Below are 57,671 nucleotides of genomic sequence, written 5' to 3' on the forward strand. Positions count from 1 at the left end.
TTGCATAAGTTATTCACATTAAGGTTTCACACTTTATGAACAATGTGAAAATCTATGACAGCAGGCAGGCAGTAAAAGATGAACATCGGACAGAAAGTACTCTTTGAACTCAAAAAAGAGATCTCTGAAACAGAGTATGAACGTTATATCAAAAAACTGGTATATGATACCAAGCGTTCACGCAGCAACATCGCCTACTTCAATGCTCCGAATATGCTCGTTGCAAAATGGGTTAAAACAAAATATGCTGATAAACTTGCCCATCTTTTTGAACTTCAAAATGAGCTTAAGCCTGAGATCGAGATCACAGTTGGCAAACAGAAAAGTAAACAGAGCAGCAGTGTCATACCCAAACAGAGCAGTGAAAAAAGCCATTCAAAAAGTACTTATCTCAATCCTTCACTCACATTTGAGAGCTTCATCGTGGGAGAGTCCAACCAATTCGCCTATACTACAGCCAAAGCCGTTGCAGAAAAGCCCGGAAGGCTTTATAATCCGCTCTTTATCTATGGAGGTGTAGGATTGGGGAAAACCCACCTGCTCCAGGCAATCGGGAACTACCATGTAGCTCTTGGAAATACCGTCATATATACCACACTCGAGCAGTTTATGAACTCCTTTACTTCCCATCTTCGTTCACAGACAATGGACCGTTTCAGAGACAAATTCAGAGATTGTGATCTCCTTTTGATCGATGATATACAGTTCCTTTCCAGAAAAGAGCAGACGCAGGAGGAGTTCTTTCATACCTTCAACGAACTTCACAATGCCAACAAACAGATCGTCATGACAGCAGACAGACCTCCAAACAAAATTGCAGGACTGGTTGACAGACTGCGTACCCGTTTTGAATGGGGAATGATGGCGGACATTCAACCACCGGGACTTGAAACCAAAATAGCCATTATCCAGAAAAAGTGTGAACTCGACGGTATCAGACTCTCCAATGAAGTTGTCAATTTCATTGCCACCAATATGGGTGACAATATCCGTGAAATCGAAGGTACCATCATACGTATCAATGCCCTTGCTTCTATGCTGAACCAGGAGATCAATCTTGATTTTGCACAAAATGCCATCAAAGACCAGCTTAAAGAGAAAAAAGAGAGTGTGACCATAGATGATATTGTCAAGATCGTCTCACGTGAACTCAATATCAAGCCCTCTGATATCAAATCGAAAAAACGCACCAGCAGTGTTGTCAATGCCAGACGTACGGCCATCTATCTTGCACGTAACCTTACACCCAATTCTATGCCGCAGATCGCTCTCTATTTCGGTATGAAAGACCACAGTGCGATTTCACATGCAATGAAAAAAATCGATGAAATCATCGAAAACGACGAGAACTTCAAAGTACTTTTGGAAGAACTCTCCAATAAAATCCATACCGATACCCAGCAAAGTGAATAAAAGTTAAAAAACTGTACTAAAAACTTGAATAAAAAAAAGATATAATTATACACAGTGAACAGATGTGAAGATCCCAAGTTTCAAAAAAGAGGCAAAAACATCGGTAATTCGGTCATTTGCAGCGTTTTTCACAATTTCATGTTGAACTACTGCTATATACTAAATTATTAAAAAATAAGGAGAGTCAATGAAGATTAAAGCACAAAAGCAGATTATTGAATCTATTCTCATTAATCTACAGCCTTTTTTAGAAAAGAAAGATGCCAGTCAGATCACCTCACATATTCTTTTTCAGTCACAGGGAGAAAAGTGCATTGTTAAAGCAACAGACAGTGAGATTGGTCTGAGTATCACAACAGATCAGATTTTTATTGAATCAGAGGGTACTTTTACAGCCAACGGTAAAAAACTGCTGGATATCATTCGTATTCTCAAAGATGATGAAATTGTACTTGAACTTCTTGATGATACTTTAGTAATCAAACAAAAGCACTCTAAATTCAAATTACCGACGTTTGATCCCAACAGCTATCCTTCATTTCCAACTGTTGATGAAAAACCCCGTATCACACTTGACTCTCTCAGTCTAATCCAAAATCTAAAAAAGATCTCTCCGGCTATTGATACCAACAATCCCAAATTTGAACTTAACGGTGCTTTGATCAATATTAAAAATGATTCAACAGATCTTGTAGGTACAGATACAAGAAGATTGGCTATCGCCACTATTGAAAGTTCAAACAGTGAAACCCTCTCTTTAATTGTTCCTAAAAAAGCGATTCTTGAGATACAAAAGCTTTTCCTTGACCAAATTGATATCTTTTTTGACGAAACCAATTTGATCATTGCCAATGACAACAATTTTTTCTATACCCGTTTAATTAACGGAAAATTCCCTGACTACCAGAGAATTGTTCCTTCCAGTATCAAACACAGTGTCAAACTTCCTAAAAAAGAGATGATTGATGCCATTAAAATGATCACTACTATTTCCCAGGAAATAAAAATGACCCTGCTTTCAGATGTAATTATTTTCAATTCACTGAGTGCAGATAATGTTGAAGCAAAAACAGAAATAGAACTCTCTACGGGACTCAATGAAAAATTTGAGATCTCTTTCAACAGCAGATATATTCTTGATTTTCTCTCTCAGGTTGACAAGAACGAATTTTTGATGGAGTTTAATGAACCAAGTCTTCCGTTCATTGTCAAAGATGAGAATTTCATTACAATTATTATGCCGATCGTTGCATAAATTAGGGGATAAAGTTAAATGAGTGAAATAATGACAAAATATATTTTTGTTACCGGAGGTGTACTCAGCTCTCTTGGAAAAGGGATTACAGCTGCAAGTATCGGAACTTTGTTAAAACATACAGGACTTAGAATAGGTGTACTAAAACTCGATCCGTATATCAACGTTGATCCCGGAACAATGTCACCGCTTGAACATGGAGAAGTATTCGTTACCAAAGATGGTGCAGAAACGGATCTTGACCTGGGACACTATGAGCGCTTTTTGGATACTTCTTTGACACATAACAACAACTTTACTACAGGACAGGTTTACAAAACTGTTATTGAAAATGAACGTAAAGGACAGTATCTGGGGAAAACGATTCAAGTGGTCCCGCATATTGTAAATGAGATCAAAGAACGTATTATCCGTGCAGGTATAGGAAAAGATATTCTTATTGTGGAACTTGGTGGGACTACAGGAGATATTGAAGGACTTCCGTTTCTTGAAACAATCCGCCAGATGAAGCATGAACTGGGTAAGACCAATGTTATGAATATCCATGTAACACTGCTTCCGTACATTAAAGCTGCCGGAGAGCTCAAAACCAAACCGACGCAACACTCCGTACAGGAGCTTAGACGTATCGGTATCGCACCGCATATGCTGGTTCTTCGTGCAGAAGTACCTGTCGATTCTGAAGTTAAAAGAAAGATCGCCTACAGTTGTGATGTGGATGAAGATTCTGTTATCGTAGCAGAAGATGCAAAAACAATTTATGAAGTGCCGTTAAATTTTCTGAAGCAGGATATTCTTACACCGATATGCAAACAGTTGGAACTTGAAAACTGTAAACCGCAAATGGATGAATGGACCTCCTTGGTACACAAGATCATTATGCCTGAGAATGAAATGAAGATAGCATTTGTCGGTAAATATCTTGACCTTAAAGAATCATACAAATCTCTAACCGAAGCGTTGATACATGCCGGGGCAAATTTGGACACCAAAGTAAACATTAAATGGGTTGACAGTGAAAAAATCGAAGAAGAAAGTGTAGATAAGTTTTTACAGAATGTAGACGGTATCCTTGTAGCCGGAGGATTTGGTGAACGCGGAGTTGAGGGTAAGATCGAAGCGATCCGATATGCCAGAGAGAACAAAGTACCTTTCCTTGGTATCTGCCTAGGGATGCAGCTGAGCATGATAGAATTTGCCAGAAATGTTCTGGGACTCGAAGATGCAAACTCTGTTGAATTCGATAAAAAAACTACTAATCCGATCATTTATCTGATCGATGAATTTATTGATGCAAGCGGTTCAAAACAGGTACGTACCACAACGTCACCAATGGGTGGTACCCTCAGACTCGGTGAATATGAATGCGAGACCAAAGAGAACAGCAGACTCAGAGAAGCCTATGACAGTTCTGTGATCTATGAAAGACACAGGCACCGTTATGAGGCAAACCCTAAATACCGTGAAGCATTGGAAGCAAACGGTATGGAGATCACAGGTGAGTCACACGGACTGATCGAAGCAGTTGAGGTAAAAAACCATCCATGGTTCCTTGGTGTACAGTTCCATCCGGAATTTACTTCACGCCTGCAAAATCCAAATCCTGCTATTTTGGCATTTGTCAAAGCAGCAATGAATTCTGAAGTAGATGCCTGAAACATTAACGCCGGATGCGTTAGAAAGACTTCTAAGATCACGCTTTAAAGAGGGGTTCCTCTCTTTAAAAGATCTTCCCCATCCCCATACTTTCAAAGATATGCAAAAAGCGACGGATCGCATTACAGATGCGATCGGGAAAAAAGAGAAGATTGTGATCATCGGGGATTACGATGTTGATGGGGTTACTTCGACTACCTTGATGAAGCTCTTCTTTGAGGAGGTTGATTATTCTGTAGAATGGATCATTCCCAATCGCTTCAGGGATGGATACGGACTCTCACCAACAATGATTCCCCGTATTGAAGGATTTGATCTTGTCATTACAGTAGATAATGGTATCTCTGCAGTTGAAGCAGGAAAGATGTGCAAAGAAAAGGGAATCGATCTGATCATTACCGATCACCATCTGCTTCCCCCTGAAATTCCTGAAGCTTATGCTATTATCAATCAGAAACAGCCAGACTGTGCTTTTCCCTATGAAGAGATATGCGGAGCACAGATCACATGGTATCTTATTGCTTCATTGAAGAATGCTCTGGATGTGAAGATCAATATGATGGTCTATATGGAACTGGTCGCTATTGCGATCATTGCAGATATGATGCCTTTGAAACACATCAACCGTGCAATGGTCATTTCAGGGCTTAAAGCACTTTCCAAAAGTCAAAGGCCATCTATCAGAGCTTATAGAGAATATGTACAAAAAGAGTGGTTAAGTGCCGAAGATATCGGTTTTTTTCTCGCACCACTGCTGAATAGTGCAGGAAGAATGGAGGATGCCTCTTTTGCCGTAGAGTTTCTTCTATCGAGCAATATTTATGATGCGAGAGTACGTCTGCAGCGGCTGATCGATCTCAATGACTCCAGAAAAGAGACTGAAGAGACCATTACCAAAGAGGCACTATGCAGTGTGAATGAAAGTGAATCAGTAGTGGTAGTATCGGGAGAGAAATGGCATGAAGGCGTCGTGGGTATCGTAGCGGCACGTATAGCACGTGAATGTAAAAAACCCTGCATTGTACTGAGTGACAACGGTGAAGGTATGCTCAAAGGAAGTGGACGAAGTTTTGGAAATTGTGACCTTTTTGCAGTGGTAAGCAGGACACGACCTCTGCTTGAAAAGTTCGGCGGCCACTTTGCTGCTGTCGGACTAAGTCTTTCGCAAACGCAGTTTACACTATTCAGGGAGCAGTTGCAACACCATTTTAAAGAGGGTGATTTCACGACTGATATGATTGATCCTGAGATTGTCGGAGAACTTCTCTTTCGTGATATTTCATTTACTTTGACCCGGCTCATAAAGCAGTTCGAACCTTACGGTCAGGGAAACCCTGTACCTAAATTCATAAGTAAAAACGTACGTATACGACAGGCTTCTCCTATGGGAAAAAAGGGAAACCATCTTCGTTTTTTACTTGAGCAGGATGGTATTATGCATCATGCAGTACAGTTTAAAACAGAAGAGAGGTATGAAGTGGATACAATGGTAGATGTTGTATATACAGTCAATGAAAACCATTTCAGAGGCAATACAACACTGCAGCTGTTGGTAGATGAGATCAATATTTTTGAACAATAAATAATATTTTGATTAGTTATAATTAAATATATTTTAATGATAATAAAATCAATTTTTTTTATAAGAAAATTTATTTTTTATCTTATTTATTGTATTATCGTGTGTTAACCATATAAAAAAGGAGCTATTTTGGATAATAAAATATTAAAAGAGGGTATGGAGATTATTGATGCCCATATGAAGAGTGAGGGTATTTCACGAAGGGATGCTATCAAGCTATTTGGAACAGGTGGTGCAGCGATGCTTCTCGCAAGCGGTGCAACAACACAGGCAAGTGCCAGCAGCAGTGCGGCTAAAGCAAAAATAGTCATTATTGGCGGTGGATTGGCAGGTATGTCAACAGCAGCAAGATTGACAAATTCTTTGGATAATCCGGATATTACGGTAATCGAACCGGGAGATATTGCAACATCCTATCAGCCGGGACAGACACTGGTAGGTGCCGGTATCTGGGATGTATCGGAAGTGGTATATAAAACAGATGATTTTGTTCCTGACGGTGTGACGATTATCAAGGAAAAAGCAGTTGAGTTCGATCCGAAAAATAATATGGTAAAGACAAGCGGCGGGAAAACAGTAAAATATGATTATATGGTTATTGCTGCCGGTCTCAAACTTGATTATGCACGTATCGAAGGCCTTGGTATTGAGGGTACGATCACTTCGACCGGTGACCATTCACCTGTAAGCAAAGTTATCGGAAAGAACGGAATTGCTTCTATCTATTTCCAGAAAGGTTCGGCAGATACCTGGACTCAGATGCAGAAATTTATTGCAGAAGCAAAAAGCGGTAAAAAAGTAAAAGGTATCTTCACTCATCCCAATACACCGATAAAATGTGGCGGTGCTCCTAAAAAGATTATGTACTTGACAGATGCAAGACTGAGAGAAGCAGGTGCAAGAGAGAATGCTGAACTGACTTTCTATCCTAACGGCAGTAAAATGTTCGGTGTAAAAGAGTACCATGATGCGATTGTCAATCAGTTTGAAGCAAGAGATATGAAATGGAACTACAGACACAATCTTGTTGCTGTAGATCCGGTGAAGAAGATTGCTACATTTAACAGACACTGGAAAGAGAAAGGTGAATGGGATCCGGATCTTGAAGAGTATTCGATCGTTCCAAGAAGTGAAAAAGTAGAAAAAGAGTTTGATTTTATTCATATCACACCACCGATGATAGCACCTGAAGAGATCGCTGATTCACCTGTAGGTTCAGGTAAAGGCTGGGTTCCTGTACATAAAGAGACACTTCAGCATGTAAAATATCCTAATGTATTTGCACTGGGTGATATTGCAGCAGTTCCAATGGGTAAAACAGGAGGATCAGCAAGAAAACAGTATAAAGTAGTTGTTGACAATATTATCTCTATGATGGAAGGGAAAGAACCAACAGCCAAGTATGGAGGATATACGGTTTGTCCGTTGATCACAAGTATCGGTACAGTTATGCTTGCAGAGTTTGACTGGTCTAAAAAACCGACACCTTCATTCCCTCTTGATCCAACACAGGAAAGATATATCTGGTGGCTGCTTAAAGTCTATGCACTCAAGCCTATGACACAGTACGGTATGCTTTCAGGTAGAGCTTAAAGAAGAGAAGGAGAATGATATGAAAAAAACAACAATAGCACTTTTATCAGCAGCAGTAATTTTCGGATTGAACGGATGTGGTAACGATACACCGAGTTCATCAGCACCTAAAACATACAGTAAAACACCGGCAGAGGTTTATGCACAGTCTTGTAAAAAATGCCATGGTGAGCATGCAGAAGGGAATCCTAAGAAAAAAGGACCGGCATTGAATGACAGACAGGCAGGAGAACTTGAACTTGATCTGTATGATGTGAAAAACGGTGGTACAAACCAGTCCTCCGGAACGGAGCATGATATTATGGAGCACAATATGCAAAAGCTCATGGAAAAAGGGTATGACTATGACCCTAAAGCTATGGCAGAGTATATTGAGAAGAGTTTCTATAAGAGAGAAGTTTCAGAAGCACATTAAACCAATCTCCCAGAGAAGAAATCTCTCTTCTCTGGTCACCCCCCCTCTAAAAAATCTATCAAATTTTTCAAATACAACTGGCTTTATATAAAGTTATGATATTTTTATAAAAATTATAACAATAGTTTATGGGATGGTGTAATGAATAAAAAGCCGGGGTATGTATTTGTTTGGCCTATCGGTACCAGAATCATCCATTGGATGATGGCTCTCTCTTTTACGGCAGCATTTATTACCTCTTTTCATAAAAATCAGTTACATAGTCATGTGGCATTTGGTTTTATTTTCCTTATTATCCTTGTTTACAGGATCATTTGGGGTATTGTCGGTCCCCGATACGCAACTTTCAAGACCTTTAAACTGAGACTGTCAGAGTTAAAAGGTTATTTTGTAGAAAAAGTACGGAACAGATGGAGAAAGATACCTGCTGGACATAATCCTGCATCAAGCTGGTTTACAGTGTGGGCACTAATAGTAGGAACAGTTATTGTAATCTCCGGTCTGCTGCTCTATGGTGTAGAGGAAGCAAAAGGGTGTTTTCGGTTTTTAAATGAAGATTATTACCAGTATATGGATACTCTTACCATGTTGCACAAGTATGCTTCCTACCTTTTTGCTACATGGGTCATCATTCATATTACAGGTGTTTTGATAGAACAGTTCTGGCACCGTACCGGCATGGCTTTTGCAATGATAACCGGATATAAAAAAACAGAAGGGGAAGATACAAAAGTAAAAAGAAGTCTCTCTATTTTTGCCTATTTGATGATTTTGCTGGCGATAGTCACCTATTTTTTTATTGTCAGCAGCAATTATAATTACCTGACGTTACAAAAATACACCAATGTTGATTATGAAGAGGAACATCCTGACTACTATCATGAATGTGGGGAGTGTCATGTTGCATATCCCCCTTATCTTCTTCCACGAAGATCGTGGGAACGTATTATGGGAGCACTCGACAACCACTTTGGAGAAGAGATAACTGAAGCCAATATTACAAAACTGCAACAAGCTTCGATACTTGAATATCTGATACAACATGCGGCAGAGACAAGTAAGCGGGAAGCAGCGGTTAAAACTATGAAGTCCCTCGGGGAAAGACGACCCAAGGCGATTACCAAAACACCTTATTGGAGAGAAACGCATAAGCATATTCCAAAATATGTGTATAGACAGAAAAAGATAAAAGACAAGTCAAACTGTGCTGCATGTCATAGAGACTTTAAATACGGGAATCTGGAAGATATGAATATTTTGTACGATTTCTGAAATCACATTCCGTTTGTTTAGCACATATGGTTCAGCAATACTTTCTATTGAATAGGTAAACAGCCTAAAAAACGGTAGGCTGTATCGCTTCATTATTGACACCACCTGATTCATTGACTTCAAGCAGTTTTTTCCAGAGTTTACGGGCCATTGCCTGATAACGTTTTGATGTTTCACAGTTTGGAGCCAATACAGTGATAGGCAGACCGCTGTCTCCACCTTCTCTAATGGCAGGCTCTATCGGTATCTCTCCCAAAACTTCTGTTTGATATGCATCTGCAAGGGGTTGGGTTGTTCCTTTGCCGAAGATATCATACTCTTTTCCACTGTCTGGACAGATGAAACCGCTCATATTCTCTACAATACCGGCAATAGGTATATGCAACTGTGTGAACATATCCATACTTCGGATAGTATCATCCAGTGCTACTTTCTGAGGGGTAGTGACACATATACCGGAAGTGACCGGCAGGTTTTGTGCAAGAGCAAGTTGGGCATCGCCTGTACCGGGAGGCATATCAAAAAGAAGTACATCCAGATTTCCCCATGAAATATCTTCAAGCATTTGCTCGATCGCCTGTGTGACCATAGCCCCTTTCCAGATGAGAGAAGCCCCCTGTTCGACTAAAGAACCGATGGACATTACTTTTAGGTCATGTGCCAAAATAGGTTTAATGGTTTTTCCAAGAAAAATCGGCTGTTCTCCTTCAATGCCCATCATTCTTGGAATGTTCGGACCGTAAATATCTGCATCAAGCAGCCCTACGCGTTTTCCCTGCTGTGCCAGTGCAATAGCAAGATTGACAGTAGTGGTTGATTTTCCAACCCCGCCTTTTCCAGAGCTTACCATAACGAAGTTTTGAATATTGGGGAGAACATTTTTACCGTGTGAACTCGTCTCTCTGGGCATTTTCGGTTTCGTGATGGTAATATCTATCTGGAAATCTCCCAGAAAAGAGACTCTTTTAGTGATCTCTTCACGGAGTTGTGCTTCAATCTCCGGTGCAGAAGAAGGAATATCGAGCAGGATAGATACGCGTTCTTCCGAAACCGAAACCTCTTTGGTAAAACCAAAATCGACGATACTTTTCGTAAATCCGGGGTAAATGACTTGTGCCAGCTTCTTTTGAATATGCTCTTTGTTTATCATAAATATCCAACCTTTTAAAAATACTGGTAAACATTATATCTTTTATAAGTATATATTTTGCTATGATTACAGCATTAATTGGCAAGGGATGTTACGATGAAAAAAGAACTTTTGATATTTACAGCTATTTTCCTCTTTTTAACGATCGGTATGCATTTTAAAGAATGGACCTCTTATCCTGTAGAACACCTGATGGGGCTTGCAGATGCAGGAGCCTATGGCATAGGTCCCATCCACCCGCTGGTCTTCACGCTGGCTGTTTATATTGTTTTTGTATTGTTAAGAGGTATTGTCAGAATATTCAGGAGATAACTCTTCTGTATATGCAAAAAGGTTCATTTTGAACTAAGATGTACTACAGTTTTTGGTTTTTGGTTTTTGGTTTGGCCATTGCCTTTCCCGCTCTCATACCGCTGACCCAGGCAAAGTGAAAGTTGAATCCTCCCCTGTCTCCGTCAACATCAAGTATCTCTCCTGCAAAGTATAGACCGGGGATAATTTTTGATTCCATTGTTTCGGGGTCTATTTCTGTGGTATCTACACCGCCGGCAACTACTTCAGCTCCCTTGAATCCCCTGGTATCACTGATGCTCAGTTTGAGGTTTTTTATTGTGTAAACAAGCTTTCCTATCTCTTTTCGGTTCAGATCTTGTTCTGTCAGCGCTTTGCATTTGGACTGTTCAAGTATAATAAAGAGAAGTTTTTTGTTGAGTATACCCTGAAGCCAGAGGGCTATTGGTTTTTCACTTTGCTGTTGTACTCTTTTCATCAGGAGATTGGTAAGTTTCTCTTTGCTGAGTCCTGGCATCAGGTCGAGACTGAGTTCACAGTAGTCAAACTGTGCCAGCCGTAAGCTGACTTCACGGCTGATATCCAGGATGGCAAGTCCACTGATACCGTAGCTGGTAAAGAGCAGGTCACCTTTCCTCTCTGTAATATATTGTCCGTTGGCATAAAGTTTGGCTATACCTGCTATTTTGACACCTGCACATCTTTTGACCCACCCGTCATCTGAACAGAGCTGTACCAGTGAAGGGTGATGTGCAATGAGGCTGTGCCCCATTTTGGCTGCAAAGGCATAGCCTGCATTGGAGCCTCCCAGTTGCGGTGCGGCAGGAGAACCGGAGGCAATGAGCAGTTTTTGGCATCTTTTTGTCCCCTGGGTAGTTTCCAGAACAAAGAGATCCTTTTCTTTGCCAATACTGGTCACTGCACAGTCACAGTATATCTCCACGCCTGCTTTTTCTGCTTCATATGTTAAAAGATCGACCACACTGCCTGCCTGCAGTGACATTGGAAATATCTGGCCCTCTTTCCCTTCCGTAAGCTCAAGCCCTATGGAGGTGAAGAACTTTTCTACTACCGGGAAGTCATTTTCCTTGAGTACAGTTTCTACAAACTCAGGATTTTGTGAGTGAAAGCGGTTAGCGCTGATGCAGCGGTTTGAAATATTACACTTTCCATTCCCTGAAATGAGAATTTTTTTTCCTATTTTACTGTTTTGTTCAAGCAGGGTAACATTCATACCTTCTCTTGCACACAATATGGCTGCGGTGAGTCCGCTTGCCCCTCCCCCGACAACGATCATCTTGTGCAATCCTTTTTAGAAACTCTTTTCAACAACAAAGTTGGACTCTTTAAAACGGAGATTTGTATCAGTGACCACTCCTACGGGCATAATGAGTTTTCCTGTTGTTCTATTTACCTCTTCACTTGTTTTGTGAATAGGCATCAGTATGCTATCGGCCTCTTTACAGCCTGAAGTCAAAAACAGAAACCATAGACAGACTAGAGAGAGTAGACTTTTCTTTTTCATCATTTCTCTTTTTCTAAAAGAAGGAATACTCTTTTTTGGATGATTATAGCATACAATTAACATATCTATAGGTATTTATCTGCTATCATCAACGAAAAAAGAGGAGTGATTATGAGTGCATTGGTAGAGTTCAGCATGTTCCCGACAGAAAAGACACAAAGTAAGAGTGTGTTTGTAGCCAGAGTTCTGGATATCGTGGACAGAAGTGGTTTGGCGTACCAGTTGACACCGATGGGTACCATTATAGAAGCAGAAACAGTGCAGGAAGCACTGGATGTGATCAATGCTGCCTATGAGGAGCTTCAGAAAGAGTGCGGAAGGGTTTACAGCTCCATCAAGATTGACTGGAGAGAGGGACCTGTAGGCAGGTTGAATAAAAAAGTTGCATCTGTGGAAGAAAAACTTGGACGCAAGCTCAAAGCTTAGAAGAACAAATTGTAACTGTCTGCTGTGAAGCGCTTACAGTGGCAGTACAGCAAATATTATCTTTGCCGGTATTGCGTTTAGCGTTAAACAGCTAAAATTCGATATAATCATGCTAAATTTTCACAAGGATTTCAGATGTTATGTGCTGAAAGAATGCAGCGTATTGTACAGGCAATCATATTAGGGCTCATCATGGGGCTGGCAGGTTCAAAGATGTTCGCTGCTGCGTTCATACTGACCTTTGCTATGATGCTTATGCTCTTTATAGCCGGAGTTACGGGCTTCTGCCCGGGACTGATGATCCTGAAAAAAATATTCCCGCCGTGTGAGTGCGGAGAGACGAAGGAACAGTAATGTCAAATATATCCTATAAAGATGCCGGTGTCGATATTGATGCGGGAAATGAGTTCGTAGAAGCGATCAAAGCCGATGTCAAATCGACCTTTGACAGTAACGTTATAGGGGGTATCGGTTCGTTTGCCGGGGCATATGCTCTTCCAAGCGGCTATAAAGAGCCTGTGATCCTCTCTGCAACAGACGGGGTGGGAACCAAGCTTAAGATCGCTATAGAAAGCGGTAAGCTCAACACAGTAGGTATTGACCTGGTTGCAATGTGTGTGAATGACCTAATCTGTAATAATGGAGTACCGATGTTCTTCCTGGACTACTATGCGACAGGAAAACTGTTACCTGAGAATGCAAAAGATGTGGTTGCCGGTATTGCAGAGGGATGCCGTAGAGCAGAGTGTGCACTTGTTGGCGGAGAAACAGCAGAGATGCCGGGGATGTATTCGGAAAATGATTTTGATCTGGCAGGTTTTGCTGTTGGGATAGCAGAGCGAAGTGAGATGGATACTGTTGCCAATGTCAAACCGGGGCAGGTGCTTATTGCCATGCCAAGTTCCGGGGTGCACTCCAACGGCTATTCACTGGTAAGAAAACTTTTCTTTGATAAACTCGGTATGAGTCTTGAAACAGAGTTTGAAGGCAAGATGCTGCTTGAGACACTGTTGGAGCCGACACGTATTTATGTGAAAGAGTACAAATCCAACAAACAGCATATTAAAGCACTGGCACATATCACGGGAGGAGGGATTGTGGAAAATCTTCCAAGAGTACTTCCCGAAGGTATTAAAGCGGTTGTAAAAAAAGAGGATATCAGAATACTGCCCATCTTTGAATTTATGAGTCAGTATGTTGATGAAGAGGAGATGTACCGTGCCTTCAATATGGGTGTAGGGATGGTCTGGGTTGTCGAGCCTGAAAGTGTAGATGCAGTACTTGCCAATACGGATGGTTATGTCATCGGAGAGCTTGTTTCCGGAGACAGAGGTGTTGAACTGATTTAACTTTTTTAATTTCTCTCCAATATGAATGGCGGCACAACTTCGCCGTCACTTATGTTCATCTATTACAACTTTTTATTGTCTTGGATATGCTTCTTTGGAACCATCTATTTTCAGTGCAAGGTTTTAGACCCTGCATATGTGCTAAAATGTGTGTATGAGAAGGAGTGTATTCAGTAAGTCAGATACAATCCCATAGGGTAAGGATTACAAACAACGGTAGTATATACGTATGATGTAATCGTGTAAATGGTGGTGAATATCCGGTGCATTATAGCAGTCCATTCAATAAATATTTTGGAAAAATAATCCTTGAAAGAAAAAAGAGTCATTTTATGTTCTGTGGTATTATCAGAGTGTTAACACACTCTATGTTAGTATATGTATATTGAATAAATATTGTTTACTGCAATGAATCTATGAAAAAGGTAGATATTTTATGAAACTGCTTTTGCTTGAAGATGATCAGATACTGGGTGAAACGCTTCAGCACTTTCTTGTACGCGAAGGATATGAGGTTGATCTTGCTTTAAGTGAGGAGGAAGCGGAAGAACTGACGTTTCATATAAAGTATGACCTTTATCTTTTTGATATCAACCTCCCTTCCGGTAACGGTTTGGACTTTTTAAAGTCCCTACGCCATGCACAAGATGAGACTCCTACGATATTTATTACAGCGCTGACTGACATGGATTCTATGGCACAAGGCTTTGAACTTGATGCGATGGACTATATTAAAAAACCTTTTGAACCAGAGGAGCTTTTGATCCGGCTTAAAGCGAAGTTCCGGGATGATGTGCTCTACTATGATAAGATACAATATGATCCCAAAAACAATATTCTGCGTAAAGAGGGTGAAATTGTGCATATAGGAAATGTACCTTGCTGTATTTTCAGCAAACTTCTGATGCGTAGAGGAAATGTGGTAACACAGGATGTACTCCTTGAGTGTCTTGAACAGCCTTCGGGAAATGCACTGAGGGTAGCAATTGCGAAGATCAAACAGAAACTGGGTATAGAGATAATCAATATCCGCGGAGAAGGGTATATGCTTGAAGCGTTATGAAAAAGAGTCACTGTTAAAAAACTTCTCTGTTTTTTTCTTTATGTTGGAAATATTGTTGATACTTCTTTTTATCGAGTTGTACCATACAGAAAAAAGAGAATACAGGCAGACTCTGTTTCAAACTATGCAAGTGTGCAGTTATACTTTGGAGTGTGAAGATTTTAGTTTTGATTTTGTCTCTAAAGATAAAGGAAAGGCCAATACGCTGTACGGAACAGATGAGCTGTACAGTTACTTCAGCATACCGAAATCTGACAAGTTTTATATTAAGATTGCCTACCCGTCCGCATCTCTGAAAAAAGATATGCAGAAGATCGTATCTGATCTTCTGCTAAAATTCATTTTGGCGACACTGCTGCTTTTGGGGACAGCACTTTTTTTTACTTTTTACAGTCTGAGACCGATCAGAAAAGCATTGCAACTGAATGACGAGTTCGTTAAAGATATTTTGCATGACTTCAATACGCCTATTACTTCCATGGTGCTTAATCTTAAAATGTTCAGAGCAGAACACGGAGAGAATCTTTTTGCCAAAAGGATCTCTCACAGTATCGATACACTGCTTTTTTTGCAGAATAACCTCAAAAGTTTTCTTTTTCATACCCCTTCGCAGAAGAGAGAAATAGATATTGCCGCTTTTGCCAAAGAGCGTATGGATCTGACGGCAAATGCCTATCCAAAGATCATTTTCTCTTTTTCCCAGGAGAATACGCTTGTCAAAATAACACATCCTGAGCTGCTGGCACGTATTTTTGACAATCTCTTAAGCAATGCGGCAAAGTACAACAAAAGCAATGGAAGTGTCAGTGTAAGCGTAAAGAGAACAAAAGTCTTTATTGAAGATACCGGAAAAGGTATTGAAAATGTGGATAAAGTGATGCAACGCTACTATAAGGAACAGGAGCGTGGGATGGGACTGGGTCTGCATATTGTGAAAAAGCTGGTCTCGGAACTTGAGATAGAGATGCAGATGCGCTCTCAAAAGGGTAAGGGTACAACAATAGAACTGGATTTTAAAAATCTTCCGGAGAAGTATGAATGAAAGTGGTGCTGATCACTTTTTTTATACTGCTGCATAGTGTGTTGATCCAGGCGGAGAATATTGATATGCAGATAGAAGCCATACAGAAGGCACCGGTGGCAGAGCGTTTTAAATTGATGAACGCACTGAAAAAGCGTCTGGTCAAGATGAAAGAGAAGGAACGGCTTAAAGCACTTTCAAAACTGCGACTGAGCACGAAGAGCAAACATGCAAAAAAGGTCATCGACAAGGTGGAAAAGGATACAAAACGTATTTTCAAACAGCATTTGGAGAATGAAATGGAGAGTCATATAGAAAATGAAGTAGAGAATCAGGTTCAGGGGTATAATGAAGATCATGAAGGAGGCGATGATGATTAAACCGTTTTATGTACTCCTGTTATTAACAGGAGGATTGTGTGCTAAAGAGATTTCCGATAAGGATTTTGATGGTGTACCGGACAGTTTGGATGAGTGTCCGAATACCCCTTTTCTTAATCAGGTGGATGCCAAAGGCTGTACTACGGTCGAGCTCCGTCTTCCTGATGAGACAGACTTTGACAGTTTGACTGTGACACTGACAAACGGCTATGAGAACAATGATGATATGCCAAGCAGGAATAAACAGTACCGAACCAAAATACAGATCAACTATTACCATAATGACTGGGGTTATTCCCTCCGTACTTCCTACTGCACAGAGGAAGAGAATATGGATCTCGGGGATACGACACTAAAGGTGAGAAAACGTTTCAGACTGAGTCCGGAACTTCGTCTGAATCTTGGTGCAGGTGTCAAGCTGCCGACGTATAGCTTTACAGGAAACAGAACAGATTATAAACTCTACAGTTCTCTCTATTACTATCCCTCAGAAGGGCTTTCTCTTTTTGGAGGATTGAACTATACATTTATCCGGGATGAAGAGCTCATGGGAGAATTGCAGAACAGAAGCAGTCTCTTTGTTGGAACAGGGTATTTCTTTACGCAACGCCTGTATGCCAACTTTAGCTATGCTTATGAAGAGAGTAAATACAGGGATGAACATGCAGAGCATTCTCTCTCCGGAACACTCTTTTATCAGGTGACAGATAAATGGTTTGCTACACTTTACTATAAACAGGATATCCTGGATGAGGATCTGCATGATGAACTCTATTTTGGTATAGGTTACAAGTTTTGGTAGGTTTTCAGAAAATAGATGAGAGGTATGAAGAGAAGGCAAAGTTCACTTTGCCTTCATGGTAGAGAGAGGAGTATCAGTCACCATTTGGTCCGTTGTGACAGTCATAACAGCTTACTTTATGTCCTTTTGCAAAGTTTTTCTGTCCCCACTCGGTAGAGAATGAACGGTCGGTCCATGCAGCGGAGAGTACAGAACCTTTATAGTCCTGACCATGGCATACTGTACATTGTGCAGTATTGTTCTCTGCGGCACCTTCATGGCCTTCGACCCAGCTCTGGCCTACAGGGTGCATACCGTGCGGGCCGCCTGTAACAGTCTTGGGTACACTGTTGTGACACGCACTGCACTCACCGATCGTTCCGGCATGGCCCTGGATCTGATCACTCAGGATATTATCCGCATTGTGTGCAGGATAAATGGCATGTGTCGCTCCATGGCAGGCTTCACACTGCAGGCTGCCATGTCCTTTGCTGAAACGGTAAAGGCTAAGACCTGCTGCCGGTGTATCGATATTTGTCGCGAATTTTGTATCGATGACATTTCTGAGTGTATTGGTCGCAGGGTCGATAGCTGAGAGTTCTCTTTTCCCGTCATGGTGGCAGGCTTGACAGTTTGGTTCATGGAGCCATCCTTCCCTGTTGGTACTTCCTACTGCCGACATATTACCGTGGCAGCTTTGACACTGCATAGTATTATTGCCACTGGTATCCTTTGCATCTCCCATGGCGCCTCTTAGACATTTGGTTTCAGCACCCGGGTGACAGGTATAGCAGGCATTTCGGTTATTGATGTCATCCAGAGGCAGTCCGTTAAGCGGATCGATCACTGCAGCATGTTTGCCGTGTATGGATGCAGTGAAAGCTTTTATATTGTTGACCCCGGTATTTGGAAGAGCATTACTTCTGTGACATGCAGCACAAAGAATGGCTGTTCCGCCATTGGCTGTTGCTTCAAGTCCTTGCGGATCATAGGTGTATCCTTTTGCCTGAAGTGCAGCAGTATTGTCTGTTACGGCAGAAGGGTGCTTCTCATCATGCAGACGCAGAATATTGAACTTGTAGTCTTTTTCAGGGTCAGCATTGTTCACCCAGCCGGCATTTGGTTTTGCATCATTGCTTGGTGCATTACTCTGGTGGCAGCGTTTACAGTCCATCTCGTCACTGACCGGCAGAACAGTAGTTGCCTCTGCAAGAATATTCCCCTGGCTGTCTTTTGCAACGACTTTGACAAGCGGATAGTAGTTCTTGCTTCCGTCATCATTGTACGGGGTAATAGGAATACCTTCTGCTTCCCACCATTGGTGCACAGTATTGAAGGTCAGCTGCTGAGGTGTTTTGCTTGGTGTTTTGACACCGGTAAGCCCGGTATCCTGTGCCAGAACAACACCAAAAAGCTGTTTGCTGTGATCCCAGAAATTTGTTTTGTCCGTACTTGAAGTATTCCATTTGCCATCGGTACCCTGTTCTGCTTCATAGGTGAGAATGATTCCTGAAGTGACAAGGTCTCCGTTTTTGTCTTTGATCTGGGCATGCAGATTATTGTAGGGAGGCAGTACAGAGAATACGGAAAAGTCGTTTCCATCCATACAGTGCATGCCCAGGTCATTCCATGCAGTCAGTACATAGCTGAAACCGGAAGAAGAATTACTGGTCTCCTGCACATCAGTGCTCCCCCCTCCTCCGCATGCCATAAAAACAGGTGCACTCAGCAGCAGTAACCATAGATTTTTTTGTTTCATTTTTCGCCCCTTGTAATTATAAGTATTTCAAATTCTAACAAAAGAAGTGTTAGCGGTTTATGTCCGGAGTCAGAGTGATATTTGAGGCTGGAAATATGGTTGGGTATCTCATATTCGGCTTTTTCTGGCACGATATAGGTTTTTTGTGTTAACATTTGGAAGAACTGTTTTATTGTTCGAAAGAGTGCAGTTCATATTCAATTCATAAGAATTGGCTACTCTGTTACTCTGATTTTCAAAGGAATACAACAATGAAAAGAATTTTTTTGCTAAATGTATTAGCCTTTTCACTTTTTTCAATAAGTGTCCGGGCTGATACATTTGCACTGGATGAGCTTATACGGTACGGCTTAAAGCATAGTACAGCAGTAAAACAGAGCAAAGCGAAAATGGAGCTGGCTCAGGCACAACGTAAGGAGAGCAGATCGGCCCGATTTGGGAATATCGATCTGGTTGGGAGCTATACACACTATAACCTGCCAAGAACACTTGCACCGCTTACACCTGCGAGTATCTTAACGGATCCTACTGCTGTGCCCACAACAACCAATCTTTTTGGAACAGGAGTTATGTATTCTGTCCCTCTCTTTACCGGTTTTGCCCAGACCAGGCAGGTAGAGATGGATGCTATTGCCATGGAGCTGTCAAAAAGCAGACTCTCTTTGACAAAAGAGCAGCTTGCATACAATATAGCATCTCTTTACCTCTCTATTCTTGCGCTGCAGGATATGTCCTATGCACAGCAAAAACATGTTGAAGTATTGAAAAAACTGAGAAATACCATCAAACACGAGGTTGATCTTGGTAAAAAGGCCCAGATCGATCTGTTGAAGGCGGAAAAAGATCTGTATGGAAACCTTTCATATCTGGAGGTACTCAAAGGTAATGTTGCGATAACAAAAGCTTCTTTGGCAAGTCTTGCCGGTTTGGATGATCTTGGAGAGATAGAACCGGTAAGGATTTCAGTGACAAAGCCGAACTATTCACTAAACAGGCTGCTTGGTGAAGCCGCTTCTTTAGATAAAGTGCATATTGCCGAACTGAATATCCAGAAAGCTGACACAGGTGTGAAGAAGAGTAAAGCAGGTCGTTATCCCCAGGTTTCATTCAACTCCTACTACGGATATAATTACGGTGAAAATGACAGCTCCAATAAATACCCCGGAGAGTTTAACTACGAAAAGAACTGGCAGATCGGAGTGAATGCCAAATGGACACTTTTTGATTTCGGAAAAAGCGATGCAGCTACGCAAAAAGCAAAGATAGCAAAAATGCAGGCGACTTTAGAGAAGCAGCAGGTACTGCTGGATCTTCGAAAATCACTGGTGGAAGCCTATGAGAAGATAAAGCAGGCTTATGCAAATTACAGAGGCAACAACAGGCAGTATATATTGGCCAAAAAAAGTGAGAAGATAGAGCGTGTACGTTACAGGAACGGTGTCTCAACGATCAATGATCTTCTTTATGCCATAAGCCAGACACAACTTGCAAAAGCAAAACTGATCGAGAGTCAGTACAATTACCAAAAAGGAAAGTTCTATATGGATTATCTGCTGGAGAGAGGCGTTAAGCCGAACGACACTTACCAAAGGTAAGCTTTAGTGAGATGAATTGCAAAGGGGCTTTGCTCCTTGGCAAGAAGAGAGGATAGAGAGGCGTTAAGCCGAACGACACTTACCAAAGGTAAGCTTTAGTGAGATGAATTGCAAAGGGGCTCTGCTCCTTGGCAGGAAAAAACAATGAAAAAAGAGGGGTCAAGCAATGTCAAAAAAAAGAATTATCATCATCATATTTGTGATCTTGGCAGCAGTACTGCTGATCAAGGGGAAAGGATTACTGGAGAAGAGACGGGCTGCGATTGAACATGAGGCACTTCCCTCTACATCTATGTTGAATGTTACGTTGGTAAAAGCGGAACAGGACAGTTTGCAGAACAGGGTGACTTTTCTGGCACAGGTTCTTTCGGACAAGAGTATCACCCTTTCGACCAAACTGGCCGGATTTGTCGAAAAGATTTTTGTAGAGGAGTCCCAAAAGGTACACAAAGGAGATCTCCTGGTAAGTATAGATGCATTTGAAGTACGTTCAAATATAGATACACAAAAGAGTGTATTGAAGGCACAGGAGAGTGATCTGGCACTGGCCAGGGGTATTTATGAACGCAATAAAAAGCTTTATGCCATCGGCGGACTCTCCAAAGAACAGCTTGCCTCCTCCAAAGTAGTATTGGAGTTGAAGGCTTCAGCAGTGGAGGGAACAAAACAGAAGATAGAACAGCTTCAGCATCAGCTCTCCTATCTGAAGATCGTTGCACCGTTTGATGGAGAGATCGATGCGGTATTGCTGCATGAGGGTGATTTGGCAGCAGCGGGGAAACCGATCTTGAAAATGAGTGATATGAAGAAGAAACTTGTTTTCTCCTACAGCCCGGGGAAAAAAGAGTGGATAAAAAAAGAGCAGGATGTCTTTTTGGATGGGGTCCGTGCCGGGTATGTCAGAACACTCTATACGACTGCACAGAATGGTTTGACTTCGGTTGAGGTGGCATTGAACCGGGAGATCACTGCACCGGTAGAGAGTTCCGTGACAATAGAGGTGTTGACTGATGAGAAAAAGGGGTGTACCCTTCCGGATAATACGCTGCTGCACAAAAAAGAGGGTATCTACGTGATGCTGTATGAACAAGGCAGATTCACGCCGTTGAAAGTCAATGTGGAGATGCAGGATAAAAACAGAGTCTTGATCTCTCCTTGTCCCAAGGAACCGGTAGCACAGGCTTCTGAAGTGAAGCTGGCACAGCTTCCCGGTTATGGTAGTGTAACTATCTCCGGAGTGAAGTAATGGAGAATAACAGTACAACCTGGGTAGAGAAGGTTCTGCGAAAGCCGCATGTGATCATCGCTTTTCTGGCACTTTTTGTGATGGCAGGGATCTTTGGATATAACAAGATCCATCGTAATCTTTTTCCAAACTCCAACTACCCTGAAGTAGCAGTGGTTATTGTAGAACCCGGTTCTTCAGCAAAAACGATAGCAAGCAATATTGCCGTACCGGTGGAAGAGGAGCTCTATGCTCTCGACCAGATCCGCCGCGCCTATTCTACTACAATCGATGAGGTCACGGTGATACGTGCAGAGTTCGAGTATACCAAAGATATTGATACGGCGGTCAACGATGTTACCAATGCTCTTTCAAAGGTCCGCTCAAAACTTCCCAAAGATATCCGTGAACCGCAGATTATCAAGATCACCGAAGCAACGGCACCGATACTTGTGGTAGCAATGTCTCCCAAAAAGGGCTCTTCTCTTTCACTTGAAGATATACGTGATCTGGCCGGTACGGAGATAAAACACAAACTTTTAAAGACCAAGGGAGTCGCCAATGTTGATATTTTCGGCGGTTATGAAAAAGAGCTGCAGATCATTATTGACAAGAACAGACTGGATACCCTGCATCTGAGTTTGGGTCAGGTCATTGCAACGATCCAGAAGAATGACAGCGAGTATGCTGTCGGATTTGTAAGTAATGAGGAGCATCGTTATTTGCTGAAGGCGCAGGGTAAACGGGAGAAGATTGATGCCCTGAGAAATCTTCCGATCACTCCGGAAGTGAAGCTTTCTGATGTAGCAGAGGTCTATTTTGGACATTATGAGAACAGTGCCGCCTATTTTGGTAACGGCAAAGAGGCGATCGCACTTTCTATTCAACGTTCAATTACCGCAGATGTGATCAAGACGATCGATAAAGTTGAAGCGATCATCACGGATTTTAGAGAGAAGTATCCGAATATTGATTTTGAAGTGAGCGATACCCAGAAAGAGACTATTGAACAGAGTACCATGAATATGTTCGAGTCACTGAGAGATGCAATCGTGATGTCGACCATTGTGGTTTTTCTGTTCCTTGCCAGTTTCCGTCAGATCCTGGTTGTCCTGGTGACCATTCCGCTGGTGTATGCTTCGACTATTGCACTGATGTGGCTGGTAGGTATCGATTTTAATGTCGTGACCCTGACAGCGATCATTCTGGCACTGGGACTCCTGTTGGATGATACCGTGGTGGTCATGGAGAATATAGAGCGGCATTACAGGGAGCTTGGGAAAAAGATTCATGCGGCAGTCTTTGACGGAACCAAAGAGATTATGTTTGCTGACTTCTCCGGAACGGTGACAACGATGATCGCACTCTCTCCGATGCTTTTTATCGGCGGGTATCCCCAGACGGTCTTTGCCCCGCTGGTCGGGACACTGCTTTTGGCGCTGATAGCCTCCTATATCATTTCAATTATTGCGGTACCGCTGCTTTCTCTGCATATTCTGGCAATACAGCATCCGCTGCTTTTGAAGGTGGAGAATGGTTTCCATAAAGTGATAGGAGGCGCCAATGACTATATTCAGAGTTTTTTTGCCAATATTGTACGCGCTATTACCGCTTCCAAAGTCTTGGGGTTTGCATCTCTCTTTGTTCTGATCGCACTCTTTGTGACATCGGTTAAGTTTGTGATGCCGACAGTTGGTCAGGAGTTGATGCCCCCTATGGATACAGGAGGAGTCAACATCAATATCACAACAGATGCAAACCTGCCCATAGAGAAGAGTGAAGCGCTTATGAAAAAGGTCAATAAGATCATCAAAGCACAGGGAGAACTGCTGCGAATTTCGGGAAGCATCGGCTCAGAGGCCGGAGTACTCAGTATTGGATCAGGGTCCGGAATAGACCATTTGCAGATCGTGGCAACTTATGTGGACAGACATCATAGAAAAGAGGATATCTGGCAGATTGCCAAAGCACTGAGAGAAGAGATCGCCAGGTTGGAAAATGTGAAATATCTTGAAGTTACACCGTATGGAGCGACTGCTCTGGCGAGTATCAGGGCAACGGTCGATGCCAAACTGAGTGCTTCGAATATAGAGCTGCTTCAGGATGCAGGTGCCAAAGTGAAAAATGCTTTGGCACATACAAAAGGGGTTGTCTCCGCTTCAACAACCTGGGATGCGGACAAAGTTGTCTATAACCTCAATATAGATGAGGCAGAGGCACTGCATTACGGGTTGAAGCGTTCAGATATTGTAACTCAGCTTCAGTTGGCACTGCGTGGTGCACCGGTGGCAAGTTTTGCCAAAACAAACAGTATGGACTATACTGTCAGAGTATGGTTGCCGAAAAAACAGATCAACCATTTTGAGACGATCATGCAGATGCTGATAGATACGAACAAAGGCAAGATCCCGCTCAGCAAGATTGCGACACTGACCTCAGACAGAGAGCCGAGTCTCATTACCAGAGAAGGGCTGCAGTATACACTCGAAGTGTATGGAGACAGAGAGAAAGCTGCTGTTTCACACATTATGGCAAGTTTTGAAGAGCAGCTGGCGGAGGTTAAACTTCCAAAAGGGGTGGAGTTGGAGCAGATAGGGGATATTAAACAGTTCAAGGCATCTGCAGAGCGTATGGTGGGGGCGATCATCACAGCGGTGATTCTCATCTTTTTGACACTTATTGTGATGTTCGGGAATTTCAAGATCTCATTGATGATCCTCTTTTCGATCCCATTGACGATCATTGGTGCATCCTGGACCATGCTTGCTGTTGACTACCATGTCTCTATGCCTGCGATGATGGGCTTTATGCTCCTCTCCGGGGTCATTGTGAATAATGCCATTTTGCTGATACACTTTGCACTGGAGCAGATCAATGCAGGTATCAATAAAAGAGATGCGATGCTCGAAGCGATCAAGATCCGTACCCGTCCGGTACTGATGACCGCTTTTGCCGTCTCCGTAGGTATGCTTCCTGTCGCACAGGGGGCTGCGATCGGGCTTGAACGTCTGGCACCGCTTGGTGCAGTCGCTATCGGAGGGTTGATAGTCGGGACATTCATGACGCTGGTATTTATCCCTGTAATGTTCATATGGACAGTCAAAGAACAGAGTGTCAGAGAAGATATGGCTGTATAGTTATATTGGAAAGATCAATATAGACTTTTTTAAAAAAATAGAGGATTGGCAGTTTTGGGAACAGGAGTATATATGAGGTTTTTTTTAGGGTTTCTTTTGCTGTTTGGTGTACAGGGTATCTTTGCCCAAAGTTTGACATTGAAAGAGGCTATAGCCAAAACTTTTGCAAACCATCCGGATATAAAAACGTTTATGCTGCGCATACAGCAGGCGGAGCAGGGGTACAATGCCGCCTATGCAGACTATCTGCCGCAGATCGATCTTTCAGCTGCCTATGCACCCGTACAAACCTTTTCTCTGCCGGTTAACGGCACTTTTCATACTGTTGATGACAGAAGCTGGAATGTTGGGGTAAGTCTGCGTCAGAAAGTATGGGATTTCAAAAAGACAAGTTCTCTGGTCGCTGCATCGAAGATCGATGAGGATATCTCTAAACTCTCTTTGAAAGAGGTTAAATCGCTGCTTGCCTATAAGGTCAAGACTCTTTATGCTCTTTTGGTTGTGCAGAAGGAGGCGGTTGCTGTCAGACGCAAAGACCTGGAGACCAAAAAGATTTTTTATGAACAGTCCAAAGCGTTGGTCAGACAGGGGCTCAAAAACCATGCCGATGCCAGCCGTTTTCTCTCTTCTGTCTATATTGCCGAAGATGCGCTTGCCGGTGCCAAGGCTGCGTATGAAAAGGCGAAAACCTCTCTTTCCCTCTATATGGGGGTTCCGCTTCCAAAGCGTTTGAGTCTGCAGTCAGGTGTCGTCAAAAAAGGAGCAGGGATTGGAAAGAGTGTGGAACGGGAAGTAGTTGCAAACAATTACAAACTGAGAATGAATGACCGCACAGTAGAGAAGAACAGGATGCTGCAGCGTGCAAGTGAAGCGGCACATTTTGGATCAATTGATCTTGTTGTATCACATAGCAGGGTTGATACTCTCAACGCATACAATACCGAATATATCGGTGTCAGCTACAATCTGCCGCTCTATCACGGCGGCAGGTTGAATGCACAGGAGCAGCAGGCGAAGATAGGCTACCAGATTGCGCAGGAGCAGCGTGCGTCCGAAGCGCTTGCTCTAAAAGAGGAGCTGCGGTCACTGATCATAGATATCAGACGGTTTGAAAAGACGATCAAAGCCAAAAAAGCACAGCTTCTCTCTGCCAGAGAGACCCAGAAAGTAATTAAAGCGCGTTACAAGGAGGGGCTGGCAACCTATATTGAAGTACTTGACAGTACCTCTGTAGTACTTAATGCGGAACTGGGAGTTCTTGAGGCTTACTATTCCCAAAGTCTCGCATTGGACAGAATTGAATATTTAAAAGGAAAGATCTGATGCATAGATATGTCAAGAATGGGCTGATTATCCTTGCCGTTTCGGCAGGTACAGTACTTTTTTATAACAAGGTGTATATTCCTAAAAGCACATATGAGAGAGTTGTTTCCTCCAAAGGAGACCTTGCTGTCGAGACATACGGCATCGGTAATGTAGGAGCCAAATATACCTACAGCATCACTGCCCAGACAGGAGGAAAGATCCTCTCTATCACTACGGATGAGGGCAGATGGGTCAAGAAAGACGATCTTCTTGTAACCATCGACAGTGTTGATGTACCGCAGATGCTCGAGGAGGCGGAGATTGCTGCAAAGAAAGCCGCTTCAGAGCTGGTGGCGACTCAAAAAGAGCTGCTGAGTCTGCAGGCGCAGAGAGAACTTGCACAGATCACTTATGTACGCTATGCCAAACTCAAAGAGCAGTCCTTTGCTTCCAAATCGGAGTATGATAAAGCCAAAGCCGACCGTGACGTCATTGAAGCACAGATAGAGGCGACCAGAGCACATATTGCATCGGCCACCATGGAGGTAAGCAGGGCTCAGAAAGCCGTAGAGGCGCTCAAGGAGAAACTGGCACGATATATGGTTTATGCGCCGGTAGACGGCTATGTTATCTCACGGGATGCCGAAGTAGCGCAGACCGTACTTCCTTCACAGGCTATTTTGCAGATTGTCAATCCTGAAGATGTCTGGGTAAAAGCCTATATTGATGAGAAGGTAAGCGGCAGAGTCAAGGTGGGACAGAAAGCAGAGATTACCCTTCGTTCACAGTACGAGAAGCGTTTTGAAGGGACGGTAGCGCGTATTGTTCCCAAGAGCGATCCTGTGACACTGGAGCGTGAAGTCGATGTGGTATTCAAGAGGCTGCCTAAACCTTTCTATATCAATGAACAGGCAGAGGTGAGCATCTCATCAAAAACATATAAAGATGTGGTCAAAGTACCCCTGAAGGCACTGAGTTACTACAAGAAGAAGGTGGGAGTCTGGACTGAAAAAGAGGAAAAAGCACACTTTATAGCGGTAAAAGTACTTGTACGGGGAGACAAGGAAGCGGCAGTAACAGGTATAGAGGATAATATGACACTTCTTATAGAATCCGAAAAGAAAAAACCTCTTAAAGAGGGCTCAAGTGTACATTGATGATTAATCTGGCCAAAAGAGATATTAAACATACCCTTGGGAAGTTTATCGTCACCGCAATGGGGGTAGGGATGCTTCTGGGGATCGTACTGATCATGATCGGTGTCTACCGTGGTATGATGGTTGATGCCGAAGTACTTCTTGATGATCTTGATGTCGATATATGGGTGGTTCAGGAGGATACACTCGGTCCTTTTGCAGAGTCTTCAAGAGTTCATGAAGACCTTAAAAACAGTGTTTATGTTATAGACGGTATTGATAAAACAGCAGCATTGACCTTTCAAAATCTGCAGCTTGACAATAAGCAGAGAGCTGTACGTGTGGTGGCTGTGGGATTCGATCCGTACGGCAGGATGGATCCTGTCAATCCCAAAAGGATAGTTGAGGGAAGAGGAATTCGGCGTAACCACTATGAAATCGTTGTATCTGACAACATCGGCTTCAAGATGGGCGAGAAGATCCCTATCGGTCGAAATATCTATAGGGTAGTGGGTATAACGCACGGTACAGTCTCCTCCGGCGGTGATCCACTGGTGTATATTTCACTCAAAGATGCTCAGGAGCTTCAGTTTTCCTACTCCAACAACCGTATCAGAAGTGACAGGGCAAGAGGTATCAGTGATGCATCTGCCGCCATTCCGATGGTGAATGCCGTTGTTGCTACTGTCAGAGAGGGGTATGCTATTGATGAGGTGGCAAATCATATCAGAGAGGGACTTCATAAAAGTATCTATACCAGAAAAGAACAGAAAGATATTCTGACTAAGAACCTTATTGAGCGTGCATCCAAACAAATAGGACTTTTTACCGCCATTTTGGTAGCAGTATCCACCATTATTATCTCTTTGATCATCTATACGATGACATTGGAAAAGATGAAGGAGATCTCTATTATGAAGCTTATTGGACTCCCCAACAGTATGATCATCAAAATGATCATACAGGAGACGCTGCTTCTGGGATTTCTGGCATTTATTTTCGGTAATTTATTTGCCCATTTTATCTACGACAAGTTCCCCAAGAGGGTCGTACTGGAACTTCCCGATGCGTGGCTTCTATTTGTGGTAGTGCTTATTGCATCCATCTTGGCTTCGTTCATCGGGGTCAAAAAAGTCATCTCTGCCGATCCGGCAGCAGCTATAGGAGGATAAGATGGGACAGCAGGCGATCAAAGTTGAAGACCTTGTTAAACATTTTGGTAAAGGGGAGAACCTTGTTCGTGTGATCGAAGGTGCCGAATTTCAGGTGAACAAGGGGGAACTGGTCGCTCTTATTGCTCCCAGTGGTGCTGGAAAGACCACTTTACTGATGATGATAGGGTGTGTAGAAGAGCCTACCAGCGGAAGGATGTGGCTGGGGGATGAGAAAGTCTATGATAATCGTTGGCTGACCAAAGAGCAGCGTAAGATCCGCCGTGAAAAGATTGGGTTTATCTTTCAGGCGCACTATCTTATCCCTTTTTTGAATGTTATAGAGAATGTGACACTGGTCCCGCAGACCAATGGTGTTCCCGCCAAAGAGGCGGAGAAGTTCGCTATGGAGCTGCTGAAGTACTTTGATATAGCCGACAAAGCATACAATATGCCCTCTGAACTCTCCGGAGGGCAGAATCAGCGAGTTGCCATTGCCCGGGCACTGGCGAACAAACCTCAGATCATCCTTGCAGATGAACCAACGGCAGCTTTAGATCTGGACCGTTCTGTCAGTGTAGTGAAGATGCTTAAAAAGATTGCAATCGATCAGAATGTCGCTGTCATCATGGTTACACACGATGAGGCAATGCTGCCGTTGTGTGACAGAATACTCAAGATCGAGAATAAAAAGGTTGTTTCAGAGGCTGTACCTGAGGGTAGTAGACATATGATTTAAATAGGGCACCTCAAATAACCCCATATGCTCATAACATTGCCGGCTTTGTTCTAGGCAAGGCACACTTTACAGACCTAGCCGTAGCTAAGTCGAAAAAGTGTAACGCCGCATAGGGCAAAGCCGGCATTGCCCAAAGGGTGGGCTTTGCAGACGCGATCTTTCACAAGATGCTTCCATCGTCTTAGCTTTGGCTAGGACTTGAAAGCCTCTTGCAAAATCTCACATCTGCAAAACCCATTATGGGCGTATGGGGTTATTAGAGGTGCCCTAAATACTTAGATGGCTGCAAACTTGGGAGGGAGGAGAGAATGATTAAACAATTTGCAGCCGTCTAAATTTTTGCAAGAGAAGGTTAAAAAAAGGAGAGAAGACTTAATGTCTTCCTCTTCCCATTCCGCCGCTACCTCTTCTTTGCATTTGACTGCTCTGTCCCTGAACTTCGCTGTTATGTTCATACCGGTACTGATGCTGGTATTTGTATTGGTACTTGTTTTGATATGTTTTTCCATCAGTATCTGTATTTGTCTGCTGCTTCATATAGCGGTATTGTTTCGCTTCTGTATTATTCGCTGCCATTGCTGTAGCTATTGTAAGCGTAAAAAGAAACAGTGTTTTTTTCATGATGTATCCTTTTTTTGTGATTTGCCATGAGTATTTCTGTTTTACTCAGCAGAATAGTTGAATTATAAAAAACAATTGTTACCAAAGTGTTAGTTAGAATGTTCGCATTCCTTGTCCCTGACCGCCACGGAATCCTGCTGGCGGAAAGTTATCATACATCCATTCGGAAATTGTTTTTAGTTCACTTTGTGTTACATTCCCTTTTTGCGAAGGCATCAGTCCGAAACGTTGTATTTTTTGGGGCATACATACGGCTTTTGTGCTGCTTGGATCGAGTGCATAGTCAGATATGAATGCAACAGCCTTCTTTTTGTCAGGATAACGCATTTTGACATGGCGCATGATCCCCATGAGAGGAGGCGCTGTAAGAGTTGATATATCTGCCGGTCTTGTTTTGATGTGGCACATGGCGCATTTGGCATCAAATAGTGCTTCTGCATCTTGTGCCGAAGCAGTGGAGACGCTCAGGAACAGCATAGCTGCCAGTAGTAGTATTTTGTTCTGTTTCATAAATAGATCCTTTTGATTTGGTTATCGGAATTATAAGAGCTATGTATGAACTGAATATCAACTGAAATTGTATGTCGGTGTAAACTCAGTCAGTTTTTTCCGGAATAATATAGATCTTTTTATCAACATCAAATTTTCTGATATAGGCATCGATCAGCTCTTTCAAGGTTTGATCATCCAAGCTTGATCTCTTTTTAATGGGGAACTTTTTAAAAAACGGAGCCGGCATGATCGATACTTCAGGAGAGGGTGCTTTGAAGTATGCAAAGATCTTTTTTCTGATCAGTGCTTTGGAGGAGTACTTCAGAAGATAGCGGCGATAGATCATCTCGGAAGGAATCTGCTGCTGAGTATGACACTGAAGGCACTCTTTTTGGAGAGATTGGTCAAGTATTGTATTCTCTCTCCCCCATAAAGAGAAGAGTGCCGCAAAGAGAATGAATATTATTTTTTCCATGTGATGGTAACCTCCGTTCCCTGATCGGTTTGTGAATCTATTTGTATCTCAAAGCAGTAAGCTTTTACCACCTGGTAGACAATATCCAGCCCTATACCAAACCCGCCTTCGCTGCTGTTGGCACGCTTAAAGCGTTTATGGATCGTAGCAAGTTCCTCTTTTGCTATGCCGATGCCGCTGTCTTTGATACAAAACTGCATACAGGTTAAGTATACTGCAATAGTACCGTCGGTTTTATTGTATTTGATGGCATTTGAAATGAGGTTGTCAAGGAGACGTATGGCATCATCCTGATCGATATGAAGTACTATATCCGGTTCTATAGCGGTATGCAGGGTGATCTTTTTGGCTTTGATAGCAACAGAAAAATATTCCAGCCTTTCTTTAAGAAGATGTGAAATATTAACGGCTTGGATATTACGATGATATTGGTGATTGAGTTTCAGGTAAGTCAGATCATCATAGATACGGCTCAGTGTTTTGGAAGCGATCTCTATGCGCCGCATCTCCTCTTTGGCATCACATTTGTGCAGGGTTTGGATAAGTTCAAGATTGGTCAGGATGGTACTGACGGGTGTGTTGAGTTCATGGGTTGTATCCTGAATGAAACGGTTCATGGTTTCGATTGATTCATGCATTGGGGCAATGAAGAGACGACCCAGAAAATAGCCTAATATAAGGAAAAATACTCCGGCTCCCAGCATAAAAAGAATGATCATCTTTTGCAGATTGGCAATGCCTGCCTGGTCAACTGCTGTCCAAAGCAGAAGATAAGCAACACCAAGATGATAGGGATCGACTGGTTTGATGTAGAGTATATGTCCGTCAACAAGATGATACTCCTGAGTAAATCCGGTATTCTTTGGAGGAGTAAAGTTGGAAAAAATCGGGTTCAACTCCTTGTCAAGCAGAGCGATTTTGTATATCTCTTTTACATGGATGGGCAGTTTTGATTCAAATGTTTTATGAAGGCGGATGAGTTGATGCTGTATCTTCTCCCCTTCCTGTTTCATCTCTATGCGTTGTTTGTCGATCAGGTGGTGTTTTTCAAGGGTATAGAAAATAGCGCTCCCTATGGTAAAGAGTATAAATGTTGAAATAAGGTAGATCGCCAGAAACCTGAAAAGGCTTCTTTTTTCACTGCGGTACAAAACGGTATCCTACATTTTTGACTGTTTCAATATGCTCTTTTCCAAGATGGGAACGCAGAGTTTTGATGTATGTACGCAGCGAACCGGAACTTGGTTCTTCATCAAAGTCCCAAAGAGTATCATAGATTTTCTCATAGGAGACAAGAAGGTCAGGGTGTTCGAGCAGAAGTGCGAGCAGTTTGGCCTCTTTGTTTTTTAAAGGAATGGTTTTGCCGTTTTGGGTCAACCGAAACTCTTTGGGATAATAGTGCAGTCCCTTTCCAAGATCAAGATACTCTTCTCTGCTGCCATAACGTTTTCTAAGTTGTGCTTCGATCCTGACGAGGAGTTCTTTCAGTGCAAAGGGCTTCCTGATGTAGTCATCACATCCTGCATCGAATCCTTTGCTCACATCATCGACACCATGGAGAGACGTGATAAAAATAGCCGGAGTATCGCTGCCCTCTTTACGCAGTTGTGAGAGCAGGTCAAATCCACTTTGGTGAGGTACTTTGATATCCAGCAGCATCAGGTCGATATCGGTTTCATACAGTATATCTCTGGCCTGATGGCTGTCATAGGAGGGCAGGACTGTATAGTGATGGTGCTCAAGGAACTGTTTGATTGTATCATTCAGCTGCAGATCATCCTCAAGCAGCAGTATTTTTCGTTGCATCTCTGACCTTTTTGGGTTGTCTGTTTGGTATTGTATCTTTTTAACATCAATCAAATATCAATTTAAATCTTGAGTGTTAAACTCTCATATAGAGCAGCTATCATTATAGGCAGATCAAGATGTGTGACAGTCTGAAAAGAGAGGGTACCCAAAAACAGGGATTATCCCATATATGACCTGGAAATTGCAGACTTGATCTACTGGTAGTTTCCAAATGTTATCTGGTTTTCGTTTCTGTTTCTGCTGGCATGTTTGAATCCTTTATAGTAGTGCCATGCATATACTATACGATTAAGCAGCAGATAGGGAATACCAAATATCTTTTTATTGGCAATATAGTAGAGGGATTCCCTCAGGGATGAACCTGCAAGAGAACGCAGTGTACTGAAAAATGATACTGACTTTTCCGGGTAGATATAGACATCTGCTTCTCCTTCAATGCGTCTTCTGGAAGCAAGCTGTTTTAGCGTATAGTTGTGTGAATGCATCGCTATGGCCTCTTTGACATAAGCTATTTTATATCCTTTCTTCTTGATCTGTACAGCCCAGTGTGTATCTTCCGAACCCCATGCATCCGTATAGAACGGCTGTAGTTCCCACACAGATTTTTTCATAGCGGCTATGGGAAGGGAGTAGTGCATCCATTCGGGTTTCTCTCCGGTATCCGGGAAAGCTCTTGCGTAGTCATGCCTTACCCATAGATCAGCCTCCGGACGTACGATCTGTCTTCCAAATGAGGCTGCTGTTTTGGGATCCTCAAGCGGTTCAATAAGCCTTTTTATCGCATATTCGTCAAGCAGAACGACATCAGAGTTAACAAATACCACAATGTCCGTTTTTGCTTCGTTTACAGCTTGGTTGAGTACTTTTCCGGGGAAGTAGGTACCGGGCTCTATAGCAATGAAGGTATGAGGATAGGGGGCTATCATCTCAAGGGTCGCATCGGTAGAACCGGAGTCTACGATCATCAGTTCAATATCGACACCTTTTTGCGCCATCAGTGCTGCAAGTGCCTGATCAATCACCCACTCAACATTGAATGTACGTACGATTACTGTTACTTTTTTCATGCTGCAGCCTTTGTCTCTTTTGGCAACAGGTCACCCATAAAGATGGTTTCCCTGGTTTGAATGTAGTCCAAAATTTTTTGAACAGCTTTGAATCCGTCTGCCAGATACATGGTAATGGGGTGGATGATCATAACGGAGAGTCTGCCCTTGGCTTCATTCTCTTTTAGCTGATCGAGTACCATTTCAGCCCACGTATCGATGTAGTATGAGTCAGGTCCGAAATCATCAGACCAGTTATAACGTTTCTGCCACTGTGCGATCCACTCAGGGGTACGTTCGGCATGGATGATATGTTCATGGTCCGGAATAATGTTGATAGGAAGGTTATAGAGTCCGGTATCATCTTTTTGCAGAGTAAAGTTCTCTTTTTTTACACCGTCAGAACAGATATCTATACCCAGGCTTTTAAGGATCTTTTCGGTATTTGGGCCATGCATATACATATGGTTTCTCCAGATATTGATACGTTTACCGGTCTTTTTATATATGATATCGATGGTCTTTTTCGTATCATAGTACTGGTAGGCGTACGGACCGTTATAGTTTTTTGTAAGCTTGTTCCAGACCCTGTGCAGAAGCTCCGGTTTGAATGCTTCGTAGGTATGCCCGCCAACTTCGATATTGGGACTCTCTACGATCGGCTTGACCTCATCCCACTCCTCTTCAAAAGATCGTCCTGTGATAAAGAATGAGCCCTTTATGTCTCTTGCTTCCATCATTTTTACAAACTCTCCTGCCAGAGACATCTCTGTTCTGTCACTGTGCAACTGGTTTCCTGTTTTAAGACTCATATGGTGCAGGTCGGCTGTTAAACAGATCATAATCTCTCCAATTCAATATTATATGTACGGAGCACATTGATGAAGTTTGTGTCTCCCCATTTTGACCAAAGTGTCAAAAATCCTTTTAAAAATCCGTGTGTATCATTCTCTTTTGTGTGCAGAGCAGCTTTGAACAGAGACCGGTAATGTTCGGGATAGGTTTCATAAGCGATATAGGGGAACAGAAGAGAAAGTACTCCTCTGGCACCAAGCTGCATGAAGCTGACTTTTTCGTCTGTGGAGTCAAGCTCTTTGAGAACAGGCAGGTTTTTTATGCCGTATAGACATGATTTGACCTTTTGGCGTAAACTTTGATGAGAATAACTCTTATATTCAAGTGCTTTTTTGAAGTAGTTCTCCCAATTGAGATCATTTTCTGAAAGGTTGATCTTTTCACACTCCAGATGAATGGATGAGAGTGTTCTGATCAATGTATCATTCCATGCTTTCAGATCCTTTGTCAAATATGAATCGTAATCGGGCATAAACCGAAAGAGTATGGCCTGTGAATAGAGATCTTTGATAGATTTGTCAATATTTTTGAGTTCAGACATATTGACCTGTTTTTGTGCATAGCTCCAGTGGTAAGCGTTATTGAAATAAAGCAGGGCATCACCGTATCCGATGATAGCTTTGATAGCATGCTTGATGATCAGTTTTTTTTCATTCTTTGTAAGCAGCGGTTTGCTAAGCAAAACTCTGTTTATGAGCAGAAGCGTACCTCTGTTCACCAACAGCTGTCTTACATCTGCCGGGTCGATACTGTAAAGAGAAAATGCCTCATGCTCTTTTAGAAAAGTCGAGTCACCAAGCAGTGTTCTGTGTCCGAATCTCATATCATAACTGACAACAAGTCCGTTGAGTCTCATCAGTTTTTGTTTGCTGATCGCTGACATATCTATCCCGATATCATACTTTTTGGAGATATCCTGCAGTTTGCTGTTGGCCAGTTCAACGGTCTCTGTACTGATATTTCCGTTATGAATATAAAGAAGATCAAGGTTGTTGTGCGGTCGGTATTTACCGTTTTCAAGTACAATACCACCTTCACCTCTCCCGTATCCTCCTATCAGTATAAGAGCAGCTGTCTGATTTTTTGTAAAGAGTTCTTTGAATACAAGTGAGGCTTCACTCAGAACCTCTTTCAGAAATATTTCGACATCTTTGTTGTTGTAGTAGGTCAATTGTTGGTTTTCAAGCAGCATAGCTTTCCTTTGTCAAGAGTGTTTCAAACAGTTCATATATCTTTTTGCAATGAATTTCTGCTATGAATTTTCTGTTATAGTGATCAAGCCCTGTCTCGCCCATTTTTTTTACCATTTGCGGGTTGTCAATGGCTTTTTGCAGAACTCTGCTCAACTCTTTTTCATCATTGGAAGAGAAAGAGAGACCGTTTTCTTCATTTTTCAGCCATTCGCTGATTCCACCGACATTTGAAGCAAGAACGGCTTTGCCGTGTTTCATCGCCTCAATGCCGACAAGGTTGAATGTTTCGGGAGCTCGGCTTGGAATGACTACAGCATAGGCATTGGCATAGTAGTTTCCAAGTGCTTCGGAATCTATTTTTCCGTGAAATACTACTCTGCTGGATATGCCAAGTTTTTGAGACTGTTCTTCAAGCTCTTTTCTTTGTTTTCCGTCTCCGCAGATATCCAGAACAATGTTTCTGTTTTTCAGTGTTGCAAAAGCATTCAGCAGCGTATCGACCCCCTTCCCTCTGACAAGTTGGCCCACAAATAAAAAACGCTTTTCATGTGCAATGGCATTTTTGGCGATTGTGCTTCCCTCCGACTGTGAAAAGAGTGGGATCTTGGTTATTTTTTTCTCTTTAAATCCATGAAGGCCCAAGTGGTTCTTCATATAGTCGGAGGCTACAACCATATGGTCAAACTTTTTAAGAAGTGTTTGAACTTCTCTGATACCTGAAAGGGTCTTGAGTGAAATGTAAGGGAAGGAGCTCTTTTTGTTGATAAACCCAAGACATCCGTAACATCCGATCCCGACCGGTTTTGTACAGGTTTCATGGGTAATAGTCGTATATTTATGTTCACGCAGACAGAAGTGTTTATGGTCATGTACAAAACCGATTACCGGTATTTTGGTTTCTGCAAGTGCCCTGATGACCTCGATACTCTCCACCTGGTGTACATAAATTAGGTCCGGTTTTAGCAGTTTGAGCTGCTGTTTGATATTGGCTATAACAGTTGTGAACGAGAAAACTTGAGCGTAGTTGTGATCGATACGGCTTTTGGTACTGTAGAGAAGTATATTCTCGATATCGTATCTCTGTGAAAGTTCATGTACACTTTGGTAGATGTAAGTTTCTGCACCTCCCGTGAATCCCGCATGATCATTTACCCAAGCAATTTTCATTGTTTATCCTTTGTCTGGTTAAAAGGTCCGTGACCTTCTCTATAAGCATCGAATGATATTTTTTTGATTTTATATGATTGTCCTGAACTGATTTTCCGGTATAGGTAATATTGTTCAAGGGTATCATGTAGATATTTTTGCAGATTAATGGAAACATGTCAAACTCCTTTTCTTGTTTTTCTGGAATTATTATAGAAAAGGAGAGTGCAGAAAGGTTGCAATGAGGGGAGAATTGTTAAAAAACCTGCGAAGATCTTTCACAGGTTTGCTCTTTTAGGCTACACGGTTGAAGTCATCTTCGTAGCGTACAATATCATCCTCTTCGAGATACTCTCCTACCTGTGCTTCGATCATGACAAGGTCAATGACCCCGGGATTCTCCAGACGGTGTTTTTCTCCGGCAGGAATATATGTCGATTCGTTTGCCTGCAGCAGTTTTACTTCATCTCCAACTGTTACTCTGGCCGTACCGCTGACGACGATCCAGTGCTCATTGCGATGGAAATGTGACTGAAGGGATAGACGCTTTCCTGGACGGACAACGATCTTTTTAGTCTTGTATGCTTTGTTGTTCTCAAGAACAGTATAGTTCCCCCATGGTCTGGCAACAGTAGAAGGTGTTGTCACAAGATCGCTATTGCGTTTTTTAAGCTCTTTGACAACCTCTTTGACATCTTGGGAAGAGCCTTTTTTGGTGATTAGAAGCGCATCAGGTGTATCAACAATGATCAGGTCATTCACATCGACTGTTGCGATCATTCTTTCAGATGATATGATACAGTTGTTTTTTGATCGTATGGAGATCGTATTTTCATTATTGTTGACATTGATATAATCTGTATTTTCACATATATCATCAATGGCATCAAATGATCCCATATCACTCCATTTTGCAGATAAAGGAACCACCTTGAAATTGGATGAGAGTTTTTCCATCAGTGCATCATCGATACTGACAGACTCGAGATTCTCGACACTTTGGGCGGTAATGTGGCATTCATTGTCTGTAACGACAGCCGCATTAAAAGCCTGTACTACTTTTTCAAAAAGCTCAGGGATTACTCTTTTGCATTCATTTATGAAATGTGATGCTTTAAAGCAGTAGATACCGCCGTTCCAAAGATAGTTCCCCTGCTCCAGGAAAGATCTTGCAGTATCCTCTTCCGGTTTTTCGGTAAAGGAGATCACATCTTCCCCGTCATGACATATATATCCGTATCCTGTTGCCGGGAAGGTGGCTTCGATACCTACGGCAACAATATTATTCTCTTTTGCCAGCGCTTCAGCTTTACGGATGGTTTTTTCATATTCGGACTGATCTTTGATAAGATGATCGGAAGGAACAATACAGAGAATCTCGTCCTCATCGCTGTTCAAGGCAGCCATAATAATGGCAGCGGCACTGTTTTTGCCGATACTTTCCCAAATATAACTGCTGTTTACGTTGCCAAAGCCGTAGAGCTGGTCGAGCACTAAGAACTTCTGTGCATCATTGGATACGATCATAATTTTGTCACTGAGGGGGAGATTGCGAAGTACTGTTCTTTGAAACAGAGAACGGTTATTGTCAAACCTTACGAACTGTTTTGGCATCAGGGTTCTGCTGATTGGCCACATTCTTGTTCCGTTTCCGCCGCTTAGTATTACTGTTGTCATTGTTATGTCCTTTATCAAAAGATGCTCCCAGAAGGAGTATCTTTTAGTTTTTATAGGGGGTAGTATAGGGAATGAATATGCAGATAGTTTGCATAAATATGAATGTAAACTGTATCGCATCACTTCAGTGCATCTTTTCCTATTCAAATAAACGGGATCGCTGCCAATGCAGAAGAGAGAATGATGGAAATAATAATGATCTTTATTTTTCCTACCTCATAGCCGGACCTTTCAAGCTCATAGTTGTTGTAAACCATCATACTATCCTGCATATTTCATTCTTCTGCTGTAGTGACTTTCATTGACCTGCGGTATATCCTGAATGAGAGGTGTATGAGGCATCTCTTCAGAAGATACAGCATCGTAATTGACGATAAGCCCTGCTTTGGAAAATTCGATCTGGTTGATCTCATTCTTCAGTGCCATCAGATTTGCACGGTAGTAGTCCTCTATTGTACCGATATCTATCCACTGGAAAGGAAGGTTGATCCCGTATATCGGGGTATCACTGCTGACAAGTTTTGGAAACAGTTCTCCGCCGATGTCATAGTTCCCCTCTGCAGGAATATGGGAGAATATCTCAGGTTCAAAGATATAAATACCTGTATTTACAAGATTTGAACGTGCCTCTTCGATTTTCGGTTTCTCCTGAAACGATACGACCCTGTCTGAATCATCAAGCTCTACTACACCGTACTTGTCAACACTCTCCATTGGTACTTCTTTCAGAAGCATGGAAGAGATACCTCCATGCTGTTTGTGCATCTTGACGGCTTTGGAAAGGTCCGCATCTATGATCGCATCTCCGCAAATGACAAGGAATGTATCATCGAAAAATGCTTTCTCATTCTGGATCTTTCTCATGCCTGCTGCAGAACCGATGGCATTTCCGTGACGTACTCCGTCAATGATCTCTCCTTCGAATGAGTAACGGATGGAGACGCCAAACTGTGAACCGTCTTTGAAGTAGTTCTCTATCTCTTCTGAGAGGTAGCTTGTGTTGATAACGATCTCATTGAATCCGTCAGCTTTCAGTTTTTTGATGATCAGTTCCATGACCGGTACGTCCAGGATGGGTAGCATCGGCTTTGGTGTCGTATTTGTTAAAGGCTGTACTCTTGTTCCTTTTCCTGCTGCTAAAATCATTGCTTTCATTATGTAATCCTTTTTGACTGTTTGTGTTATTGTAAAGGAAGAGAATGCAGGTAGATTGCAAGCATAATTTTTTTTAAAATTAAAAATTTTTCTACAAAAGTATGTATATACGGGGTTTGAGAAGAGCCATTCAGGCTCTTCGGATCTTTTTGTACAGAAGTTCAGCCTCTTTGGGAAAGGTGAAGATACCATATACCAAAGAGAATACAAGCATGACCAAAACAGCATCAAATCCCAGCTTGATGATAGCATCCGGCACGATAAGACCTTTGAGCAGATATCCCAGGTAAAGTGTACCTGCAAATACAGCAGCAAAAGGGAAAAGATAACCTCTTAGATATTCACCAATATTTACACCGGAGTATTTCAGGGTCGCAGGGATATTGTAAAACAGGGCCAGAATGACATTGGGCAGAAGTGTTCCTATGGCAGCTCCGACCATACCGTACTGTTTAACCAGTATGATGCTGAGTATTACATTAACGGTTGCTTCCAGTAAGCCTATTTTCATCAATTCTATATGTTTGTTGTTCATTAAAAGTACCTGTACCATCGAGCTCCTAAAAACTACCAGCACATACATGGAGACCAGCAGTATTCTGGCTACAAGAATAGTCTGTGCATCATTGATGTGAAGCCATAGCATCAAAAGCTCCTCAATGAACAGGAACATAGGAATAAAAAGAGCAGTCGCTACCGCAGATACGATCTTGTTGGAGTGCATCAGGAGGCTTGAAAGAGCCTCTTTGTCACTGCGGGCATTGAGCATGGCGGCTTTGGTTCCCAAACTTTCATGAAACTGTGTGGCAAACTGGCGAAAGAGTTCTGCAACCCTCGCTGCGATCTGGTAAAGTCCTACAAATGTGACACCGGCAACTGCCGAGATGATGATCTGATCTGTTCTGAAAATAATAATATTACTGAACATGATAAGATAGGCACTTAAAGAGAACTGCATAGATCTTCTGACATCACCAAAGTCGATCAGCTTCCATGAGAACTTCAGTTCCCGAACATGATGTTTTGCTACGAACAAAAAGAGCAGATTGTTCAAAAACTGTGTTGCTACCGCAACGGCAGCAAAGATATGAAGAGGCTGGTCCCATACCACACACTGCCACAATAAAACGGCATTGAGTATGACAAAGAGCGTATTGACAAGGTTCCTTGCTTTAAGAAGATGAAGTCCTACAAGTATCTCTGCACTGAATCCGAGTGAAAACGCTGCTGCACTGCCAAGTCCGAAGACAAGCAGTGCAAGCATATACTCATGCACTTTTTCTGTGTCGGAAAGGACAAAGAGAGACTCTATATTGAAACTCAATACAATCGTACTCAAGGCAATCATGACGGCGATGATGAAGTAGACTGCAAGATAGGTGGAGAAAAGTTTGCTCAGCTGATGTATTCGGTTGTGTTCCATAAGCTCGGCACTCTTTTTCTGGATGGTCACCCCAAGTCCAAATTCAAGCAGTACGGCATATCCGAAGATACTCCACATAAGTGCCCAGAAGCCATAATCCTCCTGCTGCATCCCCATAAACATAATACGTACAAGGAACAAAGATACAACGATCTTGATCATTAGATGGATATAGTTTGACAAGGTTGCGCTTAGCATAGTTTTTTTATTGACGCTCACGGGTGGACTCCTGCTATCTCTTTAAGAAGTACCTCTATCTTGCTTTTTACTTTTTGTATATTATAATGATTTCGGACATGTTCGTATCCGTTCTCCTGAAGTTTTTTAAGACACTCTTTGTCAAAGTAGACTTTTTCTATTTGCGATAACAGGTCATTGATATTGTTTGTTTCGAAGAGAAGACCGTTTTGTCCATGATCTATGATCTCTGCCGGTCCGTAGTCATCAGAGGCAATGACCGCGCATCCGTGAGCCATTGCCTCTATGATCACCAGGCCGAAAGGCTCACGCATTCTCGTAGGCATCAGCAGTGCGGATGCTCCGGTATAGATCTCTTCTCTTGATGTGACCTTTCCTTTAAAATTTACACTGGAGGCTATTGGTTCTGCCATATCCTTGCACTTTGCAATATAGTCCGGATCACCGTTTCCGTAAATATCCAGAATGAATTTGCTTTCGGGATGTCGTAAGGCGAATCTTTTGAGTGCCTCTATAGCAAGGTCAAGCCCTTTTTCCTCTTCTATTCTTCCGGCAAAGACAAATTTTATTTCCGTATGTTCTGATATCTTTTTCTCGGGGATCTTTGTTGCATTTGGATATACATATGTCGTTTCAGATCCGTATTTCTCCCGCATCTCCCTTGCCACCCATTCGGATACACAGATAGCCGGAGAGATAGAGGTGTTGCCGTAACCCAGAAAAGGAAGCAGTGATTTGATCTTCTGCTTTAAAGGAGAGCCCTTTTGCATATAGCCGTACATCCAGAAATCTCCGATCTCAAATACATAGGGAATATTTTGCTGTTGTGCGGCCTTGATAACAAGGAGTCCTATGCCCCGAAGAGACCAGAAGTAGACCAGGTCCGGTTTGAAATGTCTGATGGTTTCCAGTACAGTTTTATAGTTATGGTATTCGTCTTGTTTTTTTGATATTCGGGAACTTTTGGCATAATCTGTCAGGTGCATATCCCTCAGTATGCCTTCTTCTTTCCGGGATGTTTTTTGATAGTCGGATGTCACGACCATGATCTCATGGCCTCTGTTTTTGAGAAAATCCATCGTCTCTTTACAGGCGATCTCATAGCCGCCTATAAAGTGGGGCGGATAGTAGTTGGTTACGGTTAAAATACGCATATTATCTTCCTGGGTAAAATGTTTTTTAGTGTGCTCCCCGACAGAGAGTACTTTTATGGTGACAATATTACATGTCAAAAAGGCAAAAAGATTGCAAAAGACGGCATGAAGATCTATTTTATCTTTTTTTCTTTTTTGTCTCCTCGTCCAACATCCTTGAGACTGCGGCGATGAGAGCAAAAACAAACATCATCTGGTAGTAGTTGTTAGTCTGTTTGAGCACCCACTCCAGTGTTGACTGGATATACCATGCGGTCAGTCCTCCGGCAATCCCGATAGGAATGAAACGGTAAGGATGCCCTTTCATCCGGAAATAGTTACGCAGATTCTTTCCGTAAAAATATAAGATAAAGATGAAGAATACTACAAGATTGTGCCAGCCGGTCTCTGCAGCGATCATCAGGTAGATCGTTTCGACAAGGCCTCCTTTTTCATAAGGGTCATTTCTGGGGATATGTGCACCGTACGGATAGGGGTCGTTGATCTTGAGACCGAAATTGTTCAGTCCGATACCCAGTATTTTGTCATCAGCCATCTTCCGGGCAGCGATTGCCAGACGTATTCTTGTGTTTGCCGACTCCTCAGGAGCGGTCTGAACCCTTTCAATGATACTGTCCATCGCTTTATACATGACAATGGAGCCCAAAAGAAGGAAGAGGAAAGTAACACCGACTTTTCTCAGGGAGAAGTGGCTTCGGTAGGAGAAATAAAATATCATTATGATGGACATGGCATACATTGCAAGTCCCGCACGTGAAAGTGTAGAGACGATATCTATGCTTGCCATACCGAAGACGGGGAGCCAATAGTAGAGCTTTATATCTTCCTTGTTGAGCAGAAGGCTCAGAAGCATCGATCCGTACATGATCATATAGAGCACCAGTGAGTTCTGGTGAGGAAAAGGACCGTATGTCTGAAAGATACCCATAAGGTACTTTTGTTTGAGTACGATATAGGTAATATAGATCGTAATAATGGAGATACTTACCATCATGTCGGTAATATCTTCAAACTGCCGTATCATATTATAAACGACATAAAAGAAGATGTACATCCGTATCATTTTCCATAGCTCGAAAAATGAATAGAGATAGACATCACTGTTGACCAGGGAAAGGAGAGAGAAGAAAAAGTAGGTAAAGTATAAAAAGGTGCCAGGAGGTCTTTTAATGGGGTACTCTTTTCTTCTGCCGATTATGACGGCCAATAGAGAAAAGGTGAGAATATCGACCATACCGATCTCAAATCCTCTTGAAGTACCCCTGTAGTGTTCGTGGGAAAAAAAGTTGATATCGACCATATTACAGGTAAAAAAGAGCAGCAGGAACCAGAGTACCTTTTCATACTTTGGAAATTTTCTTGCCATGATATAATTAAAAGGTACTCCAAACAGAAGGACCAGAAAAAAGATGACATATTTAAGTTCGGACATGGTTTGTCTTTTTATTTGTCTGGCAGAGGTTTATCCTCTCTTATTTTGATCAGTTTTGCCGGGATACCCGCTACTACACCATAGGGTTCCACATCATTCAGCACGACGGCATTGGCTCCGACACGCGCATAGTCACCCAAGTGCACAGCACCCAGTATTTTGGCACCTGTACCCACTTCAATATAGTCTCCCAGTACCGGGTCGCTTCCTTCATGGCATTCACCTCTGTCACCAAGTGTAACCCCCTGATGCAGGATGCAGTTTCTTCCTATAATAGCATTTTCTCCTACGACAACGCCGCTGGGATGGGGCAGGTAAAGCCCTCCCCCGATCCTGGCACCTCTGGCGATGTCACAAGAAAAAAGTATTTGGTTCAGAAGCGAAAAGAGTTTGCCTATGATACCAAGCCGACAGCGTGTGAACAGAGATGAAAGTCTGAAAAGAACGACCGGCCACATACGCGGATGTATGACATAGAGCAGATCAGTACTTCTGTTTTGGGAAGTACCCCGTACCATATGGATGTCAAGTCGCAAAGTTTGTAGAAAATGCATCAGTTGCTCTCCCCTGAAAAAAGCTGATAGCTAATATAGCCGCTTGTCAATACCTGTAAACTCGGAGTCAGCATATCCAGAAGTGTGTTCCAGTCCCCAAAAGTACTTTTGGGGACAAAAACAATATCATAAGGCTTAAGTCTGAAATCAGCTGCTTTCCCTTCCAGAACCTTTTCCAGGTCTACAAGATAGACCGTAGGATCGTTTAGATATCCGCGGATGACCGCTATCTTGTTGATGTTGGCTGTATCTTTGTATCCGCCGGTATATACGATAGCCTGGCTGAGTGTCATATTCTCTTTGTATCCGTAATAGCCGCTTGTTTTGAGTTCTCCAAGCAAATATATCTCCGTATTCAGTGCAGACGGTATATAGATATAGTCTTTGTCTTTCAGCGGTATGTTGTGTAGCGGATTTCCTTTACGGACAAGTTCGATGAAGTTGACCGGCAGCACCTTGTCCCCTCTGCGGATAAAAGCGTGCTCCAGATCAGCCAGTTCAATGGTGTTGTCCCTGAAAACACCGATGGAAAGTCCGCCGGCTTCTGCTATCGTATCAAGTACTCTGGAGTTCTCATGAAGCATATAGTTGCCCGGTTTGTTTATCTTCCCAAGGATCGTATAGGTTTGTGCCCTGAATTGTGAAGGGATAAGAGATACGATCGGTTTCTTCATGTATTGTTGCATTTTTTGGGATATTTTTTTCATAGCATGGTTGATGCTCAACCCGGAGACCTTTACATCCCCTACCATCGGAGCGGTCAGTGTACCGTCTGGTTTAACGACACCATTTTTTATTGTAAGCTCAGGTTCTCCGTAAATAGAGATGTCAAACCTGTCTCCCGAACCGATCCTGTAAGGAGTAACATTGTTTGCTTGAAGTTTTTTCAGTTCACGTTCTATCTCTTTTTTGTTTTTGCTTTTGCGCAACAGAGTGTGTTGCGTTAAGACAGTTTTGGAAATGGTTGTATTGGCGTCATGTATAACCGGGCTGGGTGAAGGGTGCGATATGCAGCCCTGTAAAACGATAAGCATCAATGCCAAAGAGCTAATAAATATAATATTTGCGGGTTTCACTTATCACTCCTTTTATTTTATCAAGACTCTCCTCTTTAAGCTGGAGCAGGAACTCATGGATCACTTTTCGTTTTGAGGTCTTAAACTCCGTACAGAGCAAAAAGGTATCTGCCTGTTCAACGAACATAGGGACAAGGTGCTTGGCGTCATAATATGAAGGCAGGTCGATAATGATGTAGTCATAATCAAACTCTCTTAATGCTTTAAAGACCTTCTCAATATGCTCTTTGTTCGGAATGAATATGGAATAGTTGTCCTTAAGATACCAGCATAAGGCATATACGTTTGTTTTTTCCTTGTGCGGTTTGAAGGTCTGGGGCTCCAGTGGAGAGATAAGGTCTATTTCATTGATGCCGTTCTTTGTACAAGGGACATAGGAGGCGGAGATATGGAGCACTTTATGTTTTTGATAGATAAGGTGTTCCATAAGCATATCGGTAATATGCCCTGGATGTTTTGGTGTAGTATCTGCTCCGACTGTGATGATGTGCGGACGGTCTGTATCTTTGTTGATGATATTGTTCGCCAAAAATGAAAACACCTGTCTACTTTCACTTGAGAGGAGCTTTTCTTTTGGCAGTTGAACCACGTCTGTGATACCGAACCTTGTTTCAAGGTCAAATTTTGTTTTTATTCCGTTGTGTAAAAGCTCTCTTACAGTAATGATAAGAACAGAAAGGAATCCCCCAAGAAAAGCGAAAAGGATCACGATAACCTTTTTGTAGCTTGGTTTAGGGAACTTCGGAACCTTTGCAGGCTCGAAAAGTTTAAAGTCCTCCTTGCTTGACCCTATAGAGATCTTAAGATCGTACAGACGCTTTGAGATCAGATCAAGCTGTGAATGCGCTTCATCTTTGGCTCTTTTGAGTTTCAGGAACTCTTTATTCAGTGTTGTCAGGTATTCCAGCTTTTGTTTGACACCTTCGATCTGTCCTTTCAGTGCTTTTTGTATGTTCAGTGCCGTGGTATATTCGATTTTTGTTTTTCCAAGTACTACACGCAGTTCGCTTTTTATCGGATTTGTTCCGTAGGTCACTTCATCGGGTTCGGCAGTCTTGTTTTCTTTAATGGTCTTCCTTATCTGCCTAAGCTCACTTTCAAGCATCTGGACCTTTGGATGTTCATCCGTGTAGACCTCTTTAAGCCTTTGCAGCTCTTTTTCTTTAAGCTCCAGCGTTTTTTTGTTGGCTGAACGGATCGCATAGCGGAGTTTTACTTCCTCCGGAATACCATGAAGCGAGTCTTCAATGGCTTTAATGGAAGTCTTATATGCGGTAATGTCGGTCTGGATCTGCAGTTTTTTTTGTTCCAGTTTGTTTAAAAGAGTATAGTTAATGGATATTTCACTTTCCAAAGAGGTGAGATTGTGTTCTTTCAGAAAAGCATTCATGGCCTCTTTTGTTTTATAGAACTCCTGCTCTTTTTTGATTTTGTTCTGGTTATAGTATTCATAGATACGTTCGATCGCAGCATTTTGCACCCTGTAGAAGTTGTCAATGAAGATCTGGCTTAAGGTATTCGCTCCCTTGGCAGCCAGCTTTTGATCGGGACTGGTAAAGATGATCTCGATGATATCGGAGTTCCTCCCCCGTTTGATCTCAAACTGTGAATAGAGCTCTTCGGGAGTAGTACCGTTGAGATCAAGTCTTCGAATGAGTTCGATCAGGTTGGAGCGTGTACGTATAGTCTCTAAAGCCGTTTCGTAGTTAAAGTTCTGAAACTGGTAGGGGACATCGCTTGACTGGGATATCTGTTTGCTGTAACGTATGATCTTGCTTGTGGCACTCCATGATTTGGACTCTTTTTTGATGGCGATATAGGCACCAAGGGCAGCAAACAGGATGACAGTGACCAGGATATATAACAGCTTTTCACGCAGTGCCGCAACAATACGCAGCGGCTCTATAAGAAAAAAATTCTCTTTGATACGTTTAGGCGTTTCTGTTTCCACTATTGAGCAAGTTCCTTTTCCATGGTTTTTCGAATATCGGTGATGCTTGTGATCTCTTCACCGATCTTCTTGTTGCTTATCAGAAGAGCCTTGGAGGAGGGAGTATCCGGATGGTAGCCGTGCATACCTGCGATCAGGTCTTTACCGAAGTAACTGGGATTGATCATAATGCCCGGATTCATCATAAAGAAAAGATCACCGAACTTTCCGTCCTCGAAAAAGGTTTTGAGCCTTCTGAGCTCTTCTTCGTCCAGGATGGAGCCGTTGTCGATCTCGTGAAGTTTACGTGTGATCATCTCTCGTGCCTTGTTATTTTTAAACCAGAAACGTGCCATACTTGAGTCGTACATCGCAATATAGTCTTTGCCGTATTCAAGGCCGAGTGCGTCGATATCGGCAATCAGGTCATATCCCTCTGTTACATCTTCCATACCGTGGTCACTGAAGACATAGAGTGCTACATCATCATACTTCTTTCTGGCTTTGTCATAGACATTTCGGATCTCCCGATCAAGCCAGCGGATCTTCTCTTCTACCTTTGGGCTTTGCGTACCATATTTGTGCAGTATTCCGTCAAGACTTGGAAGGTAAAGCCATGCAAATGCTGTATCACCCTCTTCTATACTTTCGGTAACTGCCTGAAGGTTTCGCTCTTCAGGTTCCCTCCAGTCTGAAGCATGGTAGGGGATACTGTTCTGTACACAGTAGTCAAAGATCGTATCAAAAGGTGCACCCGGTACGAAGTAGTCTCTCTTTTCCGTAAAGTCAAAATAGCCGAGTTTGTCGAACGGAATGGAATAGAGCTGGAAATAGCCTGTATATCCGTAAGCTTTTTTAAGTGCTCTGCTTAATATGTTCCTTACTCTGAAACGGTCAAAGAAGGAGGGAAGGAAAGAAAGTACCTTCATCCACTTGAACGGAGAATGGTCTGAGTAGTAAAAAAGTGAGGCCTGGCCATGTTCCTGCGGATATTTTCCTGAGAGGATAGAGGGCAGGCAGGTATTGGTAAATCCCAGTACTGACTGCAGCGGTTTTGCATCTGTCGCGATATCTTTCAGAAAGTAGGGGTGCTGTTTGTAGATCTCGTATCCGAATGCATCAATGAATACATATAGTGCAAGTTTTTTCATATGCAGGCCTTTTTTTAACAGCAGTATAAAAGATATGATTGCAGATACTTTGCATCTAGTTTATGTATCATATCATATTCTCCTTGCAATAGAGACACTTTATGCAGAGCAAACCCTGAAAAACCCTTCCTGGACGGGAAGCATTTCCGTGATCTTCCGTAAATGTGCAAAGTATCTGCAACAATCTTATGTACAATACGTCAAAATCAGAGAGAAAAAGGCATAAGATGAAAAATCTATTATATATAGATAGAGCATTTGTCGATGCAATAGGCGGAGACAAGAACAGAAGCAGGTATCTGTACCGGACATTGCAGAAATATACCAATGTCTATACCTGTATTATCAAGGAGGCTTCCGAATGTAAAGAAGAGAATGCTTCGCTGGAGCTGCCTGTAGCTCAAAAGGGAAGCCGGTTGCTGCCGGATGCGATTGCAGGATTCTCGGAAGAGTCGAAAGAGAGATTTGTTTCATTTATCAGGAAGCACGGTATCAGTGTACTCTTCTTCCGTACGATCGCTTTTAGTCCGCTTGCTCTTTATGCACAAAAGAAGATCCCCGGTCTGGATATCATTATAGATGCCGACCTGATATTGTCAAGACTGATGGATCAGGCATGGAAAAAGAACAGATCTTTCGCAGGCAGATATTATCTTATCGAGAAGATGAAGCTCTCACTGTTTGAAAAAAAACTCTATAAACACAAGTTTACTTTTCTGTTCTCCAATGAAGAGGAGTGCCGAAATATCAAAGACCGGAATACCGGATGTCAGGTCAAATATCTGCCAAATACAACACATCTGCGCCCCAAACAGCCTGATTGTCCGGACAGCAGGGTCATTCTCTTTTACGGTGCAATGGATTCAACGGCCAACAGAGATGCCTACGCATATATTCACGATACACTGTATGATGCGATAAAAGATGATCTGGAACAGAATGACTATGAGATACATGTTGTCGGAAAGGGGTGCGATGCCCTTGCACCTTCCCGACACGAACGTATCAAGATACTCGGAAAGGTAGATTCGATAGAAGAGGTTATTTTGAAGAGTTCATTTGTACTTCTTCCTATCTACATCGCTTCAGGAACAAATACCCGTGTTATAGAAACGGCAATGGCCGGACGTGCACTGCTTACGACCCCTCTGGGTATGGAGGGGCTTTCAGGCCCCAAAGAGAGAGAGTATGTGGCATCAGATATGAATGATATGGCCGCAAAGATAAAAAGATTGATGCAGGATAGGGAGTATCGTATGGGAAATGCCCAAAAGCTTCAGGACTCCATCGTTTCTTCATTCTCCTATGAGAACTTTGAGAACAGGTTAAAAGAGATAGTGCAGGAACCAAACGGCAAAAAGGTATCTCTTGTGCATATTCCAAGACGTTTTACCCAAAAATCGTGGGGCGGTACAGAAACAGTTGTGATGAACAGTGCACACTACCTGAAGCCTATGGGATACGAGTCGGCTATCTATACCTCAAAAGCACTGGACGGCAATGCCAAAGAAGAGATGGATCAGGTTCCAATCAGGCGTTTTGACTATTTCTATCCGTTTTTTGGTCTGAGTGAACAGCAAAAGAGAGCTTTTGATGCCATCGGGGGCAATCTTTTCAGTTTTTCTCTTCTTTTTGCGCTTCTGCGTAAAAAGAAGATGGATATCATCCATCTTCATACGCTAAAACGAATGGGAGCCATAGCAAGAACTGTTGCAAAATGGAGGAATATCCCTTATGTGATCACACTTCACGGCGGCTATTTCAATATCGATACCGAAGAGACAAATCATCGTCAAGAACAGCTTCAGAACGGTTTTGAGTGGGGCAGGATACTTGGCTGGATATTTGGTTCACGCAAGGTCATGGATGATGCTGCCGCGATTATAACGCTTTCTCAGGAGGAGTATGACCGGGCGTATAAAAAATACGGCAGCAAGGTTCACTATCTTTCAAACGGTGTAAATGTTGAAAAGTTTTCAAAAGGTGACAAAACAGCTTTTAAAAAAGCATACAATATTCCTGAATCAAAAAAGATGGTACTTTGCAGTGCAAGGATCGATACACAAAAGAACCAGATGCTTCTTATGGAAGCATTCAACAGGCTGGGAAAAGAGATGGATGATCTTCATCTTGTGTTTTTGGGGGCAGTGTCCGATGATGCATATTTTGAAACCCTGCAAGCCTATATAGAGGCAAACGGACTGGGTTCCAAAGTGACTTTTGTCAAAGATCTTACTCCAAAGGATCAGCTTCTTGTCGATGCATACAGAGGAGCCGAGATGCTTGTACTCCCTTCACGTCATGAACCGTTCGGCATGGTTATACTTGAAGCATGGTCTGCGGGAACCCCTGTTGTTGCTTCCCGTACCGGGGGAATTGCAAAGATCATTACGCACGGTAGAAACGGTCTTCTCTTTGAGAACGGAAATGACGATGACCTGTATCTGCAGATGAAGACTCTGCTTGGAGATAAAACACTAAGAGAGGCACTGGTAAAGAGTGCCTGTGAAGATGTGGAACAGTATGACTGGAAAAGTGTTGCCGAAAACCTGGATTCAATATATGCAGATGTATTGAAAAATGGCTGAAAATAATAAAAGGGAAAAGATAATGAGAACGATTTTTAGAGAGTATGATATTCGTGGTGTTTTTGAAGAAGAACTGAATGAAAAAAGCGTTAAGCTGATCGGATATTTCCTTGGTCGGAAGATCAGAAAACTGGGAGGTACAGTTGCTGTCGGTTATGATGCAAGAATACACTCTCCGGTATTAAGAGACTATTTAACCTCCGGTCTTAATCATGCAGGCTGTACAGTACTTGACATGGGCATGGTGGCAACGCCGGTGAATTACTTTTCAAACTATGTATCTCCTGTCAATGTTAAAATGCCTGTCAATGCTTCAATTATGATCACCGGGTCACACAATCCTGCAGAGTATAACGGTTTCAAGATAACACTTGACAAAAGTCCGTTCTTCGGTGAAGAGATCTATGCTTTGGGTGATGAGGTCATCGCCAATGAAACAATAGATATTCCGGATAATACAGCACGGATACCCATAGATACAAGAACACAATATATAAACTATATGGTTGATTCGTTTTCACATCTGAAAGGCTTTTCGAAAAAGATCATTCTTGATGGAGGAAACGGTGTAGCGGGTACAGTTATCGGTGATATTTTTGATGCCCTGGAGTTTGATTATGAAGGGTTGTATCTCGAACCGGACGGAAACTTTCCCAATCATCATCCGGACCCTTCTGTCGAGGAGAACCTTCTGGATATCAGGCAGCTTCTGAACAGGAGGGGTGATATTGCCTTTGCCTATGACGGAGATGCAGACAGGATCGCTGTTTTGACCCGAAAATACAATATTAAAGGTGATCAGATGGCACTTTTGTATGCAATGAAGATGGAAAGCCCCACGGTCATTGGTGAAGTAAAGTGTTCGCAGGTCATGTATGATGAGCTTGAACGTCGCGGTGCCAAAGCCATTATGTATAAAACGGGGCACTCCAACCTCAAGGTAAAGATGAAGGAGACAGATGCGGACCTGGCATGTGAAGTAAGTGGACACATCTTCTTTAAACACCGTTATTTTGGATATGATGATGCGATCTACGCTACACTTAGAATGATAGAACTTATCGCTGATGGAATTGACATCGATAAAGAGATAGAGGCTTTACCACATCTCTTCTCAACAGAAGAGATCAAAGTGGAGACAACAGAGAAAGAAAAATTTGCTGTCATTGACAGAATAAAAGAGTTACTTCAAAACCCACCTGCTGATTTTCCGGCTATTGAAAATATCATTGATGTAGATGGTGTGCGTATAAATTTTGAAAAGGGATGGGGGCTGGTACGTGCCAGCAATACAACACCTGTACTGGTAACCAGGTTTGAAGCTTCGGATGAAACCTCGGTAGAAATATATAAAGAGAAGGTCAATGCACTGATTTCAGAGGCAAAAAGGAGCAGTTCCTCCTAAAGAAGGAAGAAGGTGTTTCCTCCTCCCCTTTGTATGTTTCATGTTAAGCTAGTCGAGCTCTGCCAGTTTTGCCAGGATGCTGTTTTTGATATTGTAGATATCCATTATCTTCTCTTTTAGTTCCATTGCAAGGGAGAGATAGTCGATCTTCTGCTCTATCTTTTCTCCGAATTCCAAAAGACGGCACATCTCTCCGATCTCGGTGAAGTTCAACGACATGGCACTGCCTCTGATCCCGTGTGCTTTTATTTTAATGAGAGCAATATCGTTTTTTTCCGCGGCAGCTACGAGATCCTCCACGTCAGTATAAGCACTGGTTAAAAAGCTTTCAAAAAGTCTTCGCATGATAGAAACGGAAAAGTGCATGCGTTCTTTGGATTCCATGATAGCATGGATGATCTCTTCCTGCTGCTGCTCTATTTTATCTTCCTGCTGTTCTTGTTTCTTCTCTTCTATGGTTTTCAGATCAGTGATATTCTTTTTCCCTGCAAACTCTTCGAGTATCGCATAAAGCTCTTCAATATCGATAGGCTTGCTGATGTATCCGTTCATACCTTGTGAAAGATAATACTCTTTGTCTCCCTCAAGTGCATTGGCAGTCAGTGCAATGACCGGTGTATCGATGTTACGCTCACGTATATTCCTTGTTGCATCAACCCCGTTCATTACGGGCATATTGATATCCATGAAGATAATGTCGTAGGTTTTGTGAAGCGTCTTTTCTACTGCTTCAAAGCCGTTAAGTGCGAAGTCTGCAGCAATACCGTAATTTTGAAGCATCTCTTCAATAAGTATACGGTTTGTTTCATAATCTTCTGCCACAAGTACGGAAAGGTCAAACTGTATTTTATTCGTATTTTCCACATTGACATGGCGCATGAGATTCTGTTCCAAAATTGCATTATAGAGTTCGGAAGGGCACTCTTCAAATGAGCTTATATGGAAAATATCAAGTTCTTTTTTGGCTAACTCCTGTGCCTCCGGAGAGTCATCGATCAATATGATTTTTTTGGCTATTGTGGATAGAGGTTTGTATTGCCTGTAATTAAATGAGATGACCAGGTGATCTTCGTCATCCACTTCTGAAATAAGTTCTTCAAACGTCAATGCTCTGTAGATCACGCCGAAGTTGTTAAGTTGGTGTATGACATCATGAAAGATCTTTTTCTCATGGCGCAGGACAAAAATAGGCGGATTCTGAACCTGTTTGGCCAGTGTTTTGATCGAATCGCATACTTCTGCTTCAAGCTTGAAGAAAAAGCGGCTTCCTTTTCCTTCGACACTTTCAACCTCAAGTTTGGTTCCCATCAGGTCACACAGTGAGGCACTGATGCTTAGTCCCAGACCCGTACCTCCGAAATTACGGGTTGTACTGGTATCTGCCTGGATGAATGAGTGGAATATCTTATCGATTCTATCAGCGGGGATACCGATACCGGTATCACTGACACTGAACAGGATAACCTCTTTGTCACCAACCATCGAGTGATGGGAGAGGTCAACGCTGATCACACCGCCTTCGGGAGTGAACTTGATGGCATTGCTGATGAGATTCCCAAGTATTTGTGTTATTCTGAGTTTGTCTACCTTGATGCACTCCTTGATTGATGAGTCTATATTGACCTGGAACGAGATGTTCTTTTCTCTTGCCTTTGAAGAGAAGATCGTAATTGCATTTCGAAGCTCAATAAACGGATTGATATCCAGCAGATCCAGTACCAAATGACCGCTTTTGATCTTTGAGAAATCAAGAACATCATTGATGATCTCCAGTAATGTATGTGTTGAGTTCTCGATAATATCGACATATTGTCTCTGTTTGGTGTTCAGTTTTGTATTGAGAAGAAGTTTTGTAAAACCGACGATTCCGTTCATAGGAGTACGTATCTCGTGACTGACATTTGCCATGAACTGTGTTTTTGCCTTTTCGGAATCTTCGGCAAGCTTGCGTGCAAGTTCCAGTTCGCTGATGTCGGTAAAGCTTGCAATGATCAGGTCATTTTCGTCAAAATTGATCTGTTTGACCCTGACGGTATAGATACGGTCCTCACCATTTTTATTGGTCATGATGGCTTTATGCTGTTTTTCAGGGTGTTCAAGTACTTCTCGTGTCCAGTGACGGGAGGTTTTCGGATGAAGGTAACCCTCTTTTTCTACAAAAAGTTCACATACGCAGTGGTGTCTTTTTTTGTAGTCATCAAGTGATGTGTATCCCTGTATCTCCAGGAAATTCCGGTTGGCATTGAGTACACCTTTGTGTTCATCAATGATGAGGACGATATTCTCCTGTTCATTAAAAAGATACTGGCTGTATCTGTGCTCTCTTTCAAGTTTTTTTTCGGTCAGGATACGTGCAGTGATGTCGTGCCTGATGGCAATATACTCCAGTATTTCGCCTTTGGTACTTACCAGAGGGAAGATCGTCGCATCCACATAGTAAGACTCTCCGTTCTTGGCCCGGTTCTTTATAATGCCGTGCCATATCTTTTTCTGTTGGATGGTCTCCCACATATCTGTAAAAAACTCTGCTTTCATATCCGGAGAACGAATGATGCTGTGGGAGTGTCCGAGAAGTTCTTCTCTGCTGTATCCGCTTAATTTGCAGAAGATGTCGTTTACATAGGTGATAATACCCTTTGGATCTGTTTTGGAGACGATGAGTGTTGCATCGATAGCATCTTTATACTGCTGCAGAAGCATATTTTTTTCATAGACCTCGTCCTTCAGTGAGATATTATGTTCTTCAATTGTCGTGTAGGCTTGCATCAACTCTTCTGAGTTTAGTTGGATAATGTGGTCCAACCGACGTTTTTCTTTATCATTCTCTTCATAAGCCTCATCAATGCGTTGAAGCAGTTGACGCATTTTTTCATCAAACATATTGATGTCAAACTCTTTGCCGTATACATGTTTCAGTTGACGTTTCAAAAGACGGTTCATACTCTTACCCCTCATAGATCACAGTCAGTGTCATTGTCTGGTTGTGTAGCTGACAGGACATCAGTTTGTCTGAAAATGGTGCAAGTTCACCGTAAGAGTAGAACCCTACCAGCTGTACATTCTCTCCCAGTGTGTCAGCAATGCTTTCAAGCTCCTCATCAGTAAGCTGTTTGAGTACAAGCCGTCTTCCGACACAGCTGATGACAAGTCCCAGGGCACTCTTGGTATTGGTTTTGTCTATGCGTTTTGCCGCACTTTCAGCACCATCTATCAGTCCGTCAGTATCTGTTTTCATAAGACGGGCCAGGTATCCTTCCGGAACGTCACCTGCAAAAACAAGTGACTGCGTCTCCTCATCTACTGCAAGTATAGTACGGATCACAGGGTTTGAGTCTGCATCTTTTTTGATGCTGAAGGGAAAGCGAAGTCCGCTTCCTGGCAGTTCATCTGCATATTCACCAAGGTATTTCTTATAGAGCTCCAGTGCCGGCAGTCCGTCTATTTCATAAACGATATTGTTTTTGGAACGGGTGATCTTTCTGAGTATTCCAAATTCATCCCAGCCGGCAAAACATCCACTCTCAACCGAGACAGTCTCTCCGTAGAAACCTACTGCTACTACCCTGTTCTGTTTTGCTGCTTCATCGGCAATGACCCATGTCTCCTCAAAAGCTGTTCCGTCACCCGCAAGACCACCGGTGATGGAAATGTTGTTGTCTGCAGCTTCATTGGCACCTTCTGCCAAAAATGAACCATTCATACTCAAACCGTCAGAGAGGATGAAAATATGCTTCAGCCCTTCTTTGGGTAACTTTGATACGATACGGTGACTCAACTCCTTCAGGTCGTCTTTGTCACTAAAGTCCTCTACCGATATCTTTACACTTCCTGAATCAAAAGAGACTGCGGTTGCCACCATGGGTGCATCACTGACACTGTCATTGAGCACATTGCCGCTGGAGCTGCATCCGATAATGTGTGCATTGGGATAAAGAGATCTCAGTTTGCTATAGGACTCGGGATCTTTGAACTCTTCTCTCTCGCCAAATGTAAAGACAATATCCGCATCTTTTGAGAGAGAAGGGCCTTCTGTCTTTATTTTCCAGTTTCCATTGATGAACTTAAGTGTCTCTGTATGCATTGCTCTCCCTTAAAATATATAATATCCCAGGATTATACCATCAAACATAGAGCTCTGCAAACAAAATGCATACTTTTATTTTACAATAGCGGTGAATTTAATAAGGAAACAGTATGAAAAAGATATTGATAAGTGCATTGGCATATGATCAAGGGAAGTCCGGTATCGCTAACTATATAGAAAATGTTGTTAAAGCATTAGGTAAAACCATGAATATCGAGCTTATCGTTAATGAGGATGAAGTGGACTTTTTCAAGGGGATTTCTGACAATATCACTTTCAGAGTAGTCCCCCGCTACTTGAAAAAGCCTCTCTTCAATATGCTGTGGCATCTTTTGATACTGCCGTTCACGATCAATAAGAATGCTTATGAATGGATGCTTCTTCCGGCAGGGAACCGCCGTCTGATGGCTTTTTATCCCGTTAAAACGCTGGTAACTATGCATGATCTGTCCCAGTTCAATGTTACAAAGAAGTATGATATGTTCCGTATGTTCTATATCAAACATGTCATTCCTTTTTTTCTGAAAAGGGCAGACAGGATATTCACGGTAAGTGAGAATACAGCAAATGATATGGTTCTGCATTACGGGATGAACAAGAATGAACTTGTTGTAAACTATAATGGTGTAAACACAGAAAATTTTTCACCCGATCTGAAAAGAGACGAAACAGTATTAAGGCTAAAAAAGCCATATATGCTTTATGTAGCGAGAATAGAACATCCCGGCAAAAACCATCTTAATCTTATCAAGGCATATGAAAAACTGCCTGAACGCTATAAGGAAGAGTATGATCTGTGTCTTATAGGCAGTGACTGGAACGGTGCGGAAATCGTACATGCCTATGCAGAGAACTCTCCTGACCGGGATCGTATAAAGTTTCTGGGGTATGTTCCGAATGATGAACTGCCGATGTATTACAGTCAGGCATCACTTTTTGTATTCCCTTCATTTTATGAAGGGTTCGGTATTCCTGTAGTTGAAGCGAT

Annotated in this window: 49 protein-coding genes (1 of these 49 running past the window's edge); 25 read left to right on the forward strand and 24 right to left on the reverse strand. The window is 42.4% G+C overall.

All coding sequences use genetic code 11. The features are described from left to right. Positions 1-78 precede the first annotated feature (78 nt). The 7 genes from dnaA to IMZ28_RS00035 all read left to right on the forward strand — a co-directional run bounded on the left by dnaA (position 79) and on the right by IMZ28_RS00035 (position 9,186). Complete coding sequence (gene dnaA / locus IMZ28_RS00005) at positions 79-1,413, forward strand: chromosomal replication initiator protein DnaA (RefSeq protein ID WP_197548617.1); 1,335 nt, start codon at positions 79-81, stop codon at positions 1,411-1,413. A 187-nt stretch (positions 1,414-1,600) separates the two neighbouring features. Then, positions 1,601-2,668 (forward strand): DNA polymerase III subunit beta, encoded by a 1,068-nt coding sequence (gene dnaN / locus IMZ28_RS00010; protein WP_197548618.1) that lies wholly within the window; start codon positions 1,601-1,603, stop codon positions 2,666-2,668. An 18-nt stretch (positions 2,669-2,686) separates the two neighbouring features. After that, a complete protein-coding gene (locus tag IMZ28_RS00015; protein ID WP_269472895.1) occupies positions 2,687-4,324 on the forward strand; it encodes a CTP synthase in 1,638 nt (545 codons plus the stop codon). Beyond that, entirely contained in the window at positions 4,317-5,906 is a 1,590-nt protein-coding gene (gene recJ / locus IMZ28_RS00020; RefSeq protein WP_197548619.1) for a single-stranded-DNA-specific exonuclease RecJ, read from the forward strand. The genes IMZ28_RS00015 and recJ overlap by 8 nt, the downstream gene beginning before the upstream one ends. 129 nt (positions 5,907-6,035) lie before the next feature. Beyond that, positions 6,036-7,499: an NAD(P)/FAD-dependent oxidoreductase gene (locus tag IMZ28_RS00025; RefSeq protein ID WP_408646968.1), complete on the forward strand. Its 1,464-nt coding sequence runs from the start codon at positions 6,036-6,038 to the stop codon at positions 7,497-7,499. 19 nt (positions 7,500-7,518) lie between these two features. Then, complete coding sequence (locus IMZ28_RS00030) at positions 7,519-7,914, forward strand: c-type cytochrome (RefSeq protein ID WP_197548620.1); 396 nt, start codon at positions 7,519-7,521, stop codon at positions 7,912-7,914. Positions 7,915-8,055: 141 nt separating this feature from the next. Beyond that, positions 8,056-9,186 carry a cytochrome b/b6 domain-containing protein gene (locus tag IMZ28_RS00035; RefSeq protein WP_197548621.1) on the forward strand — a complete coding sequence of 377 codons (1,131 nt, stop codon included), beginning with the start codon at positions 8,056-8,058 and terminating at the stop codon, positions 9,184-9,186. Between the two features lie 64 nt (positions 9,187-9,250). On the opposite strand, the gene IMZ28_RS00040 is transcribed toward IMZ28_RS00035, so the two are convergent. Continuing rightward, the gene (locus tag IMZ28_RS00040) at positions 9,251-10,336 is read right to left on the reverse strand and encodes an Mrp/NBP35 family ATP-binding protein (RefSeq protein ID WP_197548622.1); all 1,086 of its coding nucleotides are present in this window, start codon (positions 10,334-10,336) and stop codon (positions 9,251-9,253) included. Between the two features lie 96 nt (positions 10,337-10,432). Between IMZ28_RS00040 and IMZ28_RS00045 the strand changes: the two genes are divergently transcribed. Next, a complete protein-coding gene (locus IMZ28_RS00045; protein WP_197548623.1) occupies positions 10,433-10,648 on the forward strand; it encodes a hypothetical protein in 216 nt (71 codons plus the stop codon). A gap of 43 nt (positions 10,649-10,691) precedes the next feature. Here the strand turns inward: IMZ28_RS00045 and IMZ28_RS00050 are convergent, their stop codons facing one another. Continuing rightward, positions 10,692-11,924: a BaiN/RdsA family NAD(P)/FAD-dependent oxidoreductase gene (locus IMZ28_RS00050; RefSeq protein WP_197548624.1), complete on the reverse strand. Its 1,233-nt coding sequence runs from the start codon at positions 11,922-11,924 to the stop codon at positions 10,692-10,694. A 15-nt stretch (positions 11,925-11,939) separates the two neighbouring features. Continuing rightward, the gene (locus IMZ28_RS00055; protein ID WP_197548625.1) at positions 11,940-12,152 is read right to left on the reverse strand and encodes a hypothetical protein; all 213 of its coding nucleotides are present in this window, start codon (positions 12,150-12,152) and stop codon (positions 11,940-11,942) included. Between the two features lie 111 nt (positions 12,153-12,263). On the opposite strand from IMZ28_RS00055, the gene IMZ28_RS00060 reads away from it, so the two are divergent. The 7 genes from IMZ28_RS00060 (at position 12,264) to IMZ28_RS00090 (ending at position 17,193) form a co-directional block, all read left to right on the forward strand. Then, complete coding sequence (locus IMZ28_RS00060; RefSeq protein ID WP_197548626.1) at positions 12,264-12,578, forward strand: MTH1187 family thiamine-binding protein; 315 nt, start codon at positions 12,264-12,266, stop codon at positions 12,576-12,578. A gap of 135 nt (positions 12,579-12,713) precedes the next feature. Further along, entirely contained in the window at positions 12,714-12,932 is a 219-nt protein-coding gene (locus IMZ28_RS00065; protein ID WP_197548627.1) for a YgaP-like transmembrane domain, read from the forward strand. After that, a complete protein-coding gene (purM, locus tag IMZ28_RS00070) occupies positions 12,932-13,927 on the forward strand; it encodes a phosphoribosylformylglycinamidine cyclo-ligase (RefSeq protein ID WP_197548628.1) in 996 nt (331 codons plus the stop codon). The genes IMZ28_RS00065 and purM overlap by 1 nt, the downstream gene beginning before the upstream one ends. Before the next feature lie 436 nt (positions 13,928-14,363). Then, positions 14,364-14,990, forward strand: a complete 627-nt coding sequence (locus IMZ28_RS00075) for a response regulator transcription factor (RefSeq protein ID WP_197548629.1) — start codon at positions 14,364-14,366, stop codon at positions 14,988-14,990. After that, complete coding sequence (locus IMZ28_RS00080) at positions 14,977-16,032, forward strand: sensor histidine kinase (protein WP_197548630.1); 1,056 nt, start codon at positions 14,977-14,979, stop codon at positions 16,030-16,032. Before IMZ28_RS00075 ends, IMZ28_RS00080 begins: the two co-directional genes overlap by 14 nt. Further along, positions 16,029-16,391, forward strand: coding sequence for a hypothetical protein (locus IMZ28_RS00085; protein WP_197548631.1), 363 nt, complete (start codon positions 16,029-16,031; stop codon positions 16,389-16,391). Before IMZ28_RS00080 ends, IMZ28_RS00085 begins: the two co-directional genes overlap by 4 nt. Further along, a complete protein-coding gene (locus tag IMZ28_RS00090; RefSeq protein WP_197548632.1) occupies positions 16,360-17,193 on the forward strand; it encodes a thrombospondin type 3 repeat-containing protein in 834 nt (277 codons plus the stop codon). The genes IMZ28_RS00085 and IMZ28_RS00090 overlap by 32 nt, the downstream gene beginning before the upstream one ends. Before the next feature lie 73 nt (positions 17,194-17,266). On the opposite strand, the gene IMZ28_RS00095 is transcribed toward IMZ28_RS00090, so the two are convergent. After that, on the reverse strand, positions 17,267-18,931 hold the full coding sequence (locus IMZ28_RS00095; protein WP_197548633.1) for a multiheme c-type cytochrome: 1,665 nt from the start codon (positions 18,929-18,931) through the stop codon (positions 17,267-17,269). 251 nt (positions 18,932-19,182) lie between these two features. On the opposite strand from IMZ28_RS00095, the gene IMZ28_RS00100 reads away from it, so the two are divergent. The 7 genes from IMZ28_RS00100 (at position 19,183) to IMZ28_RS00130 (ending at position 29,219) form a co-directional block, all read left to right on the forward strand. Further along, a complete protein-coding gene (locus tag IMZ28_RS00100; RefSeq protein ID WP_197548634.1) occupies positions 19,183-20,526 on the forward strand; it encodes a TolC family protein in 1,344 nt (447 codons plus the stop codon). Positions 20,527-20,692: 166 nt separating this feature from the next. Beyond that, a complete protein-coding gene (locus IMZ28_RS00105; protein ID WP_197548635.1) occupies positions 20,693-21,772 on the forward strand; it encodes an efflux RND transporter periplasmic adaptor subunit in 1,080 nt (359 codons plus the stop codon). Continuing rightward, complete coding sequence (locus IMZ28_RS00110; protein WP_197548636.1) at positions 21,772-24,888, forward strand: efflux RND transporter permease subunit; 3,117 nt, start codon at positions 21,772-21,774, stop codon at positions 24,886-24,888. Before IMZ28_RS00105 ends, IMZ28_RS00110 begins: the two co-directional genes overlap by 1 nt. A gap of 72 nt (positions 24,889-24,960) precedes the next feature. Then, positions 24,961-26,211: a TolC family protein gene (locus tag IMZ28_RS00115; RefSeq protein WP_197548637.1), complete on the forward strand. Its 1,251-nt coding sequence runs from the start codon at positions 24,961-24,963 to the stop codon at positions 26,209-26,211. Next, entirely contained in the window at positions 26,211-27,350 is a 1,140-nt protein-coding gene (locus IMZ28_RS00120) for an efflux RND transporter periplasmic adaptor subunit (RefSeq protein ID WP_197548638.1), read from the forward strand. Before IMZ28_RS00115 ends, IMZ28_RS00120 begins: the two co-directional genes overlap by 1 nt. Next, positions 27,350-28,501, forward strand: coding sequence for an ABC transporter permease (locus IMZ28_RS00125; RefSeq protein ID WP_197548639.1), 1,152 nt, complete (start codon positions 27,350-27,352; stop codon positions 28,499-28,501). The genes IMZ28_RS00120 and IMZ28_RS00125 overlap by 1 nt, the downstream gene beginning before the upstream one ends. Before the next feature lies 1 nt (position 28,502). Then, positions 28,503-29,219, forward strand: coding sequence for an ABC transporter ATP-binding protein (locus IMZ28_RS00130; RefSeq protein WP_197548640.1), 717 nt, complete (start codon positions 28,503-28,505; stop codon positions 29,217-29,219). 372 nt (positions 29,220-29,591) lie between these two features. On the opposite strand, the gene IMZ28_RS00135 is transcribed toward IMZ28_RS00130, so the two are convergent. The 18 genes from IMZ28_RS00135 to IMZ28_RS00220 all read right to left on the reverse strand — a co-directional run bounded on the left by IMZ28_RS00135 (position 29,592) and on the right by IMZ28_RS00220 (position 48,606). After that, complete coding sequence (locus IMZ28_RS00135) at positions 29,592-29,840, reverse strand: hypothetical protein (protein WP_197548641.1); 249 nt, start codon at positions 29,838-29,840, stop codon at positions 29,592-29,594. Positions 29,841-29,933: 93 nt separating this feature from the next. Further along, a complete protein-coding gene (locus IMZ28_RS00140; protein ID WP_197548642.1) occupies positions 29,934-30,350 on the reverse strand; it encodes a c-type cytochrome in 417 nt (138 codons plus the stop codon). Between the two features lie 85 nt (positions 30,351-30,435). After that, positions 30,436-30,807 (reverse strand): hypothetical protein, encoded by a 372-nt coding sequence (locus tag IMZ28_RS00145; protein ID WP_197548643.1) that lies wholly within the window; start codon positions 30,805-30,807, stop codon positions 30,436-30,438. Next, positions 30,795-31,958 (reverse strand): sensor histidine kinase, encoded by a 1,164-nt coding sequence (locus IMZ28_RS00150; protein ID WP_197548644.1) that lies wholly within the window; start codon positions 31,956-31,958, stop codon positions 30,795-30,797. The genes IMZ28_RS00145 and IMZ28_RS00150 overlap by 13 nt, the downstream gene beginning before the upstream one ends. Further along, positions 31,945-32,613: a response regulator transcription factor gene (locus IMZ28_RS00155; RefSeq protein WP_197548645.1), complete on the reverse strand. Its 669-nt coding sequence runs from the start codon at positions 32,611-32,613 to the stop codon at positions 31,945-31,947. Before IMZ28_RS00155 ends, IMZ28_RS00150 begins: the two co-directional genes overlap by 14 nt. A 197-nt stretch (positions 32,614-32,810) precedes the next feature. After that, on the reverse strand, positions 32,811-33,683 hold the full coding sequence (locus IMZ28_RS00160; RefSeq protein WP_197548646.1) for a glycosyltransferase family 2 protein: 873 nt from the start codon (positions 33,681-33,683) through the stop codon (positions 32,811-32,813). Next, positions 33,680-34,504, reverse strand: coding sequence for a polysaccharide deacetylase family protein (locus IMZ28_RS00165; RefSeq protein WP_197548647.1), 825 nt, complete (start codon positions 34,502-34,504; stop codon positions 33,680-33,682). Before IMZ28_RS00165 ends, IMZ28_RS00160 begins: the two co-directional genes overlap by 4 nt. Beyond that, positions 34,501-35,709, reverse strand: coding sequence for a hypothetical protein (locus tag IMZ28_RS00170; protein WP_197548648.1), 1,209 nt, complete (start codon positions 35,707-35,709; stop codon positions 34,501-34,503). Before IMZ28_RS00170 ends, IMZ28_RS00165 begins: the two co-directional genes overlap by 4 nt. Further along, complete coding sequence (locus IMZ28_RS00175; protein ID WP_197548649.1) at positions 35,699-36,877, reverse strand: glycosyltransferase family 4 protein; 1,179 nt, start codon at positions 36,875-36,877, stop codon at positions 35,699-35,701. Before IMZ28_RS00175 ends, IMZ28_RS00170 begins: the two co-directional genes overlap by 11 nt. Before the next feature lie 273 nt (positions 36,878-37,150). After that, positions 37,151-38,533, reverse strand: a complete 1,383-nt coding sequence (locus IMZ28_RS00180) for a mannose-1-phosphate guanylyltransferase/mannose-6-phosphate isomerase (protein WP_197548650.1) — start codon at positions 38,531-38,533, stop codon at positions 37,151-37,153. Between the two features lie 261 nt (positions 38,534-38,794). After that, a complete protein-coding gene (locus IMZ28_RS00185) occupies positions 38,795-39,688 on the reverse strand; it encodes a nucleotidyltransferase family protein (RefSeq protein ID WP_197548651.1) in 894 nt (297 codons plus the stop codon). A gap of 130 nt (positions 39,689-39,818) precedes the next feature. Beyond that, on the reverse strand, positions 39,819-41,273 hold the full coding sequence (locus tag IMZ28_RS00190; protein ID WP_197548652.1) for an MATE family efflux transporter: 1,455 nt from the start codon (positions 41,271-41,273) through the stop codon (positions 39,819-39,821). A 53-nt stretch (positions 41,274-41,326) separates the two neighbouring features. Then, on the reverse strand, positions 41,327-42,463 hold the full coding sequence (locus IMZ28_RS00195; RefSeq protein WP_197548653.1) for a glycosyltransferase family 4 protein: 1,137 nt from the start codon (positions 42,461-42,463) through the stop codon (positions 41,327-41,329). A 118-nt stretch (positions 42,464-42,581) separates the two neighbouring features. Beyond that, the gene (locus IMZ28_RS00200; protein WP_197548654.1) at positions 42,582-43,895 is read right to left on the reverse strand and encodes an O-antigen ligase family protein; all 1,314 of its coding nucleotides are present in this window, start codon (positions 43,893-43,895) and stop codon (positions 42,582-42,584) included. Between the two features lie 11 nt (positions 43,896-43,906). Further along, positions 43,907-44,449 carry a serine O-acetyltransferase gene (locus IMZ28_RS00205; RefSeq protein WP_197548655.1) on the reverse strand — a complete coding sequence of 181 codons (543 nt, stop codon included), beginning with the start codon at positions 44,447-44,449 and terminating at the stop codon, positions 43,907-43,909. Then, positions 44,449-45,378, reverse strand: a complete 930-nt coding sequence (locus tag IMZ28_RS00210) for a polysaccharide biosynthesis/export family protein (RefSeq protein WP_197548656.1) — start codon at positions 45,376-45,378, stop codon at positions 44,449-44,451. Before IMZ28_RS00210 ends, IMZ28_RS00205 begins: the two co-directional genes overlap by 1 nt. Positions 45,379-45,496: 118 nt before the next feature. Next, entirely contained in the window at positions 45,497-47,476 is a 1,980-nt protein-coding gene (locus IMZ28_RS00215; RefSeq protein ID WP_197548657.1) for a GumC family protein, read from the reverse strand. Further along, the gene (locus tag IMZ28_RS00220) at positions 47,476-48,606 is read right to left on the reverse strand and encodes an alkaline phosphatase family protein (RefSeq protein ID WP_197548658.1); all 1,131 of its coding nucleotides are present in this window, start codon (positions 48,604-48,606) and stop codon (positions 47,476-47,478) included. Before IMZ28_RS00220 ends, IMZ28_RS00215 begins: the two co-directional genes overlap by 1 nt. Before the next feature lie 227 nt (positions 48,607-48,833). On the opposite strand from IMZ28_RS00220, the gene IMZ28_RS00225 reads away from it, so the two are divergent. Both IMZ28_RS00225 and IMZ28_RS00230 read left to right on the forward strand, forming a co-directional pair. Next, a complete protein-coding gene (locus IMZ28_RS00225) occupies positions 48,834-51,194 on the forward strand; it encodes a glycosyltransferase (protein WP_197548659.1) in 2,361 nt (786 codons plus the stop codon). A 22-nt stretch (positions 51,195-51,216) separates the two neighbouring features. After that, the gene (locus IMZ28_RS00230; RefSeq protein ID WP_197548660.1) at positions 51,217-52,599 is read left to right on the forward strand and encodes a phosphomannomutase/phosphoglucomutase; all 1,383 of its coding nucleotides are present in this window, start codon (positions 51,217-51,219) and stop codon (positions 52,597-52,599) included. Between the two features lie 48 nt (positions 52,600-52,647). On the opposite strand, the gene IMZ28_RS00235 is transcribed toward IMZ28_RS00230, so the two are convergent. Beyond that, positions 52,648-55,539, reverse strand: coding sequence for a response regulator (locus IMZ28_RS00235; RefSeq protein WP_197548661.1), 2,892 nt, complete (start codon positions 55,537-55,539; stop codon positions 52,648-52,650). Positions 55,540-55,543: 4 nt separating this feature from the next. Next, positions 55,544-56,680, reverse strand: a complete 1,137-nt coding sequence (locus tag IMZ28_RS00240; protein ID WP_197548662.1) for an FIST signal transduction protein — start codon at positions 56,678-56,680, stop codon at positions 55,544-55,546. Between the two features lie 113 nt (positions 56,681-56,793). On the opposite strand from IMZ28_RS00240, the gene IMZ28_RS00245 reads away from it, so the two are divergent. Next, positions 56,794-57,671: the 5' portion of a glycosyltransferase family 4 protein gene (locus tag IMZ28_RS00245; protein ID WP_197548663.1), read on the forward strand. The gene runs 238 nt beyond the window's last position; 878 of the gene's 1,116 nt are visible here — the first part of the coding sequence; its start codon is at positions 56,794-56,796; its stop codon lies beyond the right edge, outside the window.

Source organism: Sulfurovum indicum (genome assembly GCF_014931715.1).
GTDB lineage: Bacteria > Campylobacterota > Campylobacteria > Campylobacterales > Sulfurovaceae > Sulfurovum > Sulfurovum indicum.

Bases quoted from the DNA above. Each gene is read 5' to 3' on its own strand.
- dnaA (WP_197548617.1), top strand. From the start codon at position 79: ATGAACATCGGACAGAAAGTACTCTTTGAACTCAAAAAAGAGATCTCT.
- dnaN (WP_197548618.1), top strand. From the start codon at position 1,601: ATGAAGATTAAAGCACAAAAGCAGATTATTGAATCTATTCTCATTAAT.
- IMZ28_RS00015 (WP_269472895.1), top strand. From the start codon at position 2,687: ATGAGTGAAATAATGACAAAATATATTTTTGTTACCGGAGGTGTACTC.
- recJ (WP_197548619.1), top strand. From the start codon at position 4,317: ATGCCTGAAACATTAACGCCGGATGCGTTAGAAAGACTTCTAAGATCA.
- IMZ28_RS00030 (WP_197548620.1), top strand. From the start codon at position 7,519: ATGAAAAAAACAACAATAGCACTTTTATCAGCAGCAGTAATTTTCGGA.
- IMZ28_RS00035 (WP_197548621.1), top strand. From the start codon at position 8,056: ATGAATAAAAAGCCGGGGTATGTATTTGTTTGGCCTATCGGTACCAGA.
- IMZ28_RS00040 (WP_197548622.1), bottom strand. From the start codon at position 10,336: ATGATAAACAAAGAGCATATTCAAAAGAAGCTGGCACAAGTCATTTAC.
- IMZ28_RS00045 (WP_197548623.1), top strand. From the start codon at position 10,433: ATGAAAAAAGAACTTTTGATATTTACAGCTATTTTCCTCTTTTTAACG.
- IMZ28_RS00050 (WP_197548624.1), bottom strand. From the start codon at position 11,924: ATGATCGTTGTCGGGGGAGGGGCAAGCGGACTCACCGCAGCCATATTG.
- IMZ28_RS00055 (WP_197548625.1), bottom strand. From the start codon at position 12,152: ATGAAAAAGAAAAGTCTACTCTCTCTAGTCTGTCTATGGTTTCTGTTT.
- IMZ28_RS00060 (WP_197548626.1), top strand. From the start codon at position 12,264: ATGAGTGCATTGGTAGAGTTCAGCATGTTCCCGACAGAAAAGACACAA.
- IMZ28_RS00065 (WP_197548627.1), top strand. From the start codon at position 12,714: ATGTTATGTGCTGAAAGAATGCAGCGTATTGTACAGGCAATCATATTA.
- purM (WP_197548628.1), top strand. From the start codon at position 12,932: ATGTCAAATATATCCTATAAAGATGCCGGTGTCGATATTGATGCGGGA.
- IMZ28_RS00075 (WP_197548629.1), top strand. From the start codon at position 14,364: ATGAAACTGCTTTTGCTTGAAGATGATCAGATACTGGGTGAAACGCTT.
- IMZ28_RS00085 (WP_197548631.1), top strand. From the start codon at position 16,029: ATGAAAGTGGTGCTGATCACTTTTTTTATACTGCTGCATAGTGTGTTG.
- IMZ28_RS00090 (WP_197548632.1), top strand. From the start codon at position 16,360: ATGAAGATCATGAAGGAGGCGATGATGATTAAACCGTTTTATGTACTC.
- IMZ28_RS00095 (WP_197548633.1), bottom strand. From the start codon at position 18,931: ATGAAACAAAAAAATCTATGGTTACTGCTGCTGAGTGCACCTGTTTTT.
- IMZ28_RS00100 (WP_197548634.1), top strand. From the start codon at position 19,183: ATGAAAAGAATTTTTTTGCTAAATGTATTAGCCTTTTCACTTTTTTCA.
- IMZ28_RS00105 (WP_197548635.1), top strand. From the start codon at position 20,693: ATGTCAAAAAAAAGAATTATCATCATCATATTTGTGATCTTGGCAGCA.
- IMZ28_RS00110 (WP_197548636.1), top strand. From the start codon at position 21,772: ATGGAGAATAACAGTACAACCTGGGTAGAGAAGGTTCTGCGAAAGCCG.
- IMZ28_RS00115 (WP_197548637.1), top strand. From the start codon at position 24,961: ATGAGGTTTTTTTTAGGGTTTCTTTTGCTGTTTGGTGTACAGGGTATC.
- IMZ28_RS00120 (WP_197548638.1), top strand. From the start codon at position 26,211: ATGCATAGATATGTCAAGAATGGGCTGATTATCCTTGCCGTTTCGGCA.
- IMZ28_RS00125 (WP_197548639.1), top strand. From the start codon at position 27,350: ATGATTAATCTGGCCAAAAGAGATATTAAACATACCCTTGGGAAGTTT.
- IMZ28_RS00130 (WP_197548640.1), top strand. From the start codon at position 28,503: ATGGGACAGCAGGCGATCAAAGTTGAAGACCTTGTTAAACATTTTGGT.
- IMZ28_RS00135 (WP_197548641.1), bottom strand. From the start codon at position 29,840: ATGAAAAAAACACTGTTTCTTTTTACGCTTACAATAGCTACAGCAATG.
- IMZ28_RS00140 (WP_197548642.1), bottom strand. From the start codon at position 30,350: ATGAAACAGAACAAAATACTACTACTGGCAGCTATGCTGTTCCTGAGC.
- IMZ28_RS00145 (WP_197548643.1), bottom strand. From the start codon at position 30,807: ATGGAAAAAATAATATTCATTCTCTTTGCGGCACTCTTCTCTTTATGG.
- IMZ28_RS00155 (WP_197548645.1), bottom strand. From the start codon at position 32,613: ATGCAACGAAAAATACTGCTGCTTGAGGATGATCTGCAGCTGAATGAT.
- IMZ28_RS00160 (WP_197548646.1), bottom strand. From the start codon at position 33,683: ATGAAAAAAGTAACAGTAATCGTACGTACATTCAATGTTGAGTGGGTG.
- IMZ28_RS00165 (WP_197548647.1), bottom strand. From the start codon at position 34,504: ATGATCTGTTTAACAGCCGACCTGCACCATATGAGTCTTAAAACAGGA.
- IMZ28_RS00170 (WP_197548648.1), bottom strand. From the start codon at position 35,709: ATGCTGCTTGAAAACCAACAATTGACCTACTACAACAACAAAGATGTC.
- IMZ28_RS00175 (WP_197548649.1), bottom strand. From the start codon at position 36,877: ATGAAAATTGCTTGGGTAAATGATCATGCGGGATTCACGGGAGGTGCA.
- IMZ28_RS00180 (WP_197548650.1), bottom strand. From the start codon at position 38,533: ATGACAACAGTAATACTAAGCGGCGGAAACGGAACAAGAATGTGGCCA.
- IMZ28_RS00185 (WP_197548651.1), bottom strand. From the start codon at position 39,688: ATGAAAGCAATGATTTTAGCAGCAGGAAAAGGAACAAGAGTACAGCCT.
- IMZ28_RS00190 (WP_197548652.1), bottom strand. From the start codon at position 41,273: ATGATCAAGATCGTTGTATCTTTGTTCCTTGTACGTATTATGTTTATG.
- IMZ28_RS00195 (WP_197548653.1), bottom strand. From the start codon at position 42,463: ATGCGTATTTTAACCGTAACCAACTACTATCCGCCCCACTTTATAGGC.
- IMZ28_RS00200 (WP_197548654.1), bottom strand. From the start codon at position 43,895: ATGTCCGAACTTAAATATGTCATCTTTTTTCTGGTCCTTCTGTTTGGA.
- IMZ28_RS00205 (WP_197548655.1), bottom strand. From the start codon at position 44,449: ATGCATTTTCTACAAACTTTGCGACTTGACATCCATATGGTACGGGGT.
- IMZ28_RS00220 (WP_197548658.1), bottom strand. From the start codon at position 48,606: ATGAAAAAACTTGCACTATATGTATTCATTGATGCATTCGGATACGAG.
- IMZ28_RS00225 (WP_197548659.1), top strand. From the start codon at position 48,834: ATGAAAAATCTATTATATATAGATAGAGCATTTGTCGATGCAATAGGC.
- IMZ28_RS00230 (WP_197548660.1), top strand. From the start codon at position 51,217: ATGAGAACGATTTTTAGAGAGTATGATATTCGTGGTGTTTTTGAAGAA.
- IMZ28_RS00235 (WP_197548661.1), bottom strand. From the start codon at position 55,539: ATGAACCGTCTTTTGAAACGTCAACTGAAACATGTATACGGCAAAGAG.
- IMZ28_RS00240 (WP_197548662.1), bottom strand. From the start codon at position 56,680: ATGCATACAGAGACACTTAAGTTCATCAATGGAAACTGGAAAATAAAG.